General features: G+C 43.4%; 50 protein-coding genes and 1 other RNA gene (1 of these 51 only partly in view). 22 read left to right on the plus strand and 29 right to left on the minus strand.

Annotation, left to right across the window (positions count from 1 at the left end; all coding sequences use genetic code 11):
- The 9 genes from R8N46_RS15330 to R8N46_RS15370 form a co-directional block, all read right to left on the minus strand.
- Window positions 1-133: the 5' end (the start) of a riboflavin synthase gene (locus R8N46_RS15330; RefSeq protein WP_213972475.1), read on the minus strand. The gene continues 521 nt to the left of window position 1, outside the view; only the first 133 of its 654 coding nucleotides appear in the window; its start codon is at window positions 131-133; its stop codon lies beyond the left edge, outside the window.
- Window positions 134-141: 8 nt separating this feature from the next.
- Window positions 142-1,269, minus strand: coding sequence for a bifunctional diaminohydroxyphosphoribosylaminopyrimidine deaminase/5-amino-6-(5-phosphoribosylamino)uracil reductase RibD (gene ribD, locus R8N46_RS15335; protein WP_115385780.1), 1,128 nt, complete (start codon window positions 1,267-1,269; stop codon window positions 142-144).
- Between the two features lie 7 nt (window positions 1,270-1,276).
- The gene (gene nrdR / locus R8N46_RS15340; protein ID WP_005381578.1) at window positions 1,277-1,726 is read right to left on the minus strand and encodes a transcriptional regulator NrdR; all 450 of its coding nucleotides are present in this window, start codon (window positions 1,724-1,726) and stop codon (window positions 1,277-1,279) included.
- 206 nt (window positions 1,727-1,932) lie between these two features.
- Window positions 1,933-3,183 carry a glutamate-5-semialdehyde dehydrogenase gene (locus tag R8N46_RS15345; RefSeq protein WP_115385779.1) on the minus strand — a complete coding sequence of 417 codons (1,251 nt, stop codon included), beginning with the start codon at window positions 3,181-3,183 and terminating at the stop codon, window positions 1,933-1,935.
- 17 nt (window positions 3,184-3,200) lie between these two features.
- Window positions 3,201-4,340 carry a glutamate 5-kinase gene (gene proB, locus R8N46_RS15350; protein ID WP_115385778.1) on the minus strand — a complete coding sequence of 380 codons (1,140 nt, stop codon included), beginning with the start codon at window positions 4,338-4,340 and terminating at the stop codon, window positions 3,201-3,203.
- A 121-nt stretch (window positions 4,341-4,461) separates the two neighbouring features.
- Window positions 4,462-4,851: a sigma factor-binding protein Crl gene (gene crl, locus R8N46_RS15355; protein WP_005381584.1), complete on the minus strand. Its 390-nt coding sequence runs from the start codon at window positions 4,849-4,851 to the stop codon at window positions 4,462-4,464.
- Between the two features lie 115 nt (window positions 4,852-4,966).
- Window positions 4,967-6,214 (minus strand): esterase FrsA, encoded by a 1,248-nt coding sequence (gene frsA, locus R8N46_RS15360; RefSeq protein ID WP_115385777.1) that lies wholly within the window; start codon window positions 6,212-6,214, stop codon window positions 4,967-4,969.
- Between the two features lie 91 nt (window positions 6,215-6,305).
- Window positions 6,306-6,770: an oxytetracycline resistance phosphoribosyltransferase domain-containing protein Tet(34) gene (gene tet(34) / locus R8N46_RS15365; protein WP_005381590.1), complete on the minus strand. Its 465-nt coding sequence runs from the start codon at window positions 6,768-6,770 to the stop codon at window positions 6,306-6,308.
- 264 nt (window positions 6,771-7,034) lie between these two features.
- Complete coding sequence (locus R8N46_RS15370; RefSeq protein ID WP_005381592.1) at window positions 7,035-8,324, minus strand: NCS2 family permease; 1,290 nt, start codon at window positions 8,322-8,324, stop codon at window positions 7,035-7,037.
- 1,024 nt (window positions 8,325-9,348) lie between these two features.
- Between R8N46_RS15370 and R8N46_RS15375 the strand changes: the two genes are divergently transcribed.
- Window positions 9,349-10,821 (plus strand): aminoacyl-histidine dipeptidase, encoded by a 1,473-nt coding sequence (locus R8N46_RS15375; RefSeq protein WP_115385776.1) that lies wholly within the window; start codon window positions 9,349-9,351, stop codon window positions 10,819-10,821.
- Window positions 10,822-10,885: 64 nt separating this feature from the next.
- Here the strand turns inward: R8N46_RS15375 and R8N46_RS15380 are convergent, their stop codons facing one another.
- On the minus strand, window positions 10,886-11,425 hold the full coding sequence (locus tag R8N46_RS15380; RefSeq protein WP_005381596.1) for a DUF3332 domain-containing protein: 540 nt from the start codon (window positions 11,423-11,425) through the stop codon (window positions 10,886-10,888).
- 330 nt (window positions 11,426-11,755) lie between these two features.
- Here R8N46_RS15380 and R8N46_RS15385 point away from each other — a divergent pair, with 330 nt between their 5' ends.
- The 3 genes from R8N46_RS15385 to R8N46_RS15395 all read left to right on the plus strand — a co-directional run bounded on the left by R8N46_RS15385 (window position 11,756) and on the right by R8N46_RS15395 (window position 15,832).
- Window positions 11,756-12,823 (plus strand): succinylglutamate desuccinylase/aspartoacylase family protein, encoded by a 1,068-nt coding sequence (locus R8N46_RS15385; protein WP_042521202.1) that lies wholly within the window; start codon window positions 11,756-11,758, stop codon window positions 12,821-12,823.
- Between the two features lie 263 nt (window positions 12,824-13,086).
- Window positions 13,087-15,273 (plus strand): TonB-dependent receptor domain-containing protein, encoded by a 2,187-nt coding sequence (locus R8N46_RS15390; RefSeq protein WP_053306531.1) that lies wholly within the window; start codon window positions 13,087-13,089, stop codon window positions 15,271-15,273.
- 118 nt (window positions 15,274-15,391) lie between these two features.
- Entirely contained in the window at window positions 15,392-15,832 is a 441-nt protein-coding gene (locus R8N46_RS15395; RefSeq protein ID WP_005381599.1) for a hypothetical protein, read from the plus strand.
- Between the two features lie 90 nt (window positions 15,833-15,922).
- Here R8N46_RS15395 and R8N46_RS15400 read toward each other — a convergent pair whose 3' ends face one another.
- Together R8N46_RS15400 and purL are read right to left on the minus strand one after the other, a co-directional pair.
- A complete protein-coding gene (locus R8N46_RS15400) occupies window positions 15,923-16,231 on the minus strand; it encodes a DUF3622 domain-containing protein (RefSeq protein WP_025998700.1) in 309 nt (102 codons plus the stop codon).
- Between the two features lie 294 nt (window positions 16,232-16,525).
- Entirely contained in the window at window positions 16,526-20,419 is a 3,894-nt protein-coding gene (gene purL, locus R8N46_RS15405) for a phosphoribosylformylglycinamidine synthase (RefSeq protein WP_213972479.1), read from the minus strand.
- 299 nt (window positions 20,420-20,718) lie between these two features.
- Here purL and mltF point away from each other — a divergent pair, with 299 nt between their 5' ends.
- On the plus strand, window positions 20,719-22,296 hold the full coding sequence (mltF, locus tag R8N46_RS15410) for a membrane-bound lytic murein transglycosylase MltF (RefSeq protein ID WP_025998701.1): 1,578 nt from the start codon (window positions 20,719-20,721) through the stop codon (window positions 22,294-22,296).
- Between the two features lie 588 nt (window positions 22,297-22,884).
- Here mltF and tadA read toward each other — a convergent pair.
- From tadA to R8N46_RS15440, 6 genes are all read right to left on the minus strand, one after another.
- The gene (gene tadA / locus R8N46_RS15415; RefSeq protein ID WP_025998702.1) at window positions 22,885-23,433 is read right to left on the minus strand and encodes a tRNA adenosine(34) deaminase TadA; all 549 of its coding nucleotides are present in this window, start codon (window positions 23,431-23,433) and stop codon (window positions 22,885-22,887) included.
- Between the two features lie 211 nt (window positions 23,434-23,644).
- Entirely contained in the window at window positions 23,645-25,204 is a 1,560-nt protein-coding gene (locus R8N46_RS15420) for an AbgT family transporter (RefSeq protein ID WP_017635695.1), read from the minus strand.
- A gap of 288 nt (window positions 25,205-25,492) precedes the next feature.
- A complete protein-coding gene (locus R8N46_RS15425; protein WP_005381606.1) occupies window positions 25,493-25,903 on the minus strand; it encodes a prepilin-type N-terminal cleavage/methylation domain-containing protein in 411 nt (136 codons plus the stop codon).
- Window positions 25,893-27,134: a hypothetical protein gene (locus R8N46_RS15430; RefSeq protein WP_064353666.1), complete on the minus strand. Its 1,242-nt coding sequence runs from the start codon at window positions 27,132-27,134 to the stop codon at window positions 25,893-25,895. Before R8N46_RS15430 ends, R8N46_RS15425 begins: the two co-directional genes overlap by 11 nt.
- A complete protein-coding gene (locus tag R8N46_RS15435) occupies window positions 27,134-27,772 on the minus strand; it encodes a PilW family protein (RefSeq protein WP_064353665.1) in 639 nt (212 codons plus the stop codon). The genes R8N46_RS15430 and R8N46_RS15435 overlap by 1 nt, the downstream gene beginning before the upstream one ends.
- A 10-nt stretch (window positions 27,773-27,782) precedes the next feature.
- The gene (locus R8N46_RS15440) at window positions 27,783-28,298 is read right to left on the minus strand and encodes a GspH/FimT family pseudopilin (protein WP_064353664.1); all 516 of its coding nucleotides are present in this window, start codon (window positions 28,296-28,298) and stop codon (window positions 27,783-27,785) included.
- A 103-nt stretch (window positions 28,299-28,401) separates the two neighbouring features.
- Here R8N46_RS15440 and R8N46_RS15445 point away from each other — a divergent pair, with 103 nt between their 5' ends.
- The gene (locus R8N46_RS15445; protein WP_115385772.1) at window positions 28,402-28,833 is read left to right on the plus strand and encodes a type IV pilin protein; all 432 of its coding nucleotides are present in this window, start codon (window positions 28,402-28,404) and stop codon (window positions 28,831-28,833) included.
- A gap of 69 nt (window positions 28,834-28,902) precedes the next feature.
- Here the strand turns inward: R8N46_RS15445 and dnaJ are convergent, their stop codons facing one another.
- The 4 genes from dnaJ to grpE all read right to left on the minus strand — a co-directional run bounded on the left by dnaJ (window position 28,903) and on the right by grpE (window position 34,805).
- On the minus strand, window positions 28,903-30,051 hold the full coding sequence (gene dnaJ, locus R8N46_RS15450) for a molecular chaperone DnaJ (protein WP_115385771.1): 1,149 nt from the start codon (window positions 30,049-30,051) through the stop codon (window positions 28,903-28,905).
- A gap of 204 nt (window positions 30,052-30,255) precedes the next feature.
- Complete coding sequence (gene dnaK / locus R8N46_RS15455) at window positions 30,256-32,169, minus strand: molecular chaperone DnaK (RefSeq protein WP_005381623.1); 1,914 nt, start codon at window positions 32,167-32,169, stop codon at window positions 30,256-30,258.
- 347 nt (window positions 32,170-32,516) lie between these two features.
- The gene (locus tag R8N46_RS15460; RefSeq protein WP_005381625.1) at window positions 32,517-33,791 is read right to left on the minus strand and encodes a dicarboxylate/amino acid:cation symporter; all 1,275 of its coding nucleotides are present in this window, start codon (window positions 33,789-33,791) and stop codon (window positions 32,517-32,519) included.
- 417 nt (window positions 33,792-34,208) lie between these two features.
- Window positions 34,209-34,805, minus strand: coding sequence for a nucleotide exchange factor GrpE (grpE, locus tag R8N46_RS15465; RefSeq protein WP_318098475.1), 597 nt, complete (start codon window positions 34,803-34,805; stop codon window positions 34,209-34,211).
- 146 nt (window positions 34,806-34,951) lie between these two features.
- Here grpE and nadK point away from each other — a divergent pair, with 146 nt between their 5' ends.
- The 5 genes from nadK (at window position 34,952) to bamE (ending at window position 40,229) form a co-directional block, all read left to right on the plus strand.
- Entirely contained in the window at window positions 34,952-35,836 is an 885-nt protein-coding gene (gene nadK, locus R8N46_RS15470) for an NAD(+) kinase (RefSeq protein ID WP_005381631.1), read from the plus strand.
- A 265-nt stretch (window positions 35,837-36,101) separates the two neighbouring features.
- Window positions 36,102-37,292, plus strand: a complete 1,191-nt coding sequence (locus tag R8N46_RS15475; RefSeq protein ID WP_005383752.1) for a DUF3103 domain-containing protein — start codon at window positions 36,102-36,104, stop codon at window positions 37,290-37,292.
- A 166-nt stretch (window positions 37,293-37,458) separates the two neighbouring features.
- Entirely contained in the window at window positions 37,459-39,123 is a 1,665-nt protein-coding gene (gene recN / locus R8N46_RS15480) for a DNA repair protein RecN (protein ID WP_005383750.1), read from the plus strand.
- Between the two features lie 21 nt (window positions 39,124-39,144).
- Complete coding sequence (locus R8N46_RS15485) at window positions 39,145-39,627, plus strand: GNAT family N-acetyltransferase (RefSeq protein ID WP_005381636.1); 483 nt, start codon at window positions 39,145-39,147, stop codon at window positions 39,625-39,627.
- A 242-nt stretch (window positions 39,628-39,869) separates the two neighbouring features.
- On the plus strand, window positions 39,870-40,229 hold the full coding sequence (gene bamE, locus R8N46_RS15490; RefSeq protein ID WP_017820585.1) for an outer membrane protein assembly factor BamE: 360 nt from the start codon (window positions 39,870-39,872) through the stop codon (window positions 40,227-40,229).
- 101 nt (window positions 40,230-40,330) lie between these two features.
- On the opposite strand, the gene R8N46_RS15495 is transcribed toward bamE, so the two are convergent.
- Window positions 40,331-40,690 carry an RnfH family protein gene (locus R8N46_RS15495; protein WP_005381640.1) on the minus strand — a complete coding sequence of 120 codons (360 nt, stop codon included), beginning with the start codon at window positions 40,688-40,690 and terminating at the stop codon, window positions 40,331-40,333.
- Window positions 40,680-41,123, minus strand: a complete 444-nt coding sequence (locus tag R8N46_RS15500; protein WP_005381641.1) for an SRPBCC family protein — start codon at window positions 41,121-41,123, stop codon at window positions 40,680-40,682. The genes R8N46_RS15495 and R8N46_RS15500 overlap by 11 nt, the downstream gene beginning before the upstream one ends.
- 119 nt (window positions 41,124-41,242) lie before the next feature.
- On the opposite strand from R8N46_RS15500, the gene smpB reads away from it, so the two are divergent.
- The 5 genes from smpB (at window position 41,243) to R8N46_RS15525 (ending at window position 45,628) form a co-directional block, all read left to right on the plus strand.
- Window positions 41,243-41,728 carry an SsrA-binding protein SmpB gene (gene smpB / locus R8N46_RS15505; protein ID WP_005381642.1) on the plus strand — a complete coding sequence of 162 codons (486 nt, stop codon included), beginning with the start codon at window positions 41,243-41,245 and terminating at the stop codon, window positions 41,726-41,728.
- A gap of 66 nt (window positions 41,729-41,794) precedes the next feature.
- Window positions 41,795-42,162: a transfer-messenger RNA gene (ssrA, locus tag R8N46_RS15510) on the plus strand.
- A gap of 186 nt (window positions 42,163-42,348) precedes the next feature.
- The gene (locus R8N46_RS15515; protein WP_005467057.1) at window positions 42,349-43,554 is read left to right on the plus strand and encodes an integrase domain-containing protein; all 1,206 of its coding nucleotides are present in this window, start codon (window positions 42,349-42,351) and stop codon (window positions 43,552-43,554) included.
- A 594-nt stretch (window positions 43,555-44,148) separates the two neighbouring features.
- Window positions 44,149-44,892, plus strand: a complete 744-nt coding sequence (locus tag R8N46_RS15520) for an EAL domain-containing protein (protein ID WP_072828895.1) — start codon at window positions 44,149-44,151, stop codon at window positions 44,890-44,892.
- On the plus strand, window positions 44,885-45,628 hold the full coding sequence (locus R8N46_RS15525) for a helix-turn-helix transcriptional regulator (protein WP_005456003.1): 744 nt from the start codon (window positions 44,885-44,887) through the stop codon (window positions 45,626-45,628). Before R8N46_RS15520 ends, R8N46_RS15525 begins: the two co-directional genes overlap by 8 nt.
- A gap of 136 nt (window positions 45,629-45,764) precedes the next feature.
- Here R8N46_RS15525 and R8N46_RS15530 read toward each other — a convergent pair whose 3' ends face one another.
- Window positions 45,765-46,610, minus strand: coding sequence for a hypothetical protein (locus tag R8N46_RS15530; RefSeq protein WP_005455952.1), 846 nt, complete (start codon window positions 46,608-46,610; stop codon window positions 45,765-45,767).
- A complete protein-coding gene (locus R8N46_RS15535) occupies window positions 46,607-46,828 on the minus strand; it encodes a helix-turn-helix transcriptional regulator (protein WP_005492292.1) in 222 nt (73 codons plus the stop codon). The genes R8N46_RS15530 and R8N46_RS15535 overlap by 4 nt, the downstream gene beginning before the upstream one ends.
- A 241-nt stretch (window positions 46,829-47,069) precedes the next feature.
- Here R8N46_RS15535 and R8N46_RS15540 point away from each other — a divergent pair, with 241 nt between their 5' ends.
- Window positions 47,070-47,639: a hypothetical protein gene (locus R8N46_RS15540; protein ID WP_152913481.1), complete on the plus strand. Its 570-nt coding sequence runs from the start codon at window positions 47,070-47,072 to the stop codon at window positions 47,637-47,639.
- 732 nt (window positions 47,640-48,371) lie between these two features.
- Entirely contained in the window at window positions 48,372-48,857 is a 486-nt protein-coding gene (locus tag R8N46_RS15545) for a DUF6795 domain-containing protein (protein ID WP_213972474.1), read from the plus strand.
- A 683-nt stretch (window positions 48,858-49,540) separates the two neighbouring features.
- Here the strand turns inward: R8N46_RS15545 and R8N46_RS15550 are convergent.
- The gene (locus R8N46_RS15550; protein WP_005381668.1) at window positions 49,541-50,104 is read right to left on the minus strand and encodes a porin family protein; all 564 of its coding nucleotides are present in this window, start codon (window positions 50,102-50,104) and stop codon (window positions 49,541-49,543) included.
- A gap of 400 nt (window positions 50,105-50,504) precedes the next feature.
- On the opposite strand from R8N46_RS15550, the gene R8N46_RS15555 reads away from it, so the two are divergent.
- The 4 genes from R8N46_RS15555 (at window position 50,505) to R8N46_RS15570 (ending at window position 55,382) form a co-directional block, all read left to right on the plus strand.
- Entirely contained in the window at window positions 50,505-51,386 is an 882-nt protein-coding gene (locus tag R8N46_RS15555; RefSeq protein ID WP_213972473.1) for a LysR family transcriptional regulator, read from the plus strand.
- 120 nt (window positions 51,387-51,506) lie between these two features.
- Window positions 51,507-53,042, plus strand: a complete 1,536-nt coding sequence (locus tag R8N46_RS15560; protein ID WP_005381670.1) for a bifunctional GNAT family N-acetyltransferase/carbon-nitrogen hydrolase family protein — start codon at window positions 51,507-51,509, stop codon at window positions 53,040-53,042.
- A 204-nt stretch (window positions 53,043-53,246) separates the two neighbouring features.
- Window positions 53,247-53,834, plus strand: coding sequence for a DedA family protein (locus R8N46_RS15565; protein WP_169628874.1), 588 nt, complete (start codon window positions 53,247-53,249; stop codon window positions 53,832-53,834).
- A 180-nt stretch (window positions 53,835-54,014) separates the two neighbouring features.
- Entirely contained in the window at window positions 54,015-55,382 is a 1,368-nt protein-coding gene (locus tag R8N46_RS15570; protein ID WP_017635705.1) for a Na+/H+ antiporter NhaC family protein, read from the plus strand.
- A gap of 74 nt (window positions 55,383-55,456) precedes the next feature.
- Here R8N46_RS15570 and R8N46_RS15575 read toward each other — a convergent pair whose 3' ends face one another.
- A complete protein-coding gene (locus tag R8N46_RS15575) occupies window positions 55,457-56,296 on the minus strand; it encodes a 3-keto-5-aminohexanoate cleavage protein (RefSeq protein WP_053350252.1) in 840 nt (279 codons plus the stop codon).
- A complete protein-coding gene (locus tag R8N46_RS15580) occupies window positions 56,287-57,618 on the minus strand; it encodes an aspartate aminotransferase family protein (RefSeq protein ID WP_054575103.1) in 1,332 nt (443 codons plus the stop codon). The genes R8N46_RS15575 and R8N46_RS15580 overlap by 10 nt, the downstream gene beginning before the upstream one ends.
- Between the last annotated feature and the right edge of the window lie 53 nt (window positions 57,619-57,671).

Here is a 57,671-nt window from a genome sequence, read left to right on the forward strand (position 1 = left end):
TGGTCGCAATGCTATCGCCTAACTTAACGTCTGACATATCAAGCGTACCCGTTTCAACCGTGACGGTGATGTCTTCGCCCTTCGGCGTAATCGCAGCTAACTTGCCAACTGCTTCTACTATTCCTGTAAACATACTATTTCTTATCTAAGTTCATTACGTTTGATGGTGGCGGTGATGCGAATGTCTACCCCAACCATACGAACGTCTATAATGTTTAAATCAATGACGTCAGCCATAGCGCTTAACCCTAAAGCACCGATAAGCCCCCGACCATCGCTGCCCATGAGTTTTGGCGCAAGATAAACAATGAGCTCATCTACAAGGTTAGCCTTTATCATCGCACTCGCTAGCGTAGCTCCAGCTTCAACCCATAAGTGATTGATATGGTGCTCATCAGAGATACGTTTTAATGTCGTTGATAAGTCAATTTGGTCAGCGCTGTCCAATAGAGGGATACAGTCTCCATCAGAGCGAACAATAACTCGCTCTCCATCGGTATGGAACAGCTTGAGCGCATCAGTTAAATGGTTCTGACGATCTAAGATTACACGTACTGGTTGACGAAGCTCTTCTTGTAAATACTGCGCTTGAACACTATTAGGTAAGTCATCCCAGCGCACGTTGAGTGATGCATTATCATCAATCACCGTTTTGCTAGTAGAAAGAATGCCACCACTCATTGCTCGATAACGCTGCACATCTTGGCGGGCCGTTGGGGAGGTGATCCATTGGCTCTGACCATTATTGAGTGCGCTTTGCCCATCCAAACTGGCCGCCATTTTTAATTGAACAAACGGCATGCCTGTACGCATGTACTTTATAAAACCAGGGTTAAGGGCAAGGGCATCTTGCTCTAACAAGCCGATTTGAACTTCAATTCCGGCATCACGTAACATCTGGATGCCGCGACCTGCAACTTTCGGGTTTGGGTCTACCATGGCGCAAACCACACGTGCCACTTTGGCTTTAATCAGCCCTTTGGCACATGGCGGTGTACGGCCGTAATGAGAGCAAGGTTCTAGCGTCACATAAGCGGTTGCACCAACTGCTTTTTCACCCGCCATGCGCATCGCGTGCACTTCGGCATGCGGCTCACCAGCACGATGGTGATAGCCTTCACCGACAATTTCTTCATCACGAACGATGACACACCCTACATTTGGATTAGGGGCGGTGGTAAAAATGCCACGTTTCGCTAACTTAATAGCTCGTGACATCATGGCGAAATCTAAATCAGAAAACGCTCTTTCAGGAGTGTGTTGAGTCATGAGCTACTCAGTCTTCTAGGCGGGCAATCTCTTCGCCAAACTCGCGAATATCTTCAAAGCTGCGGTAAACGGAAGCGAAACGAATGTAAGCCACCTTATCGAGCTCTTTGAGCTGGTCCATGACTAAATTACCAATCATTTCACTCGGAACCTCTCGCTCACCCGTCGCACGCAGCTGTGATTTGATCATACTGATCGCTAACTCTATAGAATCGGCACTCACTGGGCGTTTCTCTAAAGCGCGTTGAATACCGCCAACCATTTTATCTTCGTCAAATGGTTCACGGTTGCCATTCGATTTGATCACTTTAGGCATCACTAACTCTGCGCTTTCAAACGTAGTGAAACGCTCGCTACACGCCAAGCACTGACGGCGACGTCGAACTTGATGGCCATCAGCCACTAAGCGGGAATCAATAACTTTGGTATCGTTCTCGGAACAAAAAGGACAATGCATATCACCTCCATATCTATACCAAAATAACCTCATGAGCAATCACGGATAACCACGCGTTCATGGTTATACGGACTCTATTAAAGCTATTTGGGTATAACGCTTTCAAACCGAAATAAAAGCTCATGTAGTGTAGCGGAATTGGTATGTTAGACAAAACAAAAAGGGGCGCAAAAGCCCCTTTTTCACTCAAGATCTCGTCGAATGTGTTAACTGCGTGCTAAGTAGTTCGCTTTACCAACCCACTTGTAGCTAGTTAGCTCTTCTAAGCCCATCGGACCGCGTGCATGTAGCTTTTGCGTAGATACTGCGACTTCTGCGCCAAGGCCAAATTGCGCACCGTCTGTAAAGCGTGTTGAAGCATTCACATAAACCGCCGCCGAACCGACAGAATTGATGAACAGTTCTGAGTTTTCCAAACTATTGGTCATGATCGCATCTGAGTGGCTCGCGTTATGGACACGCATATGATCAATGGCATCTTTCACATCAGACACAACTTTTACACCAAGAGTGTAGCTCAACCATTCCGTATCAAAGTCACCCTCAACAGCATCGCGAATTTGTGTTGCTTGAGCCATCAGTGCTTTTGCCTTAGGCTCTGTCACGAAGGTCACTTTATCGTTCATGCGCTCTACGATCATTGGTAGGAATTGCGCTGCAATTTTTTCATGCACGAGCAGCGTATCTAATGAGTTACACGCAGATGGACGTTGAACTTTAGAGTTCTCAACCACATTCAGGGATTTCTCTAGATCAGCGGATTCGTCGACAAAGATATGGCTGATACCAAAGCCACCAATAATCACCGGAATCGTGCTGTTTTCTTTACACATTTTGTGTAGGCCAGCACCACCGCGTGGAATGATCATGTCGACGTAATCGTCCAACTTAAGCAATTGAGAAACAAGCTCACGATCTGGTTTTTCAATGTACTGCACAGAAGCGGCTGGAAGGTTCGCCTTTGCGAGCGCAGACTGAATAACCTCCACTAATTCCATATTCGAGAAAAATGTCTCTTTACCACCACGTAAAATGCTTGCGTTGCCGGTTTTCAAGCACAACGCTGCGATATCAATGGTTACGTTTGGACGCGCTTCATAAATTACGCCCACGACACCAAGCGGCACGCGACGACGAGACAGTGACATCCCATTTTCCAGTACCTTACTGTCTATTTCGCTGCCTACAGGATCGTTCAAGCTAATGACGTTGCGAACATCATTCGCAATTGCAGTCAATCGTTCTTCATTAAGCAAAAGGCGATCGAGCAGCGCATCGGTTAAACCCGCTTCACGGCCAAGTTCGATGTCTTTAGCGTTTGCCGCCAAAATAGCAGCAGAGTTTGCTTCTAGTTCATCAGCAATGATGGCTAATGCTTGGTTCTTTTGCGCAGTTGACGCTGTCGCTAATTCGAAAGCTGCATCTTTAGCAGCTTTACCCATATTCGTTAAATCCACTTTGCTTCCCTCTAATTCTATTCCTGAATGACGACCAAATCATCGCGGTGAATCACCTCAGAGCCATAATCATGACCCAAAATAGAGATGATATCTTTACTGTGCTTACCCGTAATTTTAGTTAGGTCATCACTTGAGTAGGCGCTGATGCCACGAGCCACCAACTTACCGTGAGCGTTTGTTACACGCGCCACTTCGCCTCGTGCGAAGTCACCACTAACTTTGATGACCCCTTTAGCAAGTAGGCTACTCCCCTTGCCGACCACAGCATTGACTGCACCATCATCAATAACGATGTCGCCCGATGCCGCAGGTCCCGCTAGAATCCAGCGTTTACGGTTCTCTAAGGCTTCAGCGCAAGGTAGGAAGCGCGTGCCCTGAGGTTCATCACTTAGAGAGTCAAAGATAACATTCGGCGCACTACCAGCAGCAATAATAACCTCGATACCTGCGCGGCGAGCGATGTCTGCGGCTTGCAGCTTCGTTGCCATACCACCAGTACCCAATGTTGTACCGCTTCCACCTGCGATTTTACGCAGCGTATCGTCGATGGTTTTTACTTCCTTGATAAGCTCTGCGTTCGGATCTTTACGAGGGTCAGCGGTAAACAGACCTTTTTGGTCAGTTAAAAGCAAGAGCTTATCTGCACCACATAAAATGCCTACCAAAGCGGAAAGGTTGTCGTTATCGCCAACTTTAATCTCGCTAGTCGCAACGGCATCATTTTCGTTTACGATAGGAACAATATCGTTCGCAACGAGCGCATTAATAGTGTCACGCGCGTTAAGGAATCGCTCACGATCTTCTAAATCGGCACGGGTTAGTAGCATTTGGCCGATCTTGATACCATAAATACCAAACAAAGACTCCCATGTTTGAATCAAGCGACTCTGCCCCACCGCGGCAAGTAACTGCTTACTCGCCATCTCGTTGGGCAATGCGGGGTAACCAAGATGCTCACGGCCTGCTGCAATCGCACCAGACGAAACCATTACGATTGAATGGCCTTGTTTTTTAAGCTCAGCACACTGGCGTGCTAACTCAACCATGTGTGCACGGTCGAGTGCCAAAGTGCCGCCTGTCAGCACACTTGTACCCAGTTTCACAACGACAGTTTGTGGTTGTGAAACAACTGCATTTTGTTGATTCGTTGTCATGATGTCTTCTGAAGTGAAAAACAAATAAAGAGAGGATGTTTTAACAATCAAATAGGGAATTAACAAGAGAAAAGGTGCGTTTTCGCACCTTTTTGTTTGGTATTAAATGAAAACAACCAAATTAAGCGAAATCGAAAGACTCCGTGTGATATTCGACTTCTAATTTGAAGTGTTCTTCTAAAGTATCAACCAGCTTTTGATGGAATGTGCTCTGCGTGAGATACACTTCCTCTACCACTTTTTTGGGAAGGGCTTCAGATACCCATTGCCCTTCTTTGTTGTACTTGCCAATATGATATTTAGCAGTAAAGCCTCCCTCGATGGATTCCAAATCCATCCACCAGCCCCAAAATTCACGCTTCTCAGGCGATTTTTTGTCGTCTACACATACAGATAAACAATCAAAATAATAGCGCCCTTCTTGCGATTGTGGTTCGCGCAGGTAAGGCCCTATCGCCTTCAACTTAGACATCAAGCGAAAGTGAGTCGGGCCCTGAGTCGTCTCTGACATATGAATCTCCGTTTTCATAGTTAAAAGTAAACACCCAAGAATGATTATTATTTTTAATTATCATGAGCTTATTTTTTGCTCAGATATATCACTCTTAACTAATTTAGGAGAATTGTCACCCTAATAATTCATCTTCTAGCCACTTTATGGCTAAATCGAGGGATTGCTCATATCCTTTTGTAATTGTTTTGGAACTGATTTTTTTCGCTCTACCATACTGGCTAAATAGAGCAACAAGTTGATTATCACTGTGTGGCGACACTGGATCGCCTTCAAGACTCAAAGCCAAAATAGGCACTTTGGTTTTTCGACTGCTCAGGAAGCCCTGAACCTTCAATGACCACGCCATCATCTGACCAGCCATGCTATTAATATCAACCGCATTTTTCCCCAAACGGGAAGCCAAAAGATCTAAGTACATCTTCGGCATTTTTTGCAACTTCTGAGGGGAAGTAAAAATATCATGTACGGGTGCGCCTAGAGCGACACAAGCTTTGATCTTTTCTTGCTCGACAAAAGAGAGTCTGATCATGGCATTACCACCAAAACGAAACCCAACTAACCCCACTTTGTGATGATCAACCCAAGGTAGCGAGTAAAGCTCATTCAATACCGCTTGATGTAGGCAACTTGAATTCTCGGTCAAGGGCCAATGAGAGCTATGCCCTACCGAAGGCATGTCCACGGTTAACATCGCAATATCTCGCGTTGCAAGACGATTACGGAACAAACGCCACATGTCGGTTTGTAGAGTATCCAAACCAGCGCTCACCATGACCACAGGCAACTGTTTATCCGTTCTTGGTAAATGGAGGTTCGCGATGATTTTGCGATTTTGGTAAGGCACTTCAATTTGCTTGATGGTGTACTTAGTTTTTTCTGCGCCGTCAGAATACGCTTTGTTTGCCAGTACTTGAGCCTGCGATGCCAAGTTATCATTTTTTAAATGTGGGTAGCCTGCAATACTAAAACACAAAGAAGCAGTGAAGAGTTCATCCGCTGCCTCTTCTCCTTGCATTTCATTTGCTCGCTTCTGATGATCCATACCAAGCTTGATCCACTCAAATGTCCAGTTACCACTGTGATAACCCATTACAGTGTCTAACCAATCATCATTGGTTCGCGAGTGAGATGATGAAGCAATTTTGGACAGTACGCCTTCCATTTCGATCGGAGACAATCCTTGCCAAGCCCATTGCAAGCGACGCAAATGACGATACCAAGCACGATCACCCTGCGCTTCTCGTTCATCAAGTATTTTTTTACTGGTCGGCATGTACTGGGTAAGCGCGGAGGTTTCTTTTGCTTGCTTATGTTTCACGAACAAAGTTTCGGAAAGATTTTTACTGACGTCTTCAGACATAGGAAGAACCCTAGGCTATTAGCATGATTTAATATCATAATAAAAAAAATGCCCCTATAAAGGGGCATTTCTCAATATTCTTTAACCGCGCTTATTTTTGCTTGCGGTTTACTGGCTCAGCATACTGGATTGACATATCCCAAGGCTGCTCGATCCAAGTGTCTTGAGCAATATCTACAACGTAATCATCCAGCAGCTCTTTGCCTGATGGTTTCGCACACACAGCGATCATTTTCGCTTTTGGATACATCTCACGTAGTTTGCGCGCTGTATCACCACTGTCTACTAGGTCTTCAACGATTAGGTAACCTTCGCCATCACCTTCAGGTGCTTTTAGTACCGTCATATCGCGCTGATGATCATGGTCGTAGCTTGAAATACAGATTGTATCAACGTAACGAATACCCAGTTCACGAGCTAAAATAGCGCCAGGAACCAAACCGCCGCGGCTTACCGCCCAAATTCCTTTCCATTGCTCAGCTGGCATTTGTTTCTCAGCCAGTTCACGGCAGTAAGTCTGCATTGCATCCCAAGTGATAATGAATTTTTTACTCATTGTAATAACCTAATAATTTGAAAATATGCATCCTCAAAATCTAGCGAAGTCACTCAAAAGCGGAATGCTCACTAACTTCTCCAAAATGTTTGGAGACGAGGATTTCAAGCTGCGCAAACGATTATTCTACCGAAACACACCGCTAATACCAACGGTGATATCAAAATTCTCTGCCTATTCCGCAGAAAAACCGTCTTCTGTGAACAACGTAAAAAAAGAAAAAGCCAGCGTGAATAAATCCACACTGGCTTTTTGCTCGAGAAATTAACCGACGAGGTATTTAACGATGAAGATGGCTGACATCACCCATACACTCATCGACACTTCACGGCCCTTACCGCTGAATAACTTGATCGCCGCGTATGCGATAAAGCCTAACGTGATACCTTCTGCAATCGAGAATGTTAGCGGCATAACTAAACAAGTCACAACAACTGGGGACGCTTCAGTTAGGTCACGCCAATCAATGCTTACTAGCCCAGACAGCATCAAGATCGCCACATAGAATAGCGCACCTGACGTTGCATAAGCAGGGATCATACCCGCAAGTGGTGAGAACAATAGAGCAAGTAGGAAGAGTACACCAACAACCACGGCTGTTAGACCAGTACGCCCACCCGCAGCTACACCAGAAACGCTTTCAATATAAGATGTCGTGTTAGAGGTACCAAGTAATGCACCTACTGACGTTGCTGTTGAGTCTGCAAGTAACGCTTTGTTTAAACGAGGGATGTTGCCATTCTCATCAGTTAGACCTGCTTTTTGAGAAACGCCAACGAGCGTACCTGCGGTGTCAAATAAATCGACAAATAGGAAAGCAAATACGACGGAAATCATGCCTACTTCAAACAAACCAGAGAAATCCAGTTGCATGAAAGTTGGCGCAATGCTTGGTGGCGTTGACATAATACCGCCCCACTGCACATCACCAAATAGAAGACCAAGCGCTGTAACGCCAAGAATGGCGATCATCACCGCACCTTTCACACCACGGTGAACCAGTGCAATCGTAAGAAAGAAACCAATCGCGGCCAATACAGATGGCAATGATGTGATCTCTCCCATAGAAACTAATGTCGCTGGGTTATCAACGACGATACCTGCATTTTTTAATGCGATAAACGCTAAGAAAAGACCAATACCAGCTGAAATACCTGTTCGTAGAGAATGCGGGATCGAGTTAATAATCCACTCACGGATCTTAAATACGCTTAAAAGAATGAACAGAAGGCCAGAAACAAATACAGCCGCTAACGCAACTTGCCACGTATAACCCATTCCCAATACAACAGAGTAAGTGAAAAATGCGTTCAGGCCCATTCCTGGTGCCTGTGCGATTGGGTAATTGGCAACAAATCCCATGATAAAACAGCCGATTGCGGCAGCAAGACAAGTCGCGACAAAAATGGCGCCACGGTCCATACCGGTATCCGACAGGATCGCTGGGTTTACAAAAATAATGTAAGCCATAGTTAGGAAGGTCGTAACACCTGCAATGATCTCAGTGCGCACATTTGTGCCATTTTCACTGAGTTTAAAAAGCCTCTCGAGCATGATCGAATCCTGTAAAGGTAAAAAAGTAAACGGTTGCGTAATCGATTGGCGGGAATTATAAAGTTATCAAATAGCAAATTCTAGATAGAATCTTCACTCTAATGCGTTTTTTTTCTTTGGATATGAAACACATTCTCTAATCCATCATAGCAAGCAAAGAAATATATTCTTATAAAACAATAGGTAACCCAGATAACACAGTTCTCTAAAAGAGAATAAAAACTGAGCAATGTACTAAACTTTCAGATGAAAAAGGCCCATTTTAAACATGGTATCTAACAGATTTGATGGAAAAGTCGATAAAACCGAAGAATGGGGAATAGAAGAAGGCTTTGATGGCAATAAGTGAGTCAGGAAGAGAAAATAGAGATAAAAAAACGCCACCCAATTTGGGTGGCGGTGAATCATGTCAGCACTATCACTGAAAAAAAATTCCAATTTATAGGGGTGAACAAACTGTTCGAGTCACATGCGTTGACTTCACTTAGTAGCCAAAGCTTGTTGGGTATACAAAGTTACCGGTGTAAACAGACTTGCTATTCCAGAACATTGTACTTGGTAAACCTTTCATAACTATCACCTTTTAAATCAATTAAACATTCGTTGATTTCTCGGTTCCTTGGAGGCGATAAAACGGACTCATCCTTTGAGCATTTCATTCTTCTCTCAGAAGCTGGTTACAAATATACCACCAAGAAATTTAATTACAAGCATTTTAGTGACTGGAATCACAAAAAATGCACAAATTGACCTTTATCAAAATTTATGTGTAATTAAATTACAATTTTATGAATTAAAAAATAAAGCCACTTTCAGAATATATGATAGAGAACACATAGTGCTTGTTATTGTATTCACAAACTGTGACAGTTCTGAGAGAAATCCTTGTGATCGCGACTACTCGTACTCCTTATCTGGTGGTATGCTAACGGCAATTTGAAGGCCAAATCGTCTAGCATTTAATGCTACCTTGACAATATTTTTACGGTATATATTTGGCAAAGCACATCAAAAGGAGTCCTCCGTGTCTGAGTTCCATTCTGAGATCAGTACCTTATCACCTGCTCCACTTTGGCAGTTTTTCGATAAGATTTGTTCTATCCCTCATCCATCGAAACATGAAGAAGCATTAGCACAGTACATTATCAACTGGGCAACAGAGCAAGGCTTTGACGTTCGCCGTGATCCAACCGGTAACGTGTTCATCAAAAAGCCCGCGACACCAGGAATGGAAAATAAGAAGGCTGTTGTACTTCAAGCACACATCGACATGGTGCCGCAGAAAAACGAAGACACTGAACACGACTTCACCAAAGATCCAATCCAACCTTACATCGATGGCGAATGGGTAACTGCGAAAGGCACGACGCTTGGTGCAGATAACGGTATTGGTATGGCTTCTTGCCTTGCTGTATTGGCATCTAAAGATATTAAGCACGGTCCACTCGAAGTTCTGCTGACGATTGATGAAGAAGCAGGCATGACTGGCGCATTTGGCCTTGAAGCTGGTTGGTTAGAGGGTGAGATTCTTCTAAATACAGACTCTGAGCAAGAAGGCGAAGTCTACATGGGTTGTGCAGGTGGCGTTGATGGCACCATGACTTTCGATATTTCTCGAGAATCAACGCCTGCAGGTTTTGTAACACGCCAACTGACGCTGAAAGGCCTAAAAGGTGGTCACTCAGGTTGTGACATTCACACAGGTCGCGGTAATGCCAACAAATTACTTGGTCGTTTCCTTGCCGGTCATGCTCAAGAGCTTGATTTACGTTTAGTCGAATTCCGTGGTGGTAGCTTACGTAATGCAATCCCTCGCGAAGCGTTTGTTACTGTCGCGCTTCCTGTCGAAAACCAAGACAAACTTGCTGAGCTGTTCAACCACTACACTGAGCTGCTTAAAACTGAATTGGGTAAAATCGAAACAGGTATCGTAACCTTTAATGAAGCGATCACGACTGACGCGCAAGTATTTTCAATCGCCGATCAGCAACGATTCATTGCGGCACTTAACGCTTGTCCAAACGGCGTAATCCGTATGAGTGATGAGGTGGAAGGCGTTGTTGAAACTTCTCTAAACGTTGGTGTGATCAGCACAGAAGAAAATAAAGTCACCGTGCTTTGCTTGATTCGTTCTCTCATTGACTCTGGCCGTAGCCAAGTGGAAAGCATGCTGCGCTCGATTACTGAGCTAGCAGGCGCACAAATTCAGTTCTCAGGCGCTTACCCTGGCTGGAAGCCAGATGCAGATTCCGAGATCATGGCAATTTTCCGTGATATGTATGAAGGCATTTACGGTCATAAGCCGAACATCATGGTCATCCATGCTGGTCTTGAGTGTGGCCTATTTAAAGAACCATACCCACACATGGATATGGTTTCTTTCGGTCCAACAATAAAATTCCCTCACTCTCCAGATGAGAAAGTGAAGATTGATACTGTTCAGTTGTACTGGGAACAGATGGTCGCGCTTTTAGAAGCGATTCCAGAGAAAGCATAATTCAATCACGAAAAACGACAAAGGGTGCCATACGGCACCCTTTTTTTGGTTTAGTTGAACCCAACTACACACGGTTTTGCGCGTAAGCGGCTAACTCATCCATTGAGGTTTGTGCAGCAACTTCACCATCAATGTAGTAAGTAACAAACTCACCATCGCGTACACCCATGAGTGTCGCCTTTTCACCGTTACTGTAAGTAATATCCATTTGAACAGTGTTCTCATCGATTTGCTGCATTCGCCCCTGCTCAATGACACGGTTATCCGCTAATGGTGCGATTGGTGCCGTCGTTAACGACTTATCTAACTGGTGATTGACATCAATGTAAGTATCTACCTTTGTATCGAAGATATGTGGCTTACCATTTAACGGGTTCTTACCCGTCCAAAATTCTAGAGAGTTAAACACGATATAATCCGCTGCGATCGCGACACCATAAACAGGCGCTAAAAGCATATTTAGGCCACCTCGAGCGTAACGGTTGTCAACAGCTTTCAAGTTAAACCCCATGACATAACCTGTCACGGCATTACTACCTACGCAACCTGAAAGTGAAACTGCTACCGCAGTCAATGCACCAATTTTAGCAATTGCCTTTTTCATCAAAACCTCTAGTTAGAAAGTGTGAAACCTCAAATTCGGCGCGGATATTATCGGATAAAAAGTAGGGTTAAAAGTCCGTTTTTTTGTCCTCCATGAACAGTATTATTTTTAATACAGTCACATTTTTTAAGGCTATTATTGCGCACTCTTCTCTATGTCTTGTTATGTATTAAACTGATAGAAAAGATCATATTGAAAACAAAAACTTCACACATACCAAAATTTCACGCATGACGATTAAAGTAATTTGTCGTGTCCTTAATGAGAATGATTAGTGCGATTTTGCAGCAATTGTTACATTGCTGATGACGCATTTGACAGAGATGGTTTATGGCCAGAAGTAAAAAAAGCAAAGTGTTTGAGCTCTTAGGACATCAAATACAACCAGGACAACGATTAGAGATCGAATTTGAAGCAGCGAAGCTATATACACATTCGCCTTTATCTATTCCTGTGGAAATCATCCATGGGAAACAAGAAGGACCAGTGTTAATGGTGAATGCTGCTATCCATGGTGATGAGCTTAATGGCGTAGAAATCGTTCGTCAGATCATTAACCAACTGGATCCACAAAAACTGAAAGGCACTGTCATTGCAGTACCTATCGTTAACGTTTTTGGTTTCATCCATAAATCTCGTTACTTGCCCGACCGACGAGATCTCAACCGTTGCTTTCCTGGCAGTGAAAAAGGCGCACTTGCATCTCGTATGGCACACGGGTTCTTTAACAACATTGCCAAGCGTTGTGACTACATTTTGGATCTACACACAGGGGCCATTCATCGCACGAACTTGCCACAGATTCGCGCAAACTTAAGCAACCCAGAAACTCTACGTATTGCTCAAGCATTTTCGACGCCAGTGATTGTTGATTCAGCATTGCGTGATGGCTCTTTACGCAGTGAAGCAGAAAAATGTGATATTCCAGTGCTCACCTACGAGGCTGGCGAAGCATTGCGTTTTGATCCACTTTCGATCAGCGCTGGTGTGCTCGGGGTTCGGCGCGTAATGCAAGCCATTGGTATGTTGCGAGCGAGCAGGAAAAAGCTGCCTGAGCCTATCATAGCGAAGTCCACCAGCTGGGTTCGCGCGTCAGGTAACGGCATTTTGCGTACTGTCGTTAATCTGGGAGACAAAGTAGAACAGGGTGAAACGCTCGCTTATATTAGCTCTCCTCTTGGTCATGATGAGATAGAACTAAAAGCCCCGAAGCGTGGTTTGGTTATCGGTCAACAAACATTACCGTTGGTGAACGAAGGCGATGCAATTTTCCACCTTGCCTATTTTAACCAAGGTGATAATGCTTTAGAGCAAGCAGTCGAAAGCTATATTGAAGGCCTCACTGAATTCGATGCCGAGCCGCTGACCACCGGACAGATACCGTTAGAAACTCAGTAATTCCTACCAAGTAGGCGCCTGATTAGCTCAAAAGGAGCAACAGTGCTCGCACTATCTTGTTTAAAGCCAATAAGCTCAGCGTCCATGATGCTGGGCTTTTTGTTTTATGTACGCTAACGATACTTATCGTAGTTTCCACGAATGGATAAAAAACTTTACAATCCGTCGCAAAAACACATTTGATAATTAATCTCATTATCATTTATTAATCGTAATAATGTTCTTATAATCCCAGCTTCATAAAAACACTATAAATCATCAATATGAAACGATTAAAAAGTCATCCATTCAAAGTAAATCTCATTTCACTGGCTTTGCTCTTCCCTCTTTATTCATATGCCGAGACAGCGCCAAATGAAGAGCTTGAAGTCATAGGCGTTCGTTATGCCAAACCTATTACCATTGCTGAGCCTGCGCAAACCACCATTAATTGGTCAGAGATTGAAGAGCAACAGTACTCTAATTTTGCCTCAATGATCGATGCCGTTCCCGGTGCATCAATAGATGGTGGCGGTCGTTCTGGTGGCGAACGTATTAACATTCGTGGTTTTGATGATCCAAGCGATATCGCCGTCTTTGTCGATGGCGCTCCAATTGGCTTTCAACAATACCGCTACGGTACCTTCTTTTTTGATCCGTTCTTAATTGGCGAAGCAGAAATTATCAAGGGCGCGCACGACTATCGAGCACTCAACGGGAAGTTTGGTGGCTCCATTCGCATTAAAACCAAAAGTGTCGATGATCTCCTGTACGGCGAAAGAAACTTTGGTGCTCGCATCTCAAGTGCATACAACACCAACGGCGATGAGAACGCCTACACGCTAACACTCTATGGTAAAAACGATACTGGTTTTTATTTTCTAGCGAATGGCTCGGTAAAAGATTCTGATGACATTAAAGTCGGAGGTGGTGAAACGCTAGATTACTCAGGTTATGAGCAAGAAAACATGCTCGTAAAGGTCGGTTATGAAAATAACGATCACGAGTTTGAAATTAGCCATACTCGCTACAAAGATGAAGGTCGTAAACCTTGGGCTAACCGCCGCGGAAAAATGCCTAACATCACCGAATACAATATCAAGAAATACGGCTCATTAGAAAAAGCCCAATACGCTTACACCGTCGATAACAAATACACGGACAACACCACAACCATCTCTTACCACTACATGCCGACTAACCCGTATATTGATTTCAATATCAAAATGGCACGTTCCGAAAACGATCGTCATTGGGTTCGCCCTGACGTAGCATTCGAGAAAATGTTCGTTTCTGTTGGCAGTTACGGTCATGAGTCATGGCTGAGTTACGAGCGTGACTACGTTGATGTGTTTAACCAAGCGCAATTCGGAGACCACACTCTAGTCACTGGGCTTCAATATCAAAAAACCGATAGAGACTCGTTGGTATTCAACGCATCATACGACAGTAATGAAGCGAAAAACTACGGTTGGTACACCCCTTACTACGAACCATCTGGCACGCAGTCAATTTATGCCGCTTACATTGCTGATCACTATCAAGCAACAGACCGCCTAACAATCACACCTTCTCTGCGTTACGAATACATCAAGAGTGAAGGAAAAGGGAACGCAGCGCCGGATTATAATGATCCAGCTGCCGGACATAACTACGGTGAAACGACGCATAAAGGCTTTAGCCCACGTTTGGATATCGACTTTGATGCGAGCAATAATACGCGTTTAAACGCCTCCTACGCCTACGCTTTAAAAGCACCAACCGTTGATAACATCTACTCAGTGCAATATGCGCGAGCTACCGCTACGGCTACTGCTTTGAATCTGGACGTGTCTCGTATCCATGCTTATCAAGCAAGCGTTATCAACTTAACGGAAGGGCTGGTGAACTCTCGCGATAACCTCGCAACAGAGTTAACTATGTTCTATAACGATGTTAGCGACACAGTTGATATACGAACGGGCGAAAACCTCGACAAAAATACTACTGAGTTACAAAGCTGGAATACAAACCTAGATGGCTTTAAAAACTATGGCTTTGAGCTAATTTCACAATACCGGATTGAAGATTTCTACAGTAATTTCTCAGCAAGTTACATTCGCGGCAAAAACAAAGGTAGCCTATCTGACTCTACAGGTTCAGATGATGATCATCCTGATGTACCGCCATTAAACATTAATCTGGGTTTGGGTTACGAATGGATTCCTGGTTTACGTACGGGCTGGGAAGTCCGTTGGTATGATGCGCAAACCAAAACCAAGGCAAGCGGTAATAATTTAAAAGTGAAATCGCCAAGTGAGCAATACACGCTACAAAACGCTTACGTGGTTTGGGAAATACAACAAGTCGAAGGCTTGAGCGTTGGCGCGGTTGTGAAAAACTTAACCGATCGTTACTACGAAGCATACCTATCTAATGGCGTGCCTTCGCCTGGTCGCGAAGTCAAACTGCACCTCACTTATCAATACTAACCATACCTAAAAGATGCAGGGCAGACATTAACTGCCCTGTTATATCGTATCCAATGGCCATAATTGCACGCCGTTTTATTTATCAGTATTATCATTTCCTTTTGCTTGCATACACATTATGAACAATCTAAAAACACGGCTTCTTCTGATTTGCTTCTTCCCTGTAGGTAGCCTAGCGCAAGCTTCTGAGAACATTGCAGACTACTTACAAGAACAAAGCAAGCACCAAGTTTCAGAAGATTTTTACGCACAGCCAACAGCAAATAACCTGAATCTAGATGCAAAAACTAACTCTTTAACTTGGCACGAAGATGGTAAGCCGGATCACTGTCGTTACGCCAAGCAGCCCAAAGACGTCGCAACACATTTCGACTACGGTGAAGCAAACGATCTATCTGACGGCTTACAACACTTTGATTTACCGGAAAGACATTCTGCAAAGGTCAAATCGACACATCGCACTTATGCTAATAACCCTCACCTTCTTCCTGGCAATAAACAATTTGCAGCCCCTGAAGACGGCACGTTTAGCTTGTCCGTATCGTCGGATTGTTTTTAGCCGATATAAATAAAAAATGCCCTGAGACAAAACTCAGGGCATTTTCACTATTTGTTTGATGGGTAACGTCACCATCTCACCGATTTAAACTTATTCTTCGTCAGTGTCTACTTCGGTTTCACGTGCTTTGCGGGCTTCTTCTTTACGAACTTTTGCCGCTAGTTGTTCTGCTTCGCGCTCTTGACGTTGCGCTGCTTTACGCTCGTTACGAACCACTTGGTTTTGGATAAATCCAGCCAGTTCTTGTTCAGCCCAAGCTTGTGCTTTCTCTTCGCTGTCAAAGCCTGTTTCACGCTTTGATACTACAGTCTTACGAGATGTCACTTGGCGAGTGATTTCTGCGCTCCAGCCGTTACGTTTTTCAGTGACGCGGATAGCAAATTTTGGATTCTTAGACATTTCTTTCATTTCCTAAGGGATTTAGGGATCAATCAGGGATTCGGTCAACTTGATAACTCCATCTAAGCTGAGCTGTTTAACACCATCCCTTGGTAAGCGCGGTATTAGAGCATAAAAGTAATCTAAACGCTGCAAGTTTTTTACGCTAGATAATAGATGACAAAGAAGAGGCAGAACAAAGCAACGTTTCGCCAAGTCACTAGAAAGAGCGACGAAGAAAAAAGAGTGATAAGAAAAAAGAAAGCGCTGGTCTCTCAACCAACGCTTTACTTAAGCTAGATTAACCTTGGTTAATTAACCGATATTCTTACGGGCATTTTGGAACATACGCATCCAAGCGCCATTTTCACCCCAACCTTCCGGAGCCCAAGAATTTGCAACTGTGCGGAATACGCGCTCTGGGTGAGGCATCATGATAGTTACGCGACCGTCTGCTGTTGTTAAACCGGTAATCGCGTTTGGCGAACCATTCGGGTTGTTCGGGTATTGTTGTGTTGGGTTACCGAGGTTATCCACGTAACGAACCGCAACCGTACCTGATGCTTCAATCGCTGCTAGGTGCTCTGTATCACGTACTTCTACACGCCCTTCTCCGTGGGAAACCGCGATTGGCATGCGCGAACCAGCCATGCCGTCGAAGAATACAGAATCAGATTTCTGTACTTCGACTAGGCTAAAGCGCGCTTCAAAACGCTCAGATTCGTTGCGCACAAAACGTGGCCACAAGTCTGCACCTGGGATCAGCTCTTTCAGGTTTGATAGCATCTGACAACCGTTACATACACCTAAAGAGAACGTCTCTTCACGGTTGAAGAAGGCTTGGAACTGTTCACGAGCTTGTGCGTTAAACAGGATAGACTTAGCCCAACCTTCACCCGCACCTAGTACGTCGCCGTAAGAGAAGCCACCACAAGCTACTAAGCCATGGTATTCATCCAGTACCGCTTGGCCCGTTAGGATATCGCTCATATGGATGTCGGTTGCTTCAAAACCTGCGCGGTCAAACGCTGCTGCCATTTCGACGTGGGAGTTAACGCCCTGCTCACGTAAGATTGCCATCTTAGGTTTAGCACCTTTCGCAATGTACGGTGCTGCAACGTCTTCATTTACGTCGAAGCTGAGCTTAACGTTTAGACCAGGGTCAGAGTTGTCTTTCTTAGCTTCGTGCTCTTGGTCTGCACACGCTGGGTTATCACGTAGGCTTTGCATCTTATGCGTTGTTTCAGCCCAGATAACGCGTAGTTCGGTACGTGAACGTTCAAGCACAACTGCATCACCAGAAGTGATAACAAAGTCGTCTGAAGCTTCAACAGAACCAATCACATGTGAGCATGCCTCTAAGCCGTTTGCCGCCAGAGTAGATAGAACTGAATCTAGATCATCATTCTTAACTTGAACAACCGCACCTAGCTCTTCGTTAAATAGAACGGCTAGCGCATCATCACCCAGCTCTGCGATGTTCGCTTTTACGCCACAGTGACCCGCGAACGCCATCTCAGCCAGTGTAACAAAAAGACCGCCGTCGCCTTTATCGTGGTAAGCCACTAGCTTGTCATCACGTACTAACGCTTGCATTGCATCAAAGAAGCCTTTTAGCTGCTCTGCATTATCTACGTCAGCAGGTTTGTCACCCAGCTGTTTGTATACTTGTGCCAATGCTGTCGCACCTAAGCGGTTTTTTCCGTTACCCAAGTCAACAAGAACTAGAGAGGTATCTCCTTTGTCAGTGCGTAGTTGTGGAGTCACGGTCTTACGTACGTCTTCCACACGACCAAATGCCGTGATAACTAGCGACAGTGGAGAAGTGACTTCTTTGCTCTCGCCGTTTTCTTCCCACTTGGTTTTCATCGACATGGAGTCTTTACCAACTGGGATAGTCAAACCTAACGCAGGACACAATTCTTCACCAACCGCTTTCACTGCTTCGTAAAGACCCGCATCTTCACCTGGGTGACCCGCTGGAGACATCCAGTTCGCAGACAGTTTAATGTGTTTAATATCACCGATGTCTGTTGCCGCAATGTTCGTTAGTGACTCACCAACGGCTAGGCGAGCCGATGCTCCAAAGTCTAGTAATGCCACTGGCGTGCGCTCACCCATCGACATTGCTTCGCCATGGTAAGTGTCGTAGCTTGCCGCTGTTACTGCGCAGTTTGCTACTGGTACCTGCCAAGGACCAACCATTTGATCACGAGCAACCAGACCCGTTACTGTTCGGTCACCGATAGTAATTAGGAATGTTTTTTCTGCAACAGCAGGAAGACGAAGTACGCGATCCACCGCTTCATTAAGCTCAATACCATCACGAACAATGGCAGGGCTTTCCACTTTTAGTGTGGTTGCGTCGCGGTGCATCTTCGGTGGCTTACCAAGCAGGATATCCATTGGCATATCGATTGGCGTATTGTCGAAGTGAGAATCTTCTAGCGTTAGATGACGCTCTTCTGTCGCCACACCCACCACTGCATACGGTGCGCGTTCACGCTTACAGATGGCGTCGAATGCTTCCATGTTTTCTGGCGCTACCGCTAGAACGTAACGTTCCTGTGATTCGTTACACCAGATTTCCAGTGGGCTCATGCCCGGCTCATCGTTTGGTACATCGCGTAATTGGAACTTACCGCCACGCTCACCGTCGTCGACAAGTTCAGGCAATGCGTTAGAGATACCGCCTGCACCCACATCATGGATAAATGCGATTGGGTTGTCGTCGCCTAACTGCCAACAACGGTCGATCACTTCCTGACAGCGACGTTCCATCTCTGGGTTTTCACGCTGTACTGAAGCGAAGTCCAGATCTTCTGCTGACTGACCAGATGCCATGGAAGATGCCGCACCACCACCAAGACCGATGTTCATTGCCGGACCACCAAGTACGATTAGGCTCGCACCCACTGGAATCTCTTTCTTCTGTACGTGTTCATCGCGGATGTTACCCATACCACCAGCAATCATGATTGGTTTGTGGTAACCACGAATTTCTTCACCCGCATGAGAAGTGACTTTTTCTTCGTAAGTACGGAAGTAACCCAATAGATTTGGACGACCAAATTCGTTGTTGAATGCCGCGCCGCCAAGAGGGCCTTCAAGCATGATGTCTAACGCATTCACAATACGACCCGGCTTGCCGAAGTCGGTTTCCCATGGCTGTTCAAAACCAGGAATACGTAAGTTAGAGGTTGTAAAACCAACCAGACCCGCTTTTGGCTTACCGCCGATACCCGTCGCGCCTTCGTCACGGATTTCACCGCCTGAGCCAGTCGATGCGCCCGGCCATGGAGAGATTGCCGTTGGGTGGTTGTGCGTTTCTACCTTCATCAAGATGTGCGTATCTTCATGGTGGTACGTGTATTGACGAGATTTAGGGTCAGGGAAGAAACGCCCCGCTTTAGAACCTGTCATAACGGCTGCGTTGTCTTTGTATGCAGACAGCACATAGTCAGGTGTCGTTTCAAAAGTGTTTTTGATCATTTTGAACAAAGACTTAGGTTGATCTACCCCGTCGATAGTCCAATCTGCGTTAAAAATTTTGTGGCGACAATGCTCTGAGTTCGCCTGAGCAAACATCATCAATTCAATGTCGTTTGGGTTACGCCCAAGCTTAGTAAAGTTCTCTACCAAGTAATCAATTTCATCTTCTGCGAGTGCCAAGCCAAGGGAAACGTTTGCCTCTTCAAGCGCAAGACGACCGCCAGCTAAGATATCAACATGTGCGACAGGCTTAGGCTCTGCAACAGTAAATAATGCTGATGCGGCTTCAAATTCTGTGAATACTGTTTCCATCATGCGGTCGTGAATTAACGCTTTAACAGCGTCAGCTTGAGCTTCTGAGAGAACAACTGAAGATTCGACATAATAAGCCGTACCACGCTCTAGACGTTTCACTTTCTCCAGACCACAGTTAACAGCGATATCGGTAGATTTAGAAGACCAAGGCGAGATAGTGCCAGGACGAGGCGTGACAAGAAGTAGAAGACCTTCAGGCTCATGCTCTTCGATGGTTGGGCCGTAAGTTAGTAACTTTTCAAGTTTTTCTAACTCTTGGTCATCAAGGTCTGACTTTAGATCGGCAAAGTGCATAAACTCGGCATAAATGCCAGTTACAGGCAGATCTTGTTCACGACAAAGTTCCAGTAGTTTATTAACACGAAACTCAGAAAGAGCTGGGGAGCCACGCAAAATTCTCATGTGCTTAGGTCTCTTATGCAATTGATTAAGGTGATATTGGAATAAATTCAGACACTTAAAATAAGCCCTGTCGAACCTATGCCGATTCCACCTCGTCATTGCGAGCGCATTATATAGTAATTGTTTTTGTGATGTAACACCAAAAGCAACCGTTTGCGTCATTTTTTTTGTCAAATTTGAATTACAACTAAAATGTCGATAAAACACACAATGTCACGTTATAAGTGTGTGATTCACTTTGCCCCATGAGCTCGCTTTGATATAAAGGCAAATAGAAATTTTCCAAGATGTACCTATCAATGCAAATAAGTCACTTCAACCGGCTCAAGCGCAGTGCTCTAATTTTAGTTTCTGTTCTTTTACTCTCTGCTTGCCAGATTGAGTCGGAGCCCAAAAGTGAATTTGAAAAAATTCAAGAACGTGGTGTGCTTCGTGTTGGCACGCTAAACAATCAGCTTTCCTACTACATAGGTCCCGATGGTCCCGCAGGGTTGGATTACGAATTGGCGCGTCAGTTTGCGGAGCAGCTCGGCGTCAAACTCGAGATTAAACCAGCCTTTCGCCAAGCTGAGCTTTTTCCTGCTCTTAAGAAAGGAGATATCGATATCATCGCTACGGGTTTAAATCAAACGTCACAAGCAGTCAAACGATTTAGACCAGGCCCTGCCTATTATTATGTAAGCCAACAAGTGGTATATAAAAAAGGGCAACTTCGACCACGTGATATCGAACAACTCATTGAATACCAAGCCTCGAAAGACGACGAGTCCGACGAAGATACAAATGCAGGCGCTCAAACATTAAAGATCGTTGAACAATCGCAATATGTTCCGACCCTAACAGCGTTAAAGAAGCAGTATCCAGAACTTCAGTTTGAAATTGTTGGTGATGCTGACACGAGAGACTTACTCAAATACGTATCGAAGGGTGAGTTACGTTTTACTGTGACTGATTCGGTGGAACTTTCCCTAGCTCAACGCCTTTACCCCGATCTTGCGCTCGCGTTCGAACTTACAGAAGATCAACCTGTGTCTTGGTTTACTCGACGTTCTGAAGACGAAAGCTTGTATGCAATGCTGATAGAGTTTTTCGGTAACATCAAACAATCAGGAGAACTGTCCACCCTCGAAGAAAAGTACATTGGTCATATTGAAGCATTTGACTACGTTGATACTCGCGCATTCATTCGAGCTCTGGATGACAAATTGCCTAAATGGGCACCTTTATTCCAAAAATACAGCGAAGAGTTCGACTGGCGATTAATTGCAGCATTGGCTTATCAAGAGTCACATTGGAAACCAACAGCAAAATCGCCAACGGGTGTTAGGGGGATGATGATGCTTACTCTGCCAACAGCGAAAAGCGTCGGGGTAACAAACCGTTTAGACCCTGAGCAATCTGTTCGTGGTGGTGTCGAGTACTTACGTCGCATTGTAGGTCGCGTGCCTGATAGCATCAACGAGCATGAAAAAATATGGTTTGCGTTAGCTTCATACAATATTGGTTACGGCCACATGATGGACGCACGACGACTCACCAAAGCACAAGGTGGCGATCCGAACGCTTGGGCCGATGTAAAAGATAGGCTGCCTTTACTGCGTCAGAAACGCTATTACAGCCAAACTCGCTATGGGTACGCCAGAGGCGATGAAGCGCGTAATTACGTAGAAAATATTCGACGTTACTACCAATCCATCATTGGTCATGTCAGCCAACAGCCAGCGATTGATGAGAATAGCGATGACTTGCAAGTGATTCCGCCGCTCAACCCCGACATTTTGATATCGGGCGCAGTAGAGACCGTCGTAGAACAAGTCTCTGGCGCTTCTGACGTCACGGTTGAAGAAGACACCGAACAAGAAAGCATTGAAGAATAAACCCGCGGTAAACTAGAAAATGACGAGCCTATGAAGCTCGTCATTTTTGTTGAGTCCTAACGAAAACTTATCTAGACTCCAATATTCTGAGTGACACCAACCACACTCAACCATTCCTTTGGTTGGTCGCCTTTTCTTCATCGTTAGTAAAACTGATTGCTTTGTAACAGATTACTTTACAACCACATGGTTTAGCTCACTTGATGAAGCGGCGCTTTCGGCTACACTCTGCCGAAATAACGTCACTCCTATTATTAAGCATCGTATTGAAATTGTTTGCTGGCTCTGTGCAATGCAGAAGTCAAATGAAGAACGTTTAAACCATACAATGTTTAGTGCGATTATCGAGCCTATTGCCAAGCATCGATGAGCCGCGCTTTACTGGTATAAGTCTTGTCTGCAGGAGGTTTTGAATATGAGAAGACGTAGAGTGCAGTCAAAGCGTTTAAATAACACAGTAGCTGCTATCCGACGTAAACGTAAACTGACATGTATGAAAAAGAAAGTAAGTTCACGTAATCGTGTTTTTGTACATTTAGTCAATCACTAGTGCGTCCAAACAAACATCTACCACGTTGTAGGTGTTTGCTAGCCCTCACTACTCCCACTACCTTGCTCGCTCTCTCGATTTTCTAATGCTTTTTGTGCTTGCTTCTTCGCTTTAATTTCCTTTCGGCGACGCTTAAAAAACGCTTGTAGCTGAGTGCGGCACTCATCTTCTAGCAGCCCCTTTTCAACTAAGGCGTAATGGTAAGCGGCTTGGCTTTCAAACAAATTAAGCACTGTTCCTGCAGCTCCAGCTTTTAAATCTGGCGCTCCAAAAACAACCCGCTTAACGCGGCTATGCAATAAGGCTCCGGCACACATTGGACATGGCTCAAGTGTTACATATAACGTCGTATCCAGAAGGCGGTAATTTTCTAGCTTTTGGCCTGCTTTACGCAGCGTTTGGATCTCAGCATGTGCGGTAGCGTCATTAGTACCAATAGAGCGATTCCACCCCTCAGCGATAATTTCACCATCTTTGACAAGCACTGCGCCAACAGGTACTTCCCCCTCAGCTTCTGCTTGCTCAGCAAGCTCCATCGCTCTGCGCATAAACAATTCATCTTGAGGGGTAAACGGATGGTTAGACAAAGGAGGCTCCAAAGAAACAAAAATGATTGAAGTCGGGAATTTTATCACCAACTTCGGCTTCACTACAGCGACACATCACGGGACAAAGTCTGCAACTCCAAAAAACTAGTTACAAGACCTATCGATGTTCGTTTTACGAGAACAAAAAAGCGCAGATCGAAGACCTGCGCTTTTTGGCTGCCAATTAGCGGCTTTCACACCCTAAACGTTTTTACATTGTGTAAGTGTAAGGAGCTTGAATGCCTAGCGGGATACCTACCATCCAATAAGCAACTAGGAAGATAGACCAACCGATCAGCATTGCGATCGAGAATGGCATCATTAGTGACGCAAGCGTACCGATACCAGCCGACTTCACATAACGCTGACAGTAAACCACTACAAGAGGGAAAAATACCATTAGAGGCGAAATGATGTTCGATACAGAGTCACCCACACGGTAAGCCGCTTGAGACAGCTCAGGCGAGATACCAACCGCCATTAGCATTGGCACTAAGATTGGACCAATTAAAGCCCATTTTGCCGATGCCGAACCAATAAGTAGGTTTACAGACGCGGTTAGAAGGATCATACCGATGATGGTCACTTCACCTGGTAGGTTCATCGCTTTTAAGCCTTCTGCGCCATACAACGCTAGCATCGTACCGATGTTTGACTGAGCAAATGCAGATAGGAACTGAGCACAGAAGAACGACATAACAATGTATGCGCCCATGGTTGACATAGTATCAGCCATCGCTTTGATAATGTCGTTGCTGGTCTTGAACGTTCCAGACACTTTACCGTAAACGTAACCAGGAATGATAAACAGAATAAAGATCAACGGCACGATAGACTTCATTATCGGTGCTGAGAAGGCAGTAATTTCACCTTCAGGCGAGCGAAGTGCTGATGTTTCTGGAATTAACGCTGCAACAAGTAAAGCAATACCCGCCATCATTGCCCAACCTGCATAACGGAATGCTTTTGATTCCAGTTCAGTAAATGAACCTAGGTTTGGCGCGGTTTCCGCATCATCATCAATTGGCATTTTTGATAAACGAGGCTCGATGATTTTCTCTGTCACGTACCAACCAATCCCCACAATAATGATAGAGGATAAGCCAGTGAAGAAGATGTTCGCTAATGGGTTAACCACATATTCAGGATCAAGAACCTGCGCCGCAGTTTGCGTAAAGCCAGCCAATAGCGGATCGATACCTGAAGGGATAAAGTTTGCAGAGAAGCCACCAGATACACCTGCAAATGCTGCCGCAATACCTGCTAAAGGGTGACGACCTGCCGCATGGAAGATAATACCGCCAAGAGGAATAACCAGAACATAGCCTGCATCTGCCGCAGTATGCGACACAATAGCAACCAAAATCAGCATTGGAGTAAGAAGCTTAGCTGGCGTGAAGTTCAGCATCTTCTTAAGACCCGTCGTAATAAAACCCGAAGAATCTGCAACACCCACACCTAGCATTGCGACAAGTACGATACCCAGTGGCGCAAAGCCAGTAAACGTCGTCACCATATTAGCAAGGAAACTTGCTAGCGCTTCGCCCGTAAGTAAGTTGGTGATAGTAAGAGCTTCGCCCGTTCGAGGGTTTGGAAGATCGAATGATACATTCGACAAAAGTGCTGACGCCGCCCAAGTAATGATCAATGCCCAGAAGAACAAAATCGCAGGATCAGGGATTTTGTTACCTGTCCTCTCGATAAAGTTTAAAAAGCGCTCCATCCCGCTCGGCTTCGATGATGGTGCTTTATTTACAGCTTGGTTACTCATGGTAACTCCATAGTGAATGATGTTGGTGCCAAGGCCTATTTGAGTAATTATGACGGCCTACTATCCAACGAGTATTCTAGTAAACACTAATGGAGAAAGCACAAGGTTCTATATTTTTTTTCATAATTGGAGACATATTTTGCAAAAACACCACTTCAATTAAACATAATAAAAACAGTAGCACATCAACTCAATTAACAGTTCAAAAACCATTTATTAACCGTGACCAATTCGGTATTAAACAGGAATTACACCCGCATTTGTCCCAGCCCATGTATGCAATTGAACTTAGTTTTCGAATTCACTGTATTGTGAGATCATCGTTTTAAGCTGAACTGATCGCGTCTCGCCGATTCTATCCTTCCAGCTAGAGGTAATGGTGATAGTTTTCAGTGTTCCTGAAACCGTGGCAGCTGGAACTTCCCACTCGACGACATAAGATCCAGTAACAGAAGAGCCTGTTGCAATAGAAGCAAAATTTGCAGGTGTGATGGTAGACATCGCCGCAGAAGCACCACGCGTCCGGAACCATTCGAGCTGGTTTTCTGCTAGACGAAGTGCTTCAATACTTTTTATGGCATATTCGGATTCGCGTTCTAGATATACGTTTAGCTTCGTTAAACCTAGAGCCCCAACACCGATAAGTAGAAAAGAAATTAGAACTTCAAGAAGGTTAAAACCTTTTTGTTTAGAGATCATTCCAGGAGCCCTTTTTCCATTTTACTTTCTTGTGAACATTGGGTACAGATGTTGAATCAAACTCCAAATTAACTGCAGCACCAAAGACACTTAACCCTCCTGGGGTGTCGAAAACATATCCACCTACAGGCTTGAAAGCGCCACGGGAAAAAAAAGTAAGCTTCTTTATTTCGTCTGTAGAGAGTCCTCCTATAAATGGAGTGACTGAGACATCTGATGTCCATCTTGCGGACATGTCACTAACTGTAGAAGTAAACAATTGGTAAACAGTTCCGGGAAAAGAGTCAACCCCATTAACCGACAATAAGCCATTCTCGATAACAAGAAGCTTAGGGCTAGAATTGAGGCTGATTCCGATACCAGTTTCTAGGTCACAATCACCAACCACCCACACTTTGTCGCTCACAGAAAATGAACTAACAATTCTATCAACACAAGATTTAACTGTTGACGAGCTGCTTGCCACACTCCCATCAATCACCACAAATCCATTCTTTATTTGAGTTAATTGGGAGCGAGGATAACCAAAAAAAGCTTCAAAAGGGTCAAGATTTGGGTCATGAACAAAATCATGCTCAAACATCTTTTCGTCGCCAATATAATTTTGATTGTTACCAATGACTTTCACTTTGTAGTCGTTTACGCCACCAGAATCATCGCAGTTAGCGTCACCAGAAACGCATAACCCTAAGCGGGCAGTGTTAGTCATATGAGATGAACTACACGTTTTTCCAGAAGGGTGTGAAGTAACAAAAGCGCCCTCCATTACTACTGATTTCATAAATCGAACAGAAACACAAGTATCCTGCTCGACAAATTCAGGTGTAAAAAGATAAGAGCCCATTAACTTCAAATCTGAGCGGGCTTGTATAGCTCCGCTTGGTCTACCAACTACTTCAATACTTTTGAAGGTCTCAACTCGGTTATTTACGCTTGAAGATAGCTCGTAGAATTTGGGATCCACCAAAGATTGAGTTGCGACAACAGTACTTTGTAAACAACTAGAGTAGTCTTGCATATTTGGTGCGATCGACATATCCGCTTTATTTATCGCATAGCCACACTCCAATCCCCCTTCTGCAAGCCAATGTTCTTGTCGTGCTTCAATTTGATTGTTGGCACGCTTGATCTGATAAAAAAGAGACTTGTAGCTACCAAGCGACATCATTAACGCTGCGACAAGTAATACACTGACAACGAGTAACGCTACTGCACCTTGTTGTTTCTTCATTACTGCCAGTTCCTTTGCATCGCAGTAAACGACTGCTGAGTGCGAATATCAGTCGCATCTTTCAATTCGGTTCCCAATGTAACGGTCACCAGTACACTTTTTGCATCAGTGCTTTCTAACAGTTCACTAGTAAGGTCAAAACGATTAACGTGAATAACTTTCTTATCAAAAAGATTTTTACATGAGCGAGTGCCTGCAAGGTTAATCACGTCATCAACATCCCATATCGTTGTTTGTTTTTTTTCACAAACAAATAGCGACTCTGGCGTGCTAACTCGTTGCTCATAAGCTACGTTTTTATATAAAGGAAAAGAGCTAGCGCCAGCGCCAGAAACACCTATGTAATAAGCATAAGCAATCACCCCTCTATCAACATCATCGAGAGTGTAAATTGTGTTTGATGAGCCAGATATTTTTATAGAATTGCCATCGTTACCATCAAAACCAGCACGCTGAATGTCACTCTTGAGCATTTGCACAACACTTTCAGAGTTCTGTAACAACATTAGCTCTTTCGACCGTTCCATTATCACCCTTTGACCACTCACATAGATTGACCCCACTGTAGCAAGAGAAATAAGCCCAAGTGCCGATGCGATCATAAACTCAACAAGGCTTGCCCCTTTTTGTTTAAACATAATCATCCTTTTAAGAGCAAGTTGAATAACCGTAATATTCTGTACTGTTGCTATCACTACACACTCGCACGCGAGCAGATAAAGTGTGAGAAATAAGTTTTAAGACTTTTGATGATTCACCAACAGGATGAAACTTCAAGCTTCCTGATGATGGTCGGCCATAAACGTCGTCAAAACTGATTTGGTCTGAATCGTAGCTAGGTGTAACGACAATACCGTCATACGGCTTACCTGATAAAGAGAACAACACAGTCCCAGCCCCCTCAGCTCCGTTATCTGTCAAATCAATACGCCAGTTTCCGTCACTAGATGAACTCCCAGACATGATGATGTGTGCCCAAAGTCTTTCACGCCGTAATACTGCTTCAGACTTGCCTTCAATAACAAAGCCATGCAATTCATTAGCTAAGCGCTGCATTTTGTTGGTTTCAAAAACATTTTGGAAAGATGGAGCTGCAAACGCCAATATAATACTCAGTACAGCAACAGTAATAAGAAGCTCCAACAACGTAAACCCGCGAGGCATTTCCCAAATTCCTATGTAAACGGCAAAAGGGCCGTAATTCATCTTGCACAGATGCTATCACCTGCCAAAAATAGGCGGAAAAGTGAAAAGGAAACTACTCGTGATGATTCGAATTTCTCGTTGTAACGGCTACAAAAAAGGATTGAGAGGGATGACATTGATCGAATTACTGATAGCTGTCGTGATTGTCGGGATCATTGCTGCGGTCGCCTACCCTTCTTACACTAATCATGTAATCAAGTCTCATAGGACGGTTGCCTTGAGCGATCTTAGTCGAATTCAGCTAGAGCTAGAGACATCTTATGATGGTGGGTACGACTGGAGTCATATTCTCTCTGGAGGGACATGCACTATATGTGACTCAGACAAAAATAGATTTTCTTTCGATATTGCGAGCTCTGCAAGTACGGCCTATACCATTACAGCAACAGCAAAATCACCTCTTGGACAAGACGACGACGAGTGCTTGACTGGTTCTAAAACGATTACTTTAACGTCAACAAATGTCGAAGAACCAAGTGATTGCTGGAATTAGGAAGAACACCGAGATGCAAAAAGGCCTGCATTTTAGCAGGCCTTTGTATTTGTGCTTTTCACTAACGTCTTAGCTGGTTAAATCATCAAAGAACTTTTTCACACCGTTGAAAAAGCCTTCTGATTTAGGCTTGTGCTTAGTTGCAGCTTCACCACCACAAGACTCATCAAACTCTTTGAGCAGTTCTTTTTGGCGTGAGCTTAGATTTACTGGTGTTTCGACAACCAACTTCACAATAAGATCACCAACACCGCCACCGCGAACGCCTTTCACACCTTTACCACGCATGCGGAACATACGACCTGTTTGCGTTTCTGAAGGTACTTTTAGGCTTACGCGACCATCTAGAGTTGGCACTTCAACTTCACCACCTAGAGCCGCCATCGCAAAGCTTACTGGCACTTCACAGTATAGGTTGTTGCCATCACGCTCGAAGATATGGTGCTCTTTCACGTGCACTTGTACATACAAGTCGCCAGCAGGCGCCCCCATTTCTCCCGCTTCACCTTCGCCAGATAGACGAATACGGTCGCCAGTATCAACACCTGCAGGGATCTTAACGTTAAGTGTTTTTGTTTTCTGCTTACGACCTTGACCATGACACTCATTACAAGGGTCTTTAATGATTTTACCTTTACCGTGACAGGTAGGACAGGTTTGTTGCACTGCGAAGAAGCCTTGGCGCATCTGTACTTGACCATGACCATGACAGGTACCACATGTTTCAGCAGATGAACCTTTCTTCGCGCCACTACCATCACAGGTATCACAGTGTACTAGTGTCGGTACTTCGATCTCTTTCGTTACACCACGAACCGCTTCTTCTAGCGTCAATTCCATGTTGTAACGTAGGTCAGCACCTCGCTGGGCACGGTGGCCACCACCGCCACGACGACCACCACCAAAGATGTCACCGAATACATCGCCAAAGATGTCGCCGAAATCAGCACCGCCGCCGCCAAAGCCGCCGCCACCGAAACCACCGCCGCCTTGTTCAAAAGCTGCATGACCGTATTGGTCGTACGCCGCTTTCTTTTGAGGGTCGGTCAGAACTTCGTACGCTTCTTTTACTTCTTTAAACTTGTCCGCCGCAGAATCATCACCCTGGTTTCGGTCTGGGTGGAATTTCATCGCTAGACGCTTATACGCCTTTTTGATATCGCGCTCTGAGGCATCACGGCTTACGCCTAATACTTCGTAAAAATCACGTTTTGACATGTTCTTCGTCACCAGTTAATTACTACAAACGGCATCGATTCACCGCTTGGTGTTTGTATCGTTCTAGGTAAGTGCACTTGTCTGCAACATACTTAACTAGAAAGACAGCGTTTACAAACAGACGGGCGTAAGAGTTGCCCCAAACGCCCGCACACGAAGTCTTATCGACCCCAGATGGCTATGCAGCCATCTGGTTAAGAAATATTATTTCTTGTCGTCTTTAACTTCTTCGAACTCAGCATCTACAACGTCGTCTTCTTTAGACTGTGCACCTGCGTCAGCACCTTGTGCTTGCTGCGCTTGAGCTTGTTGTTGAGCGATTTCCATCAGCTTTTGAGAAGCAGTCATTAGTGCTTGAACTTTAGCATCGATAGCTTCTTTGTCTTCGCCTTTACGTGCTGTTTCTAGCTCAGAAATTGCTGCTTCAATCTTCTCTTTCTCTTCTGCAGGTAGCGCTTCACCAGCTTCTTCTACTTGCTTACGAGTACCGTGAATCATTTGGTCAGCTTGGTTACGTGCAGTCGCTAGCTCTTCGAACTTCTTGTCCGCTTCTTTGTTAGCTTCTGCTTCTTGAACCATTTTCTCGATGTCTTCATCGCTTAGACCGCCAGAAGCTTGGATAGTGATCTTCTGCTCTTTACCAGTCTGCTTGTCTTTCGCAGACACATGTAGGATACCATCCGCATCAAGGTCAAAAGTAACCTCGATTTGTGGCATGCCACGTGGTGCAGGCTGGATGCCTTCTAGGTTAAATTGGCCTAGAGACTTGTTGTACATCGCTTGCTTACGCTCACCTTGTAGAACGTGGATAGTTACCGCGCTCTGGTTGTCTTCCGCTGTAGAGAAAACTTGGTTCGCTTTAGTTGGGATAGTTGTGTTCTTCTCAACTAACTTAGTCATCACGCCACCCATTGTCTCGATACCTAGAGACAGTGGAGTTACGTCTAGTAGTAGTACGTCTTTAACGTCACCAGCAAGTACACCACCTTGAACTGCAGCACCCATTGCTACTGCTTCGTCAGGGTTTACGTCACGGCGCGCTTCTTTACCAAAGAACTCAGCAACTTTCGCTTGAACCATTGGCATACGAGTCTGACCACCAACTAGGATTACGTCAGTGATGTCGTTTACTGATAGGTCAGCGTCAGCTAGAGCTACTTTTAATGGCTCAAGAGAGCGTTGTACTAGGTCTTCAACTAGAGATTCTAGTTTTGCACGAGTCACTTTAATGTTCATGTGCTTAGGACCAGTTGCATCTGCAGTAACGTAAGGTAGGTTTACGTCTGTTTGAGAAGTAGAAGAAAGCTCGATTTTCGCTTTCTCTGCTGCTTCTTTAACACGCTGCATTGCTAGTGGGTCGTTCTTAAGGTTGATGCCTTGCTCTTTGTTGAACTCATCAACCAAGTAGTTGATTAGACGGTTATCAAAGTCTTCACCACCTAGGTGAGTATCACCGTTAGTTGCTAGAACTTCGAATGTTTTCTCGCCTTCAACTTCATCAATTTCGATGATTGAAATATCGAATGTACCACCACCAAGGTCGTATACCGCGATAGTGCGATCGCCGCCCTTCTTATCAAGACCGTAAGCTAGCGCAGCTGCTGTTGGTTCGTTGATGATACGTTTAACTTCTAGACCTGCGATACGGCCAGCATCTTTTGTCGCTTGACGCTGAGCATCGTTAAAGTAAGCAGGTACTGTGATAACTGCGCCAGTTACTTCCTCACCAAGGAAGTCTTCAGCAGTTTTCTTCATTTTCTTAAGAACTTCAGCAGAAACCTGAGGAGCTGCCATTTTTTGGCCTTTCGCTTCTACCCAAGCATCACCGTTGTCAGCCTTAACGATTTTGTAAGGCATGATTTCGATGTCACGCTGAACTTCTTCGTCTTCAAAACGACGACCGATTAGACGCTTAATTGCAAATAGCGTGTTTTCTGGGTTAGTTACTGCTTGACGTTTCGCTGGTTGACCTACTAGCGTCTCACCGTCAGTGTAAGCAATAACCGATGCAGTAGTACGTTCGCCCTCTGCGTTTTCAATTACACGTGGTTTGTCGCCGTCTAATACAGCAACACATGAGTTAGTAGTACCTAAGTCAATACCAATGATTTTACCCATCTGGCTATCTCCGAATAAATTCTATTTTCGTTTGGTTATAACCCCAATGTGGGGGGAGGAGAATCGGGTTTCAACCCTTGCTCACAAACAAAAATAATCAATGTTTGCTTCTCTATGCCACATAGATAAGGGCGGCAAAATGCTTTTCAAGGGCAGAATTAAAAAAAAGCGTCTTTTTTCGAAATTTATGTGTTTCTTTCTGATTAGTTGGGAACTCGTCACACTGCTGTAGCGCAACAAAACGTCATTTCCCAGATAAATTTATTTATGTCCGACTCTTCCTAAATAAAAAACGAACTCATAAGAGCTCGCTTCAATATTAGGGTTAAAATAAATGATTCAAGGTATTAGGCGTTCGCTTGAGCAGGCTCAGCATCAACACCTTCTTCTTTACCTATCTCACCTTCTGTTTTTGCAACAATGGTGTTCACTGCCGTGTCGCCGACAACGTTAGATGATGTACAGAACATATCATTTATACGGTCGACCGCTGCAATGATTGCTAAACCTTCAGGTGGTAAACCTAGTTGGTGAAGCAAAACGCCTACCATTACCACGCCGCCCCCAGGAACGCCGCCAGCACCAATAGATAACAGAAGAATAGTTAAGCCAAGTGTAAAGATGTCTGCGGTGTTAATTGGCTGGCCAAAAGCGTTCGCAACAAACATCGTTGCGAGAGCAATATAGATAGATACACCAGACATATTCATCGTTGCGCCTAGTGGTACACCGAAGCCAGCAACCGATTTAGAGACCTGAAGCTTTTCTGTCAGTGTGCGCATCGTTACCGGGATAGTCGCATTTGAGCTCGCGGTAGATAGAGAGAAAAGAATCTGCTCACGAGTTGCACGTAGGAAAGTCTTTGGAGAAGTTCCTGTCGCAATACTCACTGCCATTGGGTAGAAGAAGAAGATCCAGAACACCAACATCGCAACCACCAAAGCCACGTAACCGGCAACGGACATTAATGTATTGGCGTTTAGCGTTGCACCTAGTTGAATCATTAGTGCGAACACACCATATGGTGCAAGACTCATCACTAATCCAACCAATTTCATCATGATTTCATTTGCCATTTTGAATGTGCGAATAGCTGGGCCACCACGAGAATCCAAAGCTTGAATTGCAAGCCCCGTCAAAATTGCCATAAAGATGATTTGCAGCATGTCGCCGCTAGCAAACGCTTGTACAGGATTGCTAGGAACAATGTTAACAACTAAAGAGAAAATGTCCGGCGTCTCTGTCGTTGTCAGCTGTACAGCCTCAGATACCGTTCCTGCTAGATTAGCGCCCGCTCCTGGCTGGAAGATCAAGCCGACAGTCAAAGCCGCCGTAATCGCAATGATGGTGTTAAGAATGTAAAGGGTAAAAGTTTTTCCACCAAGACGACCAAATGCACTGATATCTTTCAAGTCAACAATGCCGCATACGATTGAAACGTAAACTAAAGGAACAACAAGCAATTTGATCAGTGAGACGAACATGCCGCCAACACCTTCTGCTGCTCCAAGTAGGTATGTATCAAAAATCGCAATACCGCTAAATAAGTACTGAATTGCTGTCCCCAGCACAAGGCCGGCAAACAAGCCTATAAAAATCTTACTAGAAAGCGATTTATCCATTATAAATCTCCGATATGTTGTGTTTACTATTTACATTTTTGTAGTTATATATGCTTACTTTTAAAGCATTAGTCGCAAATCATACACACCGAAGTTACAAAATAAAGTGATAATTTACATTTTTGTTAACGAAATTGTTTTAGAAAAAATGACTATATTTACATTCCTATGCAGAACAAACATTCACACAGCGAATGATTACAATCACTTATAGCCCTTTCCGTTAATAAACACGCAGCGAGATGAGAGAAAATCTCCTATAGGAAAATAATTAACCAATAGGAAAAAATATGAAGGGGATCAAATTTTCATTTATCGATATACAACGAAGTTCGATGCAGTCATTTATGTTTAAAACAAAAAAGCGCCCATCAAAAATGATGGGCACTTTTATATTTAAAAAACAGGGAGTTAAAGTTACTTAGCAACCATTACCATTGCCGGACGAATCACACGACCGTTTAGTTCGTAACCTTTTTGCATAACAAACATAACAGTGTTTGATTCATGATCAGGGCTCTCATGAATCGACATCGCTTGATGGAACTCTGGATTGAATGCTTCACCTTCAGGGTTGATTGCTTTCAAGCCAAATTTCGCGACAACGTCTACAAACGTTTTATGTGTTAGTTCAACGCCTTCTAGGAACGGCTTCACAGTTTCATTCTCTGTATCTGCCGCTTGAATTGCACGCTCTAGGTTATCAATAACAGGAAGCAGCTCTTCTGCAAACTTGTTCAACGCAAACTTACGTGCTTTATCGATCTCTTGCTCAGTGCGACGACGCATGTTTTCTACTTCAGCTTTAGAACGCAACACCGCATCTTGTTGCTCTTTTACTTTTGCCTCGCTAGACAATAGTGCCGCTTCTAGTTGAGCAATCTTAGCGTCTGTCTCATCACCAAGCTCTTCAAGCTCAGCTTCAACTTCTTGTGCTTCAGCTTCTACTTTTTCAGCCTCTTCGATGATTTGATCAAGCTCTTCTTCTGTAACTTTGTTTTCTTCGTTGCTCATGATATCTCCAGAATTCAACATAATGCCCTTAAAGCCATGCGCGTTTTTGCGGGCTTTAACCACATAAAAATTCGCATATTTAGGTGACTTGCCATTATTATGGGGATGAAGATTCCTGATTCAAGCCTCTTTAATGCGGAAATGCTATGAAAAATCCATGTAACGTGATCGCGATTATCGGAAAACCAAGAGATCAACAAGCAATTCAAACTCATAAAGAGTTGTACCAATGGCTGACCTCTGAGGGCTATAAAGTATTCATTGACGATCGCCTTGCCGCAATACTGGATGATATCCCACAGAGTCAGTTTGCTAGCTTAGTTGAACTAGGAAAAAATGCCGATCTAGCCATTGTGGTTGGTGGCGATGGCAACATGCTAGGTGCAGCAAGAATTTTATCCCGATTTGATGTACCAGTTATAGGCGTGAACCGCGGAAATTTGGGCTTCTTAACTGACTTGAACCCAGACGACTTCCAAGCGTCTCTGCAAGCGGTACTCGACGGTGAGTACATTGAAGAGGAGCGTTTTCTTTTAGAGGCGGAAGTACACCGCCACGGACAAATAAAGAGCCATAACGCTGCGCTAAACGAAGCCGTACTTCACCCAGGGCAAATTGCCCATATGATTGAATTTGAAGTGTATATTGATGAAAGCTTCGCCTTCTCTTTACGGGCCGACGGTTTGATTGTCTCCACTCCGACTGGCTCGACGGCATATTCACTTTCTGGCGGCGGCCCAATTCTTTCTCCTAGCTTGAATGCCATTTCACTCGTGCCAATGTTCCCTCATACATTGTCGAGTCGACCTTTGGTGGTTGATGGAAAACGTCGAATTAAATTGGTGGTATCACCAGAAAACCGTGGAACACAAGAAGTTAGCTGTGATGGACAAGTCTCACTTCCAGTTACCCCTGGCGACGAAATTCACATCTATCAAAGTCCAAATGTACTAAAGCTCATCCATCCAAAAGACTACAGCTACTATCACGTCTTACGGAATAAGCTTGGCTGGTCTAGTAAATTGTTCTAACACTTGTTACTCAGGGCAATAACTTCAATAAAAAAGCCAGCAGCTTAATTGCTACTGGCTTTTGGCTTTCTTAGACAAGAAATAGACACAAAGTAGTGAGGCGACACGATATTTGTCATCATTAAAGAGAAGCTTATAAATTTTGATCCTGTGGGCAAACTTTACACAAAAGATAGAAAAGCAAATTCAATGATCTATGTCCGGTGATATTCTCACCATGAATAGAGTATTAACTCTATTTCATACAATCAATAAAGGACATATTATGAAGAAAACCATCATTCTGTCTGTTCTCAGTACATTAGCACTTATTGGCTGCCAATCAGAGGAAACGCAAGTCAACAGTGTGTCCAATGCAAAAGCGGAAGATATCACTAAGACGAAACGGGCCCTAGCTCAACAATTGAGTGAGAATTATGCTGCCATTGAACCCATGCTGAGAAGAGATATTACTCCGCAACAGACTAACGTGTCTGTATCAGCATTTGTTAAGCAAAACCCTAACTCAGAGTTCAGCCGCCAGCTTGTACAAGCTGACACTCAAATTCGTAGCTGGAAAGGTATTTCTGAATACTCTGATCAGTTGTTAGAAGTTCGCTTGGCAAATGAAGCCATGATAACAGCATGGCAAAGTGGCGAGGTCGAGCCATTATTTGCATTTGAACCAAGTGGTGATGATGAGAATTGGCAATACATCGAAGCATTTGATGTGTATGGCAACATCCATCAACTCGATGTTTACCAGCTCCCTGAGGTACCTGTACTTGTCGTTGATAACAATAGCTCTGCAGAGCTAAAAGCAGGCTTGCAAGCTATGCAAGCTGAGATGAAAAAACTCGGTCAACCAGCTTTAGTTCAACCATATATTGCTGATGAACAACGCCAAAATACACCGCTATTGTCAAGTAGCGCAGTGGGCGAAGCGGCTCCAATTCAAACCACGCAGTTGAAAAAGATCCGTCTAGCCGATGACAAAGAACCTTGGATCTCTGGCAAGGCAGAAATCTACGCTATCGTAACGGGCGTCAATCCAAGTCGTGATGAACCTACTCTCGATTTGGTGGAGCTTCCATACTTAGACTACGATAACCAAGATTACTATCCAAATCAGATCATTATTCACTGGTCTCGTTACCGCTGGGGTGCGGCAGACATTGTGCTCATGGAGCAAGATGACGGCACAGACTATAAACAATTGGCAAAACTCCTTGTTCAAGTTGCCGAAGAAGTATTGAAAGCGATTCCAGATCCAGAAGTTCAGGCTTACGCGATTATTCCGCAAATCACGAACAAGATCATCGACACTATCCCCGATGGTGTACTCACGAATGATGATGACTTCGTCGACGTTTACTACACTCTAATGCAAGACACTTCATACGTGGATCACCCAGGTGCAGGTGTGAATGCAGTCGTCACACTAGAACCACTAACGATTAACCCAACTCGTCCGTAACCTGTTCAATTTTAATGAGTCGTTGTAATCACATCGGCTCATTTTTCCCACTTCATCACAAAAAAACAGCCTACAAAGAAAATTTTCCTTACCTGACTTTACTGTATAAAGAAACAGTATATACTGTTCTCTTATACAGTATTGTTCAGTTATACAGGTAAATAAAATGCTGGCTCATCTAAGTGTTAATAATTTTGCGATTGTTAAGTCTTTACAACTCGAGCTTTCTAAGGGCATGACCACCATTACAGGTGAAACAGGCGCGGGTAAATCCATTGCTATCGATGCTTTAGGGCTCTGCTTAGGCGGACGAGCCGATGCCGGCATGGTGCGACAAGGTGAAGAGAAAACCGAAGTTAGCGCCGCTTTTTTATTGGACAACAACTTACATGCAACACGTTGGTTAGAAGATAACGATCTGCTAGATGGCAGTGAGTGTATTTTGCGTCGTATTATCACAAAAGAAGGCCGCTCAAGAGCCTTCATTAATGGCAGCCCTGTTCCACTATCACAACTCAAATCTCTAGGGCAGCTACTTATCAATATCCATGGGCAGCACGCTCATCATCAATTGATGAAAAGTGAGCACCAAATGGCCATGCTCGACCAATATGCTGGGCATTTAAACCTACTAAAAAGCACACGAAGTGCTTACCAGCATTGGCGTCAGGCGGATAATAACCTCAAGCAGCTAAAAGAAAATAGCCAGCAAAACCAGGCGCAAAAACAGTTGCTTGAATACCAAATCAAAGAACTGAATGAGTTATCGCTAGGTGAAGAAGAATTTGCAGAGCTCGAGCAAGAGCATAAACGACTATCCAACAGTGGTGAACTCGCCACTACCTGTCAGCAAGCCATCGAACTTATTTACGAAGGTGAAGAAGTCAATGCGCTTGGTATTTTGCAATCGGCCAATCACTCCCTAATTCAATTAGCCGAATTAGATGAAAAGCTATCTGAGCTACCTAACATGCTGTCAGAAGCGATGATTCAACTTGAAGAAACGAAGAATGAATTACGCAGCTACTTAGATGGCATCGATGTTGATCCAGCTCGTATGGCTTATGTAGAAGAACGTTTTTCTAAAGTGATGTCTGTAGCTCGTAAACACCACGTAATGCCAGAAGAACTCTACCAGCATCATCAAGATCTTCTGGCCCAAGTAGAAGCGTTAGATTGCTCCGATGAACGTTTAGATGAACTTGCTCAAGAAGTAGAACACAAGTACCAAAGCTTTCTAACACAAGCAGAAAAACTGCACAAATCACGCAGCCGTTACGCAAAAGAACTGAACAAACTGATCACACAAAGCATGCACGAATTGAGCATGGAGAAAGCAGTATTCAGTATCGAAGTTAGCAATGACAACACGCACCCATCGCCGCTTGGCATGGACAGCGTGTGCTTCTTAGTATCGACCAACCCGGGACAACCATTGCAACCTATAGCAAAAGTTGCGTCAGGCGGTGAGCTATCACGTATCTCTCTAGCTATCCAAGTGATCACCGCTCAGAAAGTAGATACACCAAGTTTAATCTTCGATGAAGTGGACGTAGGTATTAGTGGCCCAACAGCTGCCGTAGTGGGCAAAATGCTACGCAAGCTTGGCGAATCTACTCAAGTATTGTGTGTCACTCACCTCCCTCAAGTTGCCGGATGCGGCCATCAACAAATGTTTGTTGCTAAGCAAACCAAAGCAGGCCAAACCGAAACCCAAATGCACGCATTAGATGAACAACAACGTGTGGCAGAATTAGCTCGCTTACTTGGTGGTAGTCAAATAACCGACTCAACGTTGGCAAACGCAAAAGAACTGCTTATCGCCGCTTAATAAATCGACAAGGGATGAGATATGGATATCAGAGCAATACACAAAACCAACTGCTTAGATCTCATCCCTATTTTTATTGAGTTAGAACATTACTACTTCAAAGAAAAAGCTTCATCAAAACACGATCTGGTCCATTATCTAAAGAGCCAAGTCTTCTCTGAACATTCTGGTGTTAATATCATTGCGGTTTACGATAATGATGACGTCGTAGGCTTTGCATCTTATACCGTCATGTTCCCTGCCCCAAAACTCTCAGGGCAGATGTACTTAAAAGATCTGTTCGTATCTTCGAAGGTTCGAGGAAAAGGGGTTGGTCTCAAGTTAATGAAGTATCTGGCATCTTTGGCGATCAAGTGTGGATGCCAAAGGTTGGACTGGACAGCTGAAAGTAGTAACCCTACCGCAGGTCAGTTTTACCGCTCAATTGGTGCAACACTAATTCATGAAAAAGAGTATTATCGTTTTTCAGGTGATGCATTACGCGAATTCGCCAAAACCGACTAACGAGTCACTAGGCTTTGCTCACCGCTGAAAGCGTCCATCACCCTACTTCCGATTGAAATTTGCTCTTCGTCACCTAACTAATACGTCATGTGGTGACATTTACCGCCTAATATCGGTGAATAAATGCAACTCAACTCAAAATTCGTTGTCAGATTGTCTACCATACGACGCATAGCTTTTTACATCTGCGTCGAGCTTGTTTATTATCAGCGCAGTATTTTAAAGGTTACTAAGAAATTATTATGCAATTAAAGAAGTGGTTAGTTGCCGTACCATTAGCAATGACATTGCTGACAGGATGTTCGGTATTGGAAAGACTGGTTTATCGTATTGATATCAACCAAGGCAACTATGTAGAACAAAGTGCGGTTGATAAATTAAAGTTTGGGATGACTAAAGCACAGGTTCGCTTCGTATTAGGGTCGCCAATGCTTATTGAAAACGGCTATCCAAACACTTGGTATTACATCTATCATCATACTCCTGGCCATGGCGAACCAGTACAGAAAGATCTGATTGTAAACTTTAATGACCAAGGCACACTCGCAGACATCAGTGGTGACTTTCCAAAAAGTGACGCATTTTACGAGCAAATTCAGTAAACTGACTTTTGCAAAAAAACCTCCCGTTTGGGAGGTTTTTTATTATATAGAAATCACGTTAGTCAAACTTTGAGTAACTCACATGAGCTATTGGGTTTATATTAATCCTGCTTATTTTTACGTACAGAACTAGGCTTGCCACCGGTGACTGGGTCTGCACTCCCCTCGGCTTTAGCCTGCTCCGCCCGTTTACGGCGAATCTCTTTCGGATCGGCGAGTAACGGACGATAAATCTCTATTCGATCTCGATCTCGAACGGTCGCATCTAACTTCACGTTACGACTAAACACACCCACTTTGTTCTTGGACAAATCAATTTCAGGGTACAACTCCAATACACCGGATTGTCGAATGATCTCTTCTACCGTTGCGTGATTATTTACCACTAAGTTAAATACACGCTGTTCATGAGGAAGAGCATAGACAACCTCAACGTGAATCATATCTGACTCAATACTCATAACACTCGTAGACCTGTTTTGCGCGTTTAGTAAATGCATTTACCATATTACTGGTAAGCTCGTTAAAAATCTTACCGAAGGCCATCTCAATCATTTTACTTGAGAATTCAAACTCAAGCTTTAGTTCAACCTTGCAAGCTTGCTCATCTAGCGCGGTAAAAATCCAACCACCACGCAACGTCTTAAACGGGCCATCCACCAAGTTCATCATAATTGCCTGACCGGGGATCAACTCATTTGAAGTCGTAAACGTTTTGCTGATTCCAGCCTTCGCCACATCGACAGAAGCCACCATACCATTCCCCGAAGACTCAATGATTCTAGAGCCCGAGCAACCAGGCAGAAATTCAGGGTATTTAGCAACATCATTAACCAGATTGAACATCTGTTCGGCGCTAAAAGACACAAGCGCAGAACGGCTGACTTGCTTCATACATACTCCTATCGATACATGTACAGATTTAAAGCTACTCGCCAATTTTACTTTTATTCCACGATTGCGCAAATAAAAGGATTTCCTATCCGATATCCAACCCGTATAATGACGCTATTATGGCAAAGAAAAAAACGAAACAAAAAGCGGGTAGCAATACTATCGCGCTGAATAAAAAAGCTCGCCACGAGTATTTCATCGATGATGAAATCGAAGCTGGCTTGGAGCTCCAAGGTTGGGAAGTGAAAGCCCTTCGCCAAGGTAAAGCCAATATTTCTGAAAGTTACGTATTTATGCGTGACGGTGAAGCCTTTGTGAGTGGCATGACAATCACTCCTTTAAATCAGGCATCGACACACGTTGTGGCGAATCCTACACGTGTGCGTAAACTACTAATGAGTCGTCGTGAGCTGGATAATCTATTCGGACGTGTAAACCGTGAAGGTATGACATTAACGGCCCTCTCACTGTACTGGTCTCGCTCTTGGGTGAAACTAAAAATTGGCGTAGCAAAAGGTAAAAAGCTGCACGATAAACGTACGGATCTAAAAGAAAAAGACTGGGCAAGAGAAAAAGCACGCGTAATGAAGAGCGCGCTGCGTTAATCTTGACCACTTAAACGCATAGTACTGGACAGCCAATGCTTTTCTGTTACTATGCGAATATTACCTGGGGCTGATTTAGGATTCGACGGGAATTCAGAAGTCTGAGGTGCATGCCGAGGTGCGGTAGGCCTCGTTAACAAACCGCAAAAAAATAGTCGCAAACGACGAAAACTACGCACTAGCAGCTTAATAACCTGCTAAGAGCTCTCTCGCCCTAGCTTCCGCACGTAAGACGGGGATCAACGAGGGATCAAACCCAAACGCGCTAGCCCGGATTCTCCCGCCTGAGAGATGAACGGCGAATTTTAATTCAGGCTAGTCATTCATTAGCGTGTCGGTTCGCAGGTGGATGGCGAAATTAAAGATCGACTAAGCATGTAGTACCAATGATGAACGGTTTTCGGACGCGGGTTCAACTCCCGCCAGCTCCACCAAACGTTTGGAAAAGGCCACCTTCGGGTGGCCTTTTTTGTACCTAAAACATCAAAAATTCAATCACTTAACTCACCTTCCTGTCTTATTCTGTCTCATCGCGTCTCATATCTGCTCACGTTTTTAGTACCCGCCCAGTTACCCTATACTCTCATCCAAGATATTTCGGGTACTAAATAGGTTTAGAAATGGCAAGACCAGCAGTTCAACTGACAGACAAAAAAGTCAAAAGCACAAAACCAACTGGCAAAGAACAATTGCTCAGTGATGGACGAGGCTTACAGCTTAGAATAATGCCAAATGGAACTAAGTCTTGGCGTTTCGTATACAAGAGTCCAGCGACAGGGAGGCGCAGCAATATAACCTTGGGCAAGTACCCAGATCTATCGATAGCTAATGCTCGGAAAATAACAGAAGGCCACCGTGAGTTAGTAGCATTAGACATTGATCCAAAACACCACAAAAAAGAAGAAAAGGAAAAAGCCGACGCTATATATAAGCACACGCTATTCAATGTTTCACAGCAGTGGATGGAACAAAAGAAATCAACAGTTACCGAAGATTATGCGAAAGATATCTGGCGTTCATTTGAGCTGCATGTTTTTCCTTCTTTGGGCTCACAACCTATTTCTATGGTTACAGCTCAAACTGTAATTCAAACTCTAAAGGTTGTCGAAGCCAAAGGCTCTTTAGAAACACTCAAACGATTATCTCAACGGCTAAATGAAGTCATGCTTTACGCTATGCACAGTGGCTTAATTAACTCCAATCCAATAAGCAATATTTTTGCTACTTTTAAAAAGCCTCAACAAGAGCATATGAAAGCGCTAGAACCACACGAATTACCCGAATTAATGGCAACTTTAACTGAAGCAAACATCAAGCGTTCTACACGATGCCTGATCAAGTTTCAACTACATACAATGACCAGACCAAACGAAGCTTCTGGAGCCAAGTGGTCAGAATTCGATTTAGAAAATCGAGTTTGGACAATACCTGCAGAGAGGATGAAAAAACGCAAAGAACACCGAATACCTCTAACGGACGAAGTCATCGTTCTATTAAATACGATGAGCTCGATGAGAGTAAATAGCGAATATGTTTTTCCGTCGGCAACAGATCCAAAAAAACCAATGCATAGTCAAACTGCTAATATGGCTCTAAAACGCATGGGGTTTGGAGGTCGATTAGTTTCCCATGGTTTACGTTCTATAGCTAGCTCAACGCTAAATGAAGCTGGACACGACTACATTTTAATTGAATCAGCACTCGCTCACCTTATTGGTACCAAAACACATCGCGCATATAGCCGAACAGATTACCTAGAACGTAGAAGAGATCTTATGGCTTGGTGGAGTAAGCACATTGTTGATGCCACTCGAACAGGTATTTAGCTAAGCTAGCGCAGTTCGAAGGACAACAATCATCGTGATGCTAAAAAGAACTTTACTTACTTCTACACAGCGAAGAGCCGCTAGAGTTGCAGATCAGCCTTGGGCGATAATGGCATTAATTTTGACGACAACGTTTCAAAAAGAACATCTGACAGCTTTATATGGAGTGAAATACCGTTAAATATTAACATTATAAGGCTTAGTTAGAATCTGTTAGTTGATTAAACGATCACAAGCAAGAGCAATCAATCTTTCTTTACTAACCAATCCAAGTAGAACTTGATACTCGTCAATTTGGCTAAAAATGTGATACCGGTAACAAATCGAGATCATTATCAAGCAAAATAGAAAAATTTAACGCAATCTCTGAACCGAAGTCACATTTTAACCGTATCAATCGAGTCTCTAAGAAGGCTGTAAATAAACAGCATATCGTTTTGTTATTTCAACTTATTCTTGTGCGTCAGGATTATGACGTTTTGTTAATAATGAAAATATCAACTCAATCTTTTGTAAGATCAACGCGCTTAGTAGACGGAAAAGTTATGCATATAGATGATACGAAAAACAACATCAGTTCAGTGTAAGAATAATATGTACGAATATAACTATACGGATACTGGAGTCATCGTAAGAACCGATGCTTCATTTGTTAAGCTTGAGTTTTTGTTTCAACCAATAATCAATTTGAAGCAGAGGAAAGTAAGGCATCTTGAGATCTTGTCTAAAGTCTTGAATGATTCCGGTGAATCTTTATACAACGAAACGTTTTTCTCTGAAATTGATCAAGAGTTCATAAAAATGGTCGCGCTAGCTCAGATTAGGTTTTGCAGTAAGCTAAAAGTCCGTATTCCCATAACTGTTAATATCACTTTATCATGTTTAAAGGATAGTTTTTTTTTACAAAGTCTCTTAAATGAACGTGACGTTAACTTTGATATTGAAATTACAGATATCGACTGTGATGTAAATTGCGGCCGTTTACAAAGTAGTATCAGATTATTAAAGCGCTCTGGCGTAGGATTGTTATTAGATGATTATTATCATAGAAACAATATTGCTAACATATCATTAGGGTTTATAGATTGGGATTACATTAAAGTAGACAAGTCTTTCCTTCATCATAACTGCGATGATATTAATGCAATAAACTATCTATTGAGAGTAATATCTCCTTACGCCAAGAAAGGTATTATTTTAGAAGGTGTTGAAACCTCTTATCAGCACGACGTCGTGAAGAACCGTGATGTTCTGGTTCAAGGATACTTTTATTCTCCTCCAGTAAGCTGGGCACAGCTAGAAAGAAAGATGAACACAACGAATAAAGAACATGTTTAAGATAAGAAAGATAAAAGTAAATTTAAAAACCAAAGATACCGGAAGCTTTGTATCTAAGTCAAAACATATAATTAAACTTACTGGTTTTTTCGGAGCTATCTCATACCCAGGATGCGTCATCGTGATCGAGGGTGAAGCTTTGATTCAGTTACCCTCAAATGCATTAATAAATTTTTCGTTGAAAGAAGAGTTATCCGATGACTTTTATTTATATTTAGTAATGTGTGACATGGATTATGATAACTATGCTTTTAATAAAATGAAACCTTATATCGACTCGTTAATTCATGTTCAAAATGGAATTTTCGAACACACTAATTTTCTACAAGAATTAATAAATAGAGATGCTTTTAGAACTCTAAAAAAACTTGATATTAAAAGAACTGACTCTATATCTGAACGTATTCATCGTCTAATATCTAAACAAATCCAACATCGTTGGACAGCAGAAGAAATATCCAAAAACCTTAATATGTCAAAAGCTACACTTATGAGGAGGATATCTCAAGAAAAAACGACGTTATCAGACTTGATACTTTCAGCAAGAATGAATAAAGCAGCTTATTTACTATTGAAGAAAAAACATCCTATAAAAAAGGTAGCTCACCTAACAGGTTTTTCTAGCGCATCTTACTTTTGCAAAAAATTTAAGGAAACATATGGGAACTCCCCTAAGCAATTTGTTAACTTAATGGACTATAAGCAAAAAGAAACGCAGCGCGAATGCGCCCGTTAAATGAATAAATTTAAAATGGACACCTTTTGACTAGAACACATTTAATAGTCAACTAGTGTTGTGTTGGGTTTTCTTAAAACTACCTATTTAAGCCCTCAAAATAGGTGGTGTTCGTGTAGTCAACAAAAATCGCAGATTACACTTTGGACTTCTTTAACCATGCTCTCGCATGCCATTGAAATGGCAACGTTCTTCTGTCTTGCTCATCTAACCAACAAAGTGATTCACAGAACATCAATTTGTTAAGCCGATACTTCTTAGTCAGATTCTTACCCCAAAACGATTGATAATCCCGAACTTCAAAGCAAGCCAACTTATGTAAATAACTCAACTGCTTGAGAGGATCTCTAAACTCCTGCTTCATAAATGGTCTAGCTTGTCTATTCTGTTTGATATGCTTAGGGTGTAACTTCGATAACTTCTCTCCTAGCCGTTCAATTGCCTCTTCATTACCCGATTTACGCATAAGAACATGGTAATGAGGTAACCATTTTTGTGGCGAATCATGAAAATCTAACTCGAACGCCCCCAATACCGGACCACTGATACCACATCTAGATAATAACTTTCTCAATCTGTCTTTATCTTTAGGGATATCATAATTGACGAAGTCATATGCATCGACTCCACGCGAGTATTGAATAATAGTATAGATACCATATTCAGTACCCATTGCTTGCTCTTGGTCAAGTAAGATTGAAGCAATGATGTTGTTAACACGTTCTATTTTAAACTGACGATTGCATTTTTTACATGCCACACTCTTACACTCGTATAAACCTTCATTGCAAGACTCAAGCTTATCTGCCAATTCATGCAATCGACCACAACCGTATCTTTGACCACGACTCTCATAGACATGATCAGCCATTTTTCTGAGCAGCTTAATACGATAATCGTTCTCTAAATAGGCTTCGTACTCGCTCATTAACCAATCACACTCTTCTAATCTGCTTCCAGATAAGAATATGTCTAGTTTCATCTTCTCCATACCTCTTCGAGTAGCTTTTGCCCTTTATCTAATTGTGGTAATAGAAAAATACTTTGGCGCTCTTCAACCCAAGCATCCACTTCAGATTCTTTCCATGCGACTCGGTTTTTCGAAAGTCGATATGAACTTGGAAACTCTCCTGATTTCATCAAGCGATAGATCTGAGCTCTGCTATACGAAGTTCTTTCTAACACCTCTCCAATTTTCATATATCTCTCATTCGCCATGTCTTTTGTCTCTTTTTCAAATAATGGTGCTATCGTATCAAACTACAGAAACCACCTTGTGAGCCTCACAAGTCATCATAAAAAAAAGTGAGACTCACAACTTAAAAAGCACTATAAAACAGTAAATTAAAACATTATTATGTGAGTCTCACATTGAAAATGCATTTAAATAGATGGAAAAATCGTGTAGCGTAAAGGATGTAATAAGGAACGAGAATTGATTATGAAACGTAGAAGTGATGCAGCTATAAGACAACAATATGTAACACAAAGAAGAAAAGATTCAGGACTCGTAACCAAGAGAATTCATGTGTCAAATGTCGCACTAGACAAACTTGATGCCATTGGAACTAAACTTGGCTTCTCAAGTAAGGAACTCCGTAACAGTGAAAATTTGTCCGCAATTATCGAGCTTTGTCTTAGTACTTTTTTAGACGGAAGCTTTGAAGGTAAAGCGAACCGCAAAGAAGCTCTGTACCTGATGCAAATCCACAACATAGCTAAGTTCAAAAAGCAACAAGGATTCAATGACAAAGCTATATCTAACTTTCTTGAAGATTCTGGCTATGAGACACCGTTCATCGCCAAAAGAGTGGTCAATACACAAAAATATCGTCTTAGAATGGTAGAGAAATGGACTGATGTACTTGTAGGAAGATTAAAAAAAGAAAGCTATGTTCAAAAACAAACCCAACTCATTGGCGAGTGTCATCGTCCAAAAAGGATAATTCGCAAGAAACCTCATGTAAGACGAGAATGTGAGGTGTTTCGAGATGAAGATTTCTCTATTTAGATAATCTTCACCTATTCTAAAAAAGAGTTGGGAGAACAGAACACTCTCACATGGGTGACTAAACTCAACATAGATCACATTTCTTAAATCTGACCCACTTTTTCTTTTAGTACCCAACAAGTTACCCAAAGCAAAAGCTAAAATGAAATTTTTCATTTAAAATCATTGAGATAAAAAACAGTTTCAGATGCCGCCAGCTCCACCAAACGTTTGGAAAAGGCCACCTTCGGGTGGCCTTTTTTGTATCAACTAAAATAGTCTCTTTTTTCAAACATTCATGCTTTCTGAAATCTTACTACATGGATTACCGCATACCTTTGGCCCATGTAGGTTTACAAACTCGTTGAGTATTAATCAGTAAACAAGAAGTTCATAAGTACTAATCAAAAAGGCAGAAAGCATGGTACTAAAAGCCCTGCAACTTAAAAGTCTTCTGCTTACCTATCCTTTCTAAGAGATAACTAGATCTAAGTCTAAAGTCTATACTCATCTCCCTCGATGAATTGATTGATGTATTCATTGTTAGTCCCTACTCGCTTGTTTCATTACAACTCTATAGATGTAATGACTACAAACAGTAGTTACAAAAAATAATGTAACTCTAATCACAAAGTTAACCTTAGATATTGAACAGAAACACAACATATATAGATTTTTAAATTTCAAAATGAAAATATTGTTGTGAAAAATTAAGTTGCTGGAATTATTACAGTCATATTAGTGAGCATTGTAATGAATTTTGAAGAAAGTAAATTGAATGACGAACACGTTAATCAATACACACCGCAAATCAATGGTGTGTTAACAAAGAAAGGAAAACCACTTAGTAGCCTAAAGGTTAGCCTTAGTATTGGTTTAAGCATGTCAGGGAAATCAATAGACTTATCAACATTCACAGACAGTACTGGTCGCTTTGAGTTTTCTCCAGTCTATGAAAATAAAGACGTCATAAGCACTCATCTCATTGATCGCTATGTAACTATTGTTTTAGTCGCAGAACTCAGCAATGATGAAAGTACTATTATTTGGGAAGGAAGCTTTGATGGTTATAAAATAGAGGATTACGTAAAAAATAACATGGCTAACCTTGCTTGTGACACTGAGAACCCTCTTAAGTACTTTGCTTTTTCAATTGATGATGAAGAAAACGATGACTACTACGTGAACAGCCAATGTAACTTATTTGGTTATATAGACTCTGACTTGTATGGAAATTAAATAATGCACTCATGATGCAACTCCAGTTCCTATGTCTCCTCTTTGGCCATTCATTCACGGGGGCATTGAGTATCGGTTAGAAGGAGGTTCTGGTATCGACTTCCACGCTCATGGACTAGGAAAAAATCTGTTCCGGGTTATGTCAATAACGCTACAAGTAATGAGTGATCGGCACTACAATCTAAGCCTTAAACTTATCTAGAACGCAACGTATTTCTTGACTTCAACAAGAGATATAACGCTCGGATGACTGATGGTTGGGTAAGTAAAATAGTCTCTTCAACTTTGACTTTACTAAGAATTTCAGGTCTGGGTCATATAATACAACAGATGCGACCGTAGGCCTTGCTACTTGGGTTCAATTAGCTAATTTCAGAGCTAAAAAATGAACGTAACGAACACGTACGCGGTATTATAGGCCACATAAATGTAATGTCAGGCAATGCGGAAATTAACCTATCTAATATTACTTGTAGAGCAATAAAGCTTTGTTTTTCAAGGTTAGTAAAAAGGCTAGACAGTCATGCTAGTAACGTATTAAATACCCTGGAGTAACAATAAAATAAATTAGCCATCGTTTTATATATACGCTTCATCGGTCTTAAATTATTTGAATGATAAATAATAAAAGTGCGAAGCTATTTTGCTTCGCACTTTTATTGAGTCCAGCACGGCTAACTATATTAGAAGCGATACTCTACACCTAGTGATGCTTGGTTAAAGTCTGTTTCCGTGTTTGCACCGTTCGCGACATTCTCCGCATTGAGTTCTACGTCGTACCACATATATTCTGCGTTAACTAAGAAGTTATCAGTAACTTTAAAACCAACACCGGCACCAGCGAATACACCTTCATCATCTTTGTTGCCTTGGAAGCCCGCAACGTTGTAATCCGTCGAGTACCACATTTGACCGCCTTTTGCGTAAAGGTCGACACGATCAGCAATGGGAGCAGTAACTTTTAGAGCCGCTGTATAGCCGTCCGTTTCGGCATTTGCTAGGTTATTACCATAGCTACCGAAATCAATGTAACCACCTTCCAACGCTAAGTAAGGATTAAAACGGTAACCAACTAAACCTTGAATAACATCGCTGTCATCATCAAAGTCATCTTGTCCATCAACTTTTAAGTAACCGTAGTTGGCGCCAACATATACACCATGATCGTTGGAGTCCGCAGCATGTGATAAAGTACTAAACGTTGCTAAAGAAAAAAGGCTAATCAAAGTAACAACATTGCTTTTCATTTCGTTCTCCTAATATAAGTTCCATTGAAGGTTCGAATAGTAAAGAGCAAATGCAATGCCAACTTTAAATTAATGAAAAATATATTTAATTTTATAGAATACTGACAATCCTCTAAAGATCGCCGAACAAAAATAGAAAAAAGAGCTGTCTGTTTACTTTATATAAACAATACTAAATTGAGGTTAATCTCTGATGTGAAAAAGATTCTTGTTAATTTGTAGATTTTTCAAAGAAATTAAATAAACATCTAAAATACTCTTATAGATTAATCAGTCAAAAAAAAATGCTTAGCTAGTTTTTATAATAAAGGAAGCTAATCACACATACGTTGCATCTTACTTTGCTTCAAGCCGTGAATACTCTACTCTTTGCCTAAGCAGAGTTTAATGGAACTGAAGTATGTTAAAAGGCAGTGAATACCCTTCTATTCGAGCATTAAGGACGTTTGTCGCGGTCTCTAATTACCTCAGTTTCTCTAAAGCAGCGGATGCACTATGTATTACGCAAAGCGCAGTAAGCAAACAAATCGCATCGCTGGAGCAATTGGTGGGTTTACCTTTAATACAAAGAGGGGCGAGTGGTATTGAGTTAACCGAAGAAGGCAAGCGTTATCTGCCGCAAGTCACAGAAGCTTTGGAGCTTATTCAGCATGCAACTGCCAACTTAATCCAGTCAGATTCAAAGCAAGAATTACTCACCGTGGACGTAACCCCTTCTTTTGCCAGTCTTTGGTTGATACCTAATATTGATGACTTCCACCAGCAACATCCTAACATCCGAGTAAGAGTCTGTACCGGGGATGGGAACGTCAAAGATTCGAGCAACGAAAGTGACTTACATATTCGCTGCCTTCCATTATCCACAAATTATGAATACAGCCACTTACTGTGCGAAGAAACATTGTTATTAGTCGGTTGCACAAATGCTCCTGTAATTGAGAGTGTGCACGCTGTTAGTAATTATCCGTTTATACCTCAAATCACTCGCCCTCAGCTATGGGAGCAATTTAAAGCGGTCTACACTGTAGAATCTCCCGTTACCTATCAACCTGTAGGCGTCGAACATTTTTACCTAGCTTGCGAAGCTGTCAGAATGGGAAAAGGGCTCGCCTTGCTTCCCGATTTTATGGCGCAGTATTCGATTTTAAGAGGGGACATTCAGCATGTTCTCAACCTTTCTTTACAGAGCGGTTATGGTTATTACGTGATGATTCCAAATTATCGACTTTCGGCTAAAAAAGTAGCGGTGTTTCACGAATGGCTGAAGAGCAAACTAAGTTAATGTTGTTTCTTTAAGCTCGTTTAGGTAAACCAAAACAACTCAAAGACTTCGGTATCTGTCTGCTCAAATTTATGGCATTCTCATCCATACTATTTAAAAAGGATAAATGGATAGTAGGATATGGACAGCAACACGCCAAGACTCTCTTTACGCACCATTGAGCCGACCGATTACCCAGAGCTCGCGGAATTAATGGACCTTGTTTTTCCTGATGTTGGTGGCTCATGGCCACGCCTGACCATCATGGATCTCATTCATCAGTTTCCTGATGGACAAATCTGTATTGAGGATAACGGAAAAATTGTCGGCGCAGCGCTAACAATCAAAGTGGACTACAACCGATTTTCACTTCCTCACCTATACACCGACATCATCACCGAGAACAACGTCATCCAAAACCAAGTGACCGGTGACGCCATGTATGGTCTCGATGTATTTGTTCACCCGGACTACCGTGGACTGCGTTTAGGTCGCCGTCTGTATGATGCGCGTAAAGAACTTTGCCGGAGTAAAAACTTCAAAGCAATTTTAGCCGGTGGTCGCATCCCGAATTACCACAAATATGCTGACGAATTGAGCGTGGCTGAATACATCGACAAAATAAAGCGCCGTGAGCTTCACGATCCTATTTTGTCTTTTCAGCTTGCAAACGACTTCGATGTCAAACGTATTATGCGTGGTTACTTGCCAGAGGACAGTGCTTCTAAAGGCTACGCAACTCTGCTGGAGTGGGATAACTTTTTCTACGAAGAGGATATTCAATCCGTACACGATGTAGAAAAAACACTGATTCGGATTGGTGTTGTGCAATGGCAAATGCGCGCCATGAATGACTTAGAGGACTTGCTCGATCAGGCTGAGTTCTTCATCTCTTCTCTTGCGAACTACAAAGCCGATTTCGCCCTATTCCCTGAATTCTTTAACGCGCCGCTGATGGGATTGCAAAACGACCAAAACTCCGTCGAAGCAATTCGCTTTTTGGCTAGCTTTACAGAAGAGATCAAAAACCGCTTCTCGCAGATGGCAGTCACCTACAACATCAACATTATTGCAGGCAGTATGCCCGTCATCGAGGATGGCAAGTTGTATAATGTGGCCTACTTGCTGCAACGAGATGGTGAAATAAACGCTCAATATAAGATTCACATCACGCCCCATGAGCAAAAAGACTGGGTGATCGACGGTGGCGACAATGTTCAGGTGTTCGAAACCGATGCAGGCAAAGTCGGCATACTGATTTGTTATGACAGCGAGTTCCCAGAGTTGGGAAGAATGCTCGCCGAGCAAGGCGCACAAATTGTGTTCGTTCCTTTCTGGACAGACACAAAAAATGGCTACCAACGAGTACGAATCTGTTCCCAATCACGAGCCATCGAAAACGAATGCTACGTTGCAATTGGGGGCAGTGTCGGCAACTTACCTCGTGTTGATAATGTCGATATCCAGTACGCACAATCTGCCGTATTTTCACCGTCGGATATCTATTTTCCACACGATGCGACCTTAACAGAAGCAAGCGCCAACACCGAAATGATAATCTTCGCTGATGTTGATTTGACTAAGTTGAAACAGCTTAATACCGAAGGCTCTGTCACCAACTTACGTCATCGCCGCCTTGATTTGTATGGCGCATTCACCAAAGCCAAAGAGTCATAAGGATCTCCCTAATTCGCCGCTACCAAAGAGCGTGGCGGCGAGTAAAGCCAGCTGCAGGTTGATTCTGCGCAATTATCAGAGGCATGTCAGTTTTTCTCAATGGTGAGAAACAAGAATTGACCCAATAGGACATTCGGAGTATCACTCCAACTTCGTTCCGCTTTTATTAGGGGAAAGCTTTTGGAACATATTAACGAACTTCTCATGTCAATGAAGCCTTTGCTTGAGCAATACGGCTACGTTGCGCTGATTGTCAGTATATTTCTAGAAGGGATAGGTATCCCGATGCCTGGTCAATCACTGATGATCGCGGCATCTTTGCTCTCGTCAGAGCAAGTCATGAACCTAAGTATGGTAATGATGGTATCGTGGCTGAGCTGCTTTTTTGGTAATACCTGTGGCTACTTAATCGGTTATTACTTTGAGGGGTGGTTAGATAAAAAAGGCTACATTTCCGGCCCTAAGATGCAAACGCTTCAATTGACGATCCAGAAATACGGCCCTACGTGCTTGGTCGTCAGCCGCTTTATTGAAGGAATGAAGCAATTTATGCCTCTTGCATGCGGTATCGCGAAAATGCCACGTAGAGAGTTTTTGCTCGGTAACGCCCTCGCGGCGACGGTTTGGGTATTGGTATTCAGCTTGTTAACTCACTTTGCATTTGAACATTTAAGCGTGTTGAGCAACCTGTACGCCGAATACAAATATCTGGTATGGGCATTTGCTGCTGTCTTATTTACGTGGATGGTTTTAGGTATTGTTAAACGCAAAAAAGCCAAATCAATGCAATAACGACAGTCTCTTCATTAGCGCATAACTAAAGCTCGTGGTATCAGTGAGATACGCAACACGAGCTTTTATCTTTTTCTTTACGTGTAAAATTTAAACAGCCATTTAGACGTCTAGACGTTGACAATGTATAAATGTGATATTAGTCTGCTCTTCTCTCTTATCATTAACATTGTCGTTTACATGTCCGGTTCCCAACAAACTACTAAAACAGTTGCACCGTCTGCGGTCGCACTGATCCCATTAATTGTATTTCTTGCGCTATTTATTGGCGTAGGCACTTACTTATCTTTGCAAGGCGTGGAATTTGCCTTCTACCAGCTGCCTGCACCCATCGCGGTATTACCAGCCATCATCATTGCGTTTCTTTTAAGTAAAGAGAAACTTAACCGCTCAATCGAACACTTCATGCGTGGTGTTGGCCACCCAGACATCATCGCAATGTGTATGATCTATCTGCTTGCAGGTGCCTTTGCTGCGGTAGCAAAAGCCTCTGGTGGTGTTGATGCAACAGTGAACCTTGGTTTATCCGCTATTCCAACCAGCATGATTTTACCGGGCATTTTTCTGATTTCTGCTTTTATCGCAACAGCAATGGGGACTTCGATGGGTACCATCGCAGCCGTTGCCCCCGTAGCGTTGGGGATTGCTGAATCAGCAGGAATGAGCTTACCGTTAACCGCAGGCGTTGTGCTGAGCGGGGCTATGTTTGGTGATAACCTTTCTATCATCTCTGACACCACCATCGCGGCGACACGCTCTCAAGGTTGTGAGATGAAAGACAAGTTTAAAGAGAACATTCGTATTGCTTTACCTGCGGCGTTGATCGCGATTGCAGTGTTCGCTTTCAACAGTACCGCGACTCAAGTGCCTGAAACTGGCGATATTGAGTGGCTAAAAGTCTTGCCGTACATCACTATTTTGATCCTAGCGGTATCTGGTGTGAATGTGTTTGTGGTTCTGTCGATTGGCATTCTTTTGGCTGGCGGCGTGAGCTTGGCATCGATTGACAATTACGGACTAACTAATCTAGCCCAAGACGTATACAAAGGCTTTGGTAACATGCAAGAGATCTTCTTGTTATCCATGCTGATTGGTGGTTTGAGTGAACTGATGCGTCGCCAAGGTGGTCTTGCTTTTCTAACAAATTTCGTTAGTAGCCTTATCCACGCGTTTGGCTCTAGTCACTCTAAGCATGCGAACAGTCGTGCAAGCGAGCTAGGTATTGCAGGTTTGGTATCAATGGTCAATGGCTGTACGGCAAACAACACCGTAGCCATCATTGTATCGGGCAGCGTTGCTCGCCAACTGGCGGAAGAGAATAATGTCTCTCCTCGCCGCTCAGCAAGCTTGTTAGACATTTTCTCATGCGTGGTGCAAGGCGTGTTGCCTTACGGTGCTCAAGTACTGCTGCTAGGTTCCGTATTCAACCTCTCGCCACTTGAAGTAGTTGCCAATTCTTACTACTGTTTTGCATTAGCGATAGCGGCTGTTGTCGCGGTGTTTATCAAACATCCCGCTCGTCAACCTGTAGCGCAAACTGAGAACTAACGACAAATACCGAAAAGGCTCCGATGGAGCCTTTTTACTTTCCTTTCTTCTTTTTTTCTTTTCCGCGAGCAGATTTACTTCAAAGCTGAACGCAAACTTTGCGCACTGTGTAAAGGAATCGCAAAGCGATGCGCCACATCGCGTAGAGCTTCCACCTGAGCCACGTTACTGATTGCTAATTCGCCTGCCACATCGACGTGGTTATTCTCAAACCCCACTCTCACATCGAATCCAAGTAACATCGCACTCGCTAAACAGTCTTGCTCTCGCGCGCCAAAAGCACAAATGGCACATCGAATTTCTTCCTCGACAAAACGCGCCAAATTCAAACCTCGTAAATCCCATGGCGAAGACTGTTGAGCTTGGTGATAACGCCCTAACACCACTAATGCATGCTGATGCGTTTTAGGTAACACGCCCGTATCACGCAGTTGGAAATAACGTTCAATGTCGGTTGCATCGTAGAGAATAATTTGGCTCACGATGTTGTTTTCTGCCACCCAATGGAAAAAGGTATGCCCTTCTTTCTCACTTGCTCGATCAGGGATTAACTCCCTCAATGCGAAAGAAGCCGCTTCTGGTTTCACAGCTTTAACTAACGCCATCTGTTGTGGCGGAGAATACAAGCCCACCGCCTCTGTGGTGAGCTGTACCATCATGTTTTGTCCCACTGCTTCTTTCACGGCATGGTAAATTGTCATGTTGTCGTCGATGTCTAATGAATGACGTCCGTTGGCGTCTCTAGCATGCAAATGGATCATGGCAGCCCCTGCCGTTTGACAAGCGATAGCCTCTGCAACCAGTTCGTCTGTTGTCATGGGTAAGCTGGCGTGATCGTACTTAGTTTTTCTTGCACCGTTTGGGGCCACGATAATAGCGATAGGCTCTCGTATAGATCGATTTTCTAATTCCATTCCTTCGCTACCTCTTTTAGCGTTAATGAGAGTTTGCCAACTAGCTCATCAATATGGTGAGGCTGAATAATGAATGGCGGTGCAAGCAAGATATGGTGCCCATTAACGCCATCAATCGTTCCTCCCATTGGGTAGCACATTAAGCCATTTTCCATTGCTTGCTGTTTGATGCGTTTGTCTGCCAATGTGGCTTTACTCAGAGGCGCCTTGCTTTCTTTATCCGCCACCAGCTCAATGCCAAAAAATAAGCCTTTACCACGAATGTCGCCAATGTACGGTAAATGGGCCAATTCAGAAGTAAGCTCATTACGCAGCAAAGCACTTTGCTGATTCACCGCCGTTAATAAATCATCTTGGAAGATGGTTTGAATGGTTGCCACGGCAGCAGCGCACGCCACAGGGTGCGCCATAAAGGTATGGCCATGTTGGAAAAAACCGCTTCCACCGGCAATAGCTTGGTAGACTCGATCATTCGCAACCACCGCGCCAATAGGTTGATAACCCGCACCAAGCCCTTTAGCCATACACACCAGATCGGGGTCTGCCTCTTCTTGCTCAAACGCAAAAAAACTACCACTGCGTCCAACGCCACACATGACTTCATCCAAGATCAATAACACATCGTATTGGTCGCATATTTCGCGAATACGCTTGAAATAACCTTGTGTGGCAGGCACAGCTCCAGCGGTGGCTCCCACAATGGGCTCGGCGACAAAAGCCATGACATTATCAGCCCCCAACTCAAGAATTTTTGCCTCTAGCTCATTCGCCGCTCGCAATGAGTAATCCAATTCCGACTCATGACTCTGCTGATAACGATAAGCATAGCAAGGGGCGATATGATGGCTCGGGTGTAAGATGGGTTTGAACGGTTCACGTCGCCATTCATTACCTCCGACAGCCAAAGCCCCCAAGGTATTGCCGTGATAACTTTGCTGACGCGCGATGAATTGCTTTTTCTCTGGCTTACCTGATTCCACGAAATACTGCCGCGCCATTTTTAGTGCCGACTCCACCGCTTCTGATCCGCCACTGACTAAATACACATGGTTGAACTGTTCAGGCATGTGCTGACAAACCAATTCTGCTAGGCGCTCACTGTTATCACTAGTAAAAAATCCAGTATGAGCAAACGGCACTCGCTCGATCTGTTCCAACATCGCTTTTTTAACGGCTTGATGACTGTGGCCAAGGTTTGATACCGCAGCCCCACCACAAGCATCGAGATACTGCTTTCCATGCTTATCGAATAGATAAACACCTTCACCTCTATCGATGATTGGTAGCGTGGCATGGCAATGACGGTGAAATACGTAAGACATTTGAGTCCCTTCCAATGTGTAATACTTGCACACATCATCAGGAACAAACCCAA

It is taken from the genome of Vibrio sp. 1874, from assembly GCF_033344395.1.
Taxonomy (GTDB): domain Bacteria; phylum Pseudomonadota; class Gammaproteobacteria; order Enterobacterales; family Vibrionaceae; genus Vibrio; species Vibrio alginolyticus.

What these genes read in the sequence shown, in the direction of transcription:
- R8N46_RS15500 (WP_005381641.1), bottom strand. Translation starts at nt 41,123, where the DNA reads ATGAAGCAAGTCAGCCGTTCTGCGCTTGTGTCTTTTAGCGCCGAACAG.
- ribD (WP_115385780.1), bottom strand. Translation starts at nt 1,269, where the DNA reads ATGACTCAACACACTCCTGAAAGAGCGTTTTCTGATTTAGATTTCGCC.
- R8N46_RS15485 (WP_005381636.1), top strand. Translation starts at nt 39,145, where the DNA reads ATGGATATCAGAGCAATACACAAAACCAACTGCTTAGATCTCATCCCT.
- R8N46_RS15370 (WP_005381592.1), bottom strand. Translation starts at nt 8,324, where the DNA reads ATGCTCGAGAGGCTTTTTAAACTCAGTGAAAATGGCACAAATGTGCGC.
- R8N46_RS15385 (WP_042521202.1), top strand. Translation starts at nt 11,756, where the DNA reads ATGGCCAGAAGTAAAAAAAGCAAAGTGTTTGAGCTCTTAGGACATCAA.
- R8N46_RS15565 (WP_169628874.1), top strand. Translation starts at nt 53,247, where the DNA reads ATGTCAATGAAGCCTTTGCTTGAGCAATACGGCTACGTTGCGCTGATT.
- grpE (WP_318098475.1), bottom strand. Translation starts at nt 34,805, where the DNA reads ATGAGCAACGAAGAAAACAAAGTTACAGAAGAAGAGCTTGATCAAATC.
- R8N46_RS15580 (WP_054575103.1), bottom strand. Translation starts at nt 57,618, where the DNA reads ATGTCTTACGTATTTCACCGTCATTGCCATGCCACGCTACCAATCATC.
- R8N46_RS15390 (WP_053306531.1), top strand. Translation starts at nt 13,087, where the DNA reads ATGAAACGATTAAAAAGTCATCCATTCAAAGTAAATCTCATTTCACTG.
- nrdR (WP_005381578.1), bottom strand. Translation starts at nt 1,726, where the DNA reads ATGCATTGTCCTTTTTGTTCCGAGAACGATACCAAAGTTATTGATTCC.
- purL (WP_213972479.1), bottom strand. Translation starts at nt 20,419, where the DNA reads ATGAGAATTTTGCGTGGCTCCCCAGCTCTTTCTGAGTTTCGTGTTAAT.
- R8N46_RS15380 (WP_005381596.1), bottom strand. Translation starts at nt 11,425, where the DNA reads ATGAAAAAGGCAATTGCTAAAATTGGTGCATTGACTGCGGTAGCAGTT.
- R8N46_RS15540 (WP_152913481.1), top strand. Translation starts at nt 47,070, where the DNA reads ATGAAACGTAGAAGTGATGCAGCTATAAGACAACAATATGTAACACAA.
- R8N46_RS15420 (WP_017635695.1), bottom strand. Translation starts at nt 25,204, where the DNA reads ATGAGTAACCAAGCTGTAAATAAAGCACCATCATCGAAGCCGAGCGGG.
- R8N46_RS15425 (WP_005381606.1), bottom strand. Translation starts at nt 25,903, where the DNA reads ATGATCTCTAAACAAAAAGGTTTTAACCTTCTTGAAGTTCTAATTTCT.
- R8N46_RS15545 (WP_213972474.1), top strand. Translation starts at nt 48,372, where the DNA reads ATGAATTTTGAAGAAAGTAAATTGAATGACGAACACGTTAATCAATAC.
- R8N46_RS15550 (WP_005381668.1), bottom strand. Translation starts at nt 50,104, where the DNA reads ATGAAAAGCAATGTTGTTACTTTGATTAGCCTTTTTTCTTTAGCAACG.
- R8N46_RS15475 (WP_005383752.1), top strand. Translation starts at nt 36,102, where the DNA reads ATGAAGAAAACCATCATTCTGTCTGTTCTCAGTACATTAGCACTTATT.
- R8N46_RS15520 (WP_072828895.1), top strand. Translation starts at nt 44,149, where the DNA reads ATGTACGAATATAACTATACGGATACTGGAGTCATCGTAAGAACCGAT.
- dnaK (WP_005381623.1), bottom strand. Translation starts at nt 32,169, where the DNA reads ATGGGTAAAATCATTGGTATTGACTTAGGTACTACTAACTCATGTGTT.
- R8N46_RS15575 (WP_053350252.1), bottom strand. Translation starts at nt 56,296, where the DNA reads ATGGAATTAGAAAATCGATCTATACGAGAGCCTATCGCTATTATCGTG.
- proB (WP_115385778.1), bottom strand. Translation starts at nt 4,340, where the DNA reads ATGACAACGAATCAACAAAATGCAGTTGTTTCACAACCACAAACTGTC.
- R8N46_RS15445 (WP_115385772.1), top strand. Translation starts at nt 28,402, where the DNA reads ATGATTCGAATTTCTCGTTGTAACGGCTACAAAAAAGGATTGAGAGGG.
- crl (WP_005381584.1), bottom strand. Translation starts at nt 4,851, where the DNA reads ATGTCAGAGACGACTCAGGGCCCGACTCACTTTCGCTTGATGTCTAAG.
- R8N46_RS15535 (WP_005492292.1), bottom strand. Translation starts at nt 46,828, where the DNA reads ATGAAAATTGGAGAGGTGTTAGAAAGAACTTCGTATAGCAGAGCTCAG.
- R8N46_RS15430 (WP_064353666.1), bottom strand. Translation starts at nt 27,134, where the DNA reads ATGAAGAAACAACAAGGTGCAGTAGCGTTACTCGTTGTCAGTGTATTA.
- R8N46_RS15440 (WP_064353664.1), bottom strand. Translation starts at nt 28,298, where the DNA reads ATGCCTCGCGGGTTTACGTTGTTGGAGCTTCTTATTACTGTTGCTGTA.
- dnaJ (WP_115385771.1), bottom strand. Translation starts at nt 30,051, where the DNA reads ATGTCAAAACGTGATTTTTACGAAGTATTAGGCGTAAGCCGTGATGCC.
- bamE (WP_017820585.1), top strand. Translation starts at nt 39,870, where the DNA reads ATGCAATTAAAGAAGTGGTTAGTTGCCGTACCATTAGCAATGACATTG.
- frsA (WP_115385777.1), bottom strand. Translation starts at nt 6,214, where the DNA reads ATGTCTGAAGACGTCAGTAAAAATCTTTCCGAAACTTTGTTCGTGAAA.
- nadK (WP_005381631.1), top strand. Translation starts at nt 34,952, where the DNA reads ATGAAAAATCCATGTAACGTGATCGCGATTATCGGAAAACCAAGAGAT.
- R8N46_RS15435 (WP_064353665.1), bottom strand. Translation starts at nt 27,772, where the DNA reads ATGTTTAAACAAAAAGGGGCAAGCCTTGTTGAGTTTATGATCGCATCG.
- R8N46_RS15570 (WP_017635705.1), top strand. Translation starts at nt 54,015, where the DNA reads ATGTCCGGTTCCCAACAAACTACTAAAACAGTTGCACCGTCTGCGGTC.
- R8N46_RS15460 (WP_005381625.1), bottom strand. Translation starts at nt 33,791, where the DNA reads ATGGATAAATCGCTTTCTAGTAAGATTTTTATAGGCTTGTTTGCCGGC.
- R8N46_RS15400 (WP_025998700.1), bottom strand. Translation starts at nt 16,231, where the DNA reads ATGTCTAAGAATCCAAAATTTGCTATCCGCGTCACTGAAAAACGTAAC.
- R8N46_RS15530 (WP_005455952.1), bottom strand. Translation starts at nt 46,610, where the DNA reads ATGAAACTAGACATATTCTTATCTGGAAGCAGATTAGAAGAGTGTGAT.
- R8N46_RS15395 (WP_005381599.1), top strand. Translation starts at nt 15,392, where the DNA reads ATGAACAATCTAAAAACACGGCTTCTTCTGATTTGCTTCTTCCCTGTA.
- R8N46_RS15495 (WP_005381640.1), bottom strand. Translation starts at nt 40,690, where the DNA reads ATGAGTATTGAGTCAGATATGATTCACGTTGAGGTTGTCTATGCTCTT.
- recN (WP_005383750.1), top strand. Translation starts at nt 37,459, where the DNA reads ATGCTGGCTCATCTAAGTGTTAATAATTTTGCGATTGTTAAGTCTTTA.
- smpB (WP_005381642.1), top strand. Translation starts at nt 41,243, where the DNA reads ATGGCAAAGAAAAAAACGAAACAAAAAGCGGGTAGCAATACTATCGCG.
- R8N46_RS15555 (WP_213972473.1), top strand. Translation starts at nt 50,505, where the DNA reads ATGTTAAAAGGCAGTGAATACCCTTCTATTCGAGCATTAAGGACGTTT.
- R8N46_RS15560 (WP_005381670.1), top strand. Translation starts at nt 51,507, where the DNA reads ATGGACAGCAACACGCCAAGACTCTCTTTACGCACCATTGAGCCGACC.
- R8N46_RS15515 (WP_005467057.1), top strand. Translation starts at nt 42,349, where the DNA reads ATGGCAAGACCAGCAGTTCAACTGACAGACAAAAAAGTCAAAAGCACA.
- R8N46_RS15525 (WP_005456003.1), top strand. Translation starts at nt 44,885, where the DNA reads ATGTTTAAGATAAGAAAGATAAAAGTAAATTTAAAAACCAAAGATACC.
- mltF (WP_025998701.1), top strand. Translation starts at nt 20,719, where the DNA reads ATGCAAATAAGTCACTTCAACCGGCTCAAGCGCAGTGCTCTAATTTTA.